We start from the raw sequence: 56,353 nt of genomic DNA, 5'->3' as shown, positions 1-56,353 counted from the left end.
GCTGCATTTATCAATATTGGTCCAGTACCCATGATGGTCCCACTCCAACAACAACAGCCTGGGTACCCCCATGACCACACAGCCAGCCTTGCGCATCGGCATCATCGGCGGCGGAATTTCCGGCGTCGCCCTGGCACTGGACCTGTGCCGCCACTCGCACCTCGAGGTCCAGCTCTTCGAATCCGCCCCCGCCTTCGGTGAAGTCGGCGCCGGCGTGTCCTTCGGCGCCAACGCCGTCCGCGCCATCGCCGGCCTCGGCCTGGCCGAGCCCTACGCCCAGGTTGCCGACCGCACCCCCGAGCCCTGGCAGGACATCTGGTTCGAGTGGCGCCGGGGCAGCGACGCCGGCTACCTGGGGGCCAGCGTGGCGCCCGGCGTGGGCCAGTCCTCGGTGCACCGCGCCGACTTCCTCGATGTGCTGGCCAGCCGCCTGCCCGAGGGCGTGGCCCGCTTCAACAAGCGCGCGGTCGCCGTGGAGCAGGAGGGCGCCGGAGTGCGCGTGCGCTTCACCGATGGCAGCGACTACCGGGGCGACCTGCTGATCGCCGCCGACGGCATCAAGTCGGCCCTGCGCAACCATGTGCTGGAAGGCATCGGCGCGGCGCCTGCCGCACCGCGCTTCACCGGCACCTGTGCCTACCGGGGCATGATCGACAGCCTGCGCCTGCGCGAGGCCTACCGCGCCGCCGGGGTGGACGAGCACCTGGTGGACGTGCCGCAGATGTACCTCGGGCTGGACGGCCACATCCTCACCTTCCCGGTGAAGCAGGGCCGCGTCATCAATGTGGTGGCCTTCATCTCCGACCGCAGCCGGCCCGATCCGCAGTGGCCGGCGGACGCGCCCTGGGTGCGCGAGGCCAGCCAGCGGGAAATGCTCGACGCCTTCGCCGGCTGGGGCGACGCCGCGCGGGTGTTGCTGGAATGCATTCCGGCGCCCACCCACTGGGCGCTCCACGACCTGGCCGAGCTACCGGGCTACGTCCACGGCCGCGTCGCGCTGATCGGCGATGCCGCCCACGCCATGTTGCCGCACCAAGGCGCGGGTGCCGGGCAGGGCCTTGAAGATGCCTGGTTCCTGGCACGCCTGCTGGGTGATCCGCGCGCGCGGGATGCCGCGCCGGAGGCGCTGCTGGCGGCCTATGACGCGCTCCGTCGTCCCCGTGCCTGCCGGGTGCAGCGCACCTCCTGGGAGGCCGGCGAGCTTTACGAATTGCGGGACCCGCAGGTCGGCAACGACGAACAGGCCCTGGGCGCCACCCTGGCCAGCCGCTTCGACTGGCTGTGGAACCACGACCTGGAGGCCGACCTGGCCGATGCCCGGCGCCGACTGGGTTGGGAGGCGCTGAGCCACTGCGCCTGACCCCGACGCCCTCACCGGAAGGCGGCCCCGATGCCGCCTCCGGCTCTATAACAACGACAAGAAGAGCCAAGCCATGCGTGATATCGACGTTTCCGCCCTGCTGGACGGGGCCCGCTTCAATGCCTTCCATGGGCGCGTGCTGTTCTGGTGCGCGCTGATCATCATTTTCGACGGCTACGACCTGGTCATCTACGGCGTGGTATTGCCGGCGCTGATGCAGGCCTGGAACCTCAGCGCCCTGGAGGCCGGTCTGCTCGGCAGCTGCGCCCTGGTGGGGATGATGCTGGGCGCGCTGTTCTTCGGTCCGCTGTCGGACCGCATCGGCCGCCGCCGCACCATCATGACCTGCGTGATCCTCTTCAGCGGCTTCACCGTCATCAACGGCTTCGCCCGCAGCCCCGAAGAGTTCGCGGCCTGCCGCTTCATCGCCGGACTGGGGATCGGCGGCGTCATGCCCAATGTGGTGGCGCTGATGAACGAGTACGCGCCGAAGAAGATCCGCAGCACCCTGGTGGCCATCATGTTCAGCGGCTACTCGGTGGGCGGCATGCTGTCGGCCGGGCTCGGCATGGCGCTGATGCCCACCTGGGGCTGGCAGTCGGTGTTCTTCGTGGCGGTGGTGCCGCTGCTGGTGCTGCCCCTGCTGGTGCGTCAGTTGCCGGAGTCCATCAACTTCCTGCTGCGCAGGGGGGACCAGGCGCGGGCCCGCGGCCTGCTCCAGCGTGCGCTGCCGGATCACGACCTGATGCCGGAGGATCGCCTGGTGGCGGCCCAGGGGCAGGGGAGCAAGGTGGCGATTTCCCAGTTGTTCCACGACGGTCGCACCCTCAACACCCTGATGCTCTGGCTGGCCTTCTTCTGCTGCCTGCTGATGGTCTACGCCCTGGGCTCCTGGCTGCCGAAGCTGATGACCGCCGCCGGCTACGGCCTGAACTCCAGCCTTGCGTTCCTGCTGGTGCTGAACTTCGGGGCCATCTTCGGCGCCATCGGAGGCGGCTGGCTGGGTGACCGCATCGGCCTCGGCCGGGTGCTGCTGGGCTTCTTCGCCACCGGTGCCCTGTCCCTGGCGCTGCTGGCATTGAAATCCCCGTTGCCGGTGCTCTATGGGCTCATCGGTATCGCCGGCGCCTGCACCATCGGCACCCAGATCCTCGCCAATGCCTGCACGGTGCAGTTCTACCCGGCGCATATCCGCTCCACGGGCCTCGGCTGGGCCATGGGCGTGGGTCGCATCGGCGCCATCATCGGCCCGCTGCTGGGTGGTGCCCTGCATGCCGCGCAACTCCCGCTGCAGGCGAGCTTCCTCGCCTTCGCCGCGCCGGGCGTGGTCGGCGCCCTGGCGATCCTGGTGTTCCTCCGGCACCGGCCGGGGCAGGGCGCTCCGCACGTCGGGCGGTCGATCCCCTCTACGGCCAGCTGATCCGGGGCTCGCGAAGCGAAGCCGCTTCGCGAGCAGGTTCGCTCATGGGGGCACGTCCGTAGGTGCCGGCTCGCCGGCGAACGATGCGGGCGGCTGGTTCGCGAGCGAGCTCGCTTGTATGTCGTAAGGTGGGTCTGTCGGGGGTGGAGGGACTGAGCTCGCTTCTGCAAGACAGACGGTAGGAGAACTCCCCCACTCCTGGCTCACGACAAGCGCCGATAAGGAATCCATCGACTCGAGTAGCCGCTCGAGATCGACCATATCTGCAAGCCTGCGCACAGGTGAGCCCCCCGACAGACTCATTCATCTTGTCGGCCGGAATCGCACATGACAACCCAATCCCCCATCATCGGCATCGACGTGGCCAAGGACAGCCTGAGCCTGTATCGCGCCGACCTGGACCAGTACTGCACCCTGGACAATGACGCCCGCAGCATCCGCGCCTGGCTGAAGACGCTCCCCGGCGACTGTGCCTTGGCAGTGGAAGCCACCAGCACCTATCACGTGCAGCTGGTCGACCTGGCCCATGCGCGTGGTCATCGCCTCTATGTCATTGATGGCTATCGCCTGAGCAATTACCGCAAGGGCATCGGTGGCCGCATCAAGACCGACGCCAGCGATGCCCGTCTACTGGCCCGTTATCTGGCCCACGAACAGGCCCAACTGCGGGTCTGGCAACCCGCCGGCAAGGCTTACCGGCTGCTGCAAAGCCTGCTGCGACGCCGGGCGACGCTGATCCGCAGTGCCACGGCGCTGCGCCAGAGCTTTGGCCATGACACCCAGTTCAAGGTGTCGATGAAAGCGGCGCTCAGCTCCCTCAAGCGCCTGGAGCAGCGCCTCGATCAGGACATTGCCCAGGCCCTGAAGGACGCTGGCCTGGCCGAGCAGGCCAAGCGTTGCCGGGCCATTGAAGGCATCGGCCCGCTAACCGCAGCAGCCCTGAACATGGCCTTTCAGCGTGGCCCCTTCCGCAACAGCGACGCCTTCATCGCCTTCCTGGGCCTGGATGTGCGCGCGAAGGAATCGGGGCGCTACAGCGGACGCCGCAAGTTGAGCAAACAGGGCGATCCGGAGGTCCGGCGGCTGCTACACAATGCCGCCATGGCCGCCAGTCGCACCAAAGCTTGGCAGAAGCTCTATCTGGGCTACCTGGAGCGTGGTCTGAAAAAGACCGAAGCCCTGACCATCCTGGCACGGAAACTGGCTCGAATTGCCTTCGCCCTCATGAAGACCCAGCAGCCGTATCGGTCACCAACCTGTACGGCGGGGTAGACATAGAATCTCCTACGAGGACCCTGGTTACCTGGCTGGATCATGGGGCCCATCAGGTGCAATAGGCGGCACCTTCACGTCGCAGGAATGCGCCGAGCGAAGCGGGTCTGATCGCGGGGGATGAATGCCGGGGAATCCCCGCGCGCGGCCTCAAGCGGGTCACGGGGCAGAGTGTGCCCAAGGCTTTCTGACATTCCCCGCCCAGTTTCAGATCCTTCCTATTTCTTTTCGATATCCCCATCCCGAGCCTTGAAGCCAGGCGTTCGCCCATCTCCTGGCTCACGGGCGGTCGGCGCCATTCACGGCCGGAAACGCAGAGCGCGCTTCGGGTCCAGAGGAACGACAACGGGAAGGAAATCGGCATGGCAATCGGGTACTTCATCCGCGCAGGCGACAAGACCACCTGTGGAGGCACGGTGTTGGAGGGCGACACGGCGGTCATGATGCGCGGCATCGCGCACTCACGCGAGGGTGACCGTGTTAGCTGCGGAAAGGATGGAAAGGTCTATCAGATAGTCGGCGGCATCGCGTACATGCGCAGCCATGGGAGAAGGGTGGCAGGCTCCCTGGACAGCATCAGTGGCTGTCCCTGCAAGGCGCAGTTGATTCCATCGCTGACGAGCGCCCAGTACAACTCGAATCGGAGCACCACCACCAGGGAGGCCAGTCCCGCTCCAAGTGCAGCAGCCTCCTTCGGGGCCGCTCCCCCCGTCAGGGATTTCTCGCCGACGCCGAACAGCCCACGGATAGAGGATCAGGCTGAAAGAAGGCAGCAAGACGTCGGCATCGTCCTGCGCCTGGGCCTGTTCTTCGACGGCACCGGTAACAACCTGGCCAACTCGGCGCTTACCGAAGAGTGCCGCCGGGAAGATCTCCGGCAGTTCGACGAAAATGCCCTGAACGCCATAGTCGCCTACTGCACCCGCTACGGTTATCGCGATCCGGACGAGGAGGGCCTGTTCCGTACCACCCCGGATAGCAGCTATGGCAATGCGGCGAGCAATGTGGCGCATCTGTACGCCCTGTATCCAGACAATGCCACCACGCCCATCGCGGCCGGCGAAGAAACCGCCTATGTGCGGCTCTACATCGAAGGCATCGGCACCACCAGTGAAGGCTCGGACTCCGTATTGCCGGCTCAGGCCAGTGGGCGAGGGGAGACCGGCATCCTGCATCGGGTAGCGCAAAGCCCGGATATGATCAGAGCACAACTGCGCCGCTTCCTGGAGACCAACCCGGGCACGCACATCCGCCATCTGGAGTTCGACATCTTCGGGTTCAGCCGGGGCGCGGCGGCGGCTCGGCATTTCGCCAATGAAGTGCTCAAGCCCCGTGGTGGCCTGCTGGCCGAGGTGCTGCGTCCCGGCCTGTTCGGACTGGTCAGCGGGTTCGACTGGCAGCGCCATGTGCGGCTCAACTTCATCGGCCTGTTCGACACGGTGGCGGCCACCGTCGACCCTTTGCGCGGCGATTGGAGTGCGGCCAACGCCGACAACCCCGGCATCAACCTCTACCTGCCGCCCGGCTGCGCCCGCAAGGTGGTGCAACTGGCCGCCGGTGCCGAGCTGCGCTGGAACTTCGCCCTCAACAGCGTGGCGCCCCATCACCAGGAAATCACCCTGCCGGGCGTCCATTCGGATATCGGAGGTGGCTACCCGCCGTTGATGGAGGAACGGCTGCTCCTCTCCCGGCCCGCTACCGCGACGGAGCGCTTCGGCCGGCCCCTGGAGGCCAGCCCGGCCTGGCGGGACGCCCAGGACGCAATGGCGCATTACCGCCAACTGGGCCTGCCCGGCGACGGCGAACTCAAGGTCGCGGCCTGGTCGCGCAAGAGCACCCACCCCACCCGCGAGAGGGCCGATACCCAGGAGGCCCTGGTGGGCGTTGCCATCCGCCGACGGGTGCGGGGCGAGCTGTCACGGGTGGCGCTGCGGGCCATGCGTGAGCTGGCCGTGAAACATGGCGTGCCGTTCAAGTCAGTGCCGGAGACGAAGGAATTTGCCTTGCCGGATGACCTGCTTCCGATCGCTGAAAAAATCCTCGCCCATGTCCGTGGCGGCGTGAGTCAACTGACCCAGGAGGACCTGCGCCACCTCTGGGCGCGCTATATCCACCTGTCCGCCCACTGGACACCCAGCAAGGGACTGCTGGTCAACAAGCCCGCACCTAACCGGCGGCTGATCTTCAACAACAAACCGCACGCGGGGTATCCGGAATGAAGCGCCTGATGCTGGCCCTCGCCATCGTCGCCCTGGTCGGCTGTGCCGCTGGCCAGGGGCGCCCACGGCTGCCCTACGACTACTGGTATGTCGGCATTGCCGCACCACGCTACATGGAGGTCTGGGTGGAAAGCGTGGATGTGATCGACCGCCGTGGGCTGGCGTTCTTCCATATTCACGGCGGGGTTGTCGGCTACACCGGTAACCCGGTCGGCTGGCACAAGGGAGGCGGAGCCATGAAGCAGGCGTCCAATGTCGATCTGCCGGAAACGCTTTTCGTGCGCTGGCAATCCCTGGTGGAGCCGCAGGTCTACAAGCTGCGCATCGACATTCCGCAATGGGTGCGTGACGAGATGGTCAAGCCGCAACGGGCCTTCTGCCGGGCCGACGGCAAGTGGATCGATAATCTCTACCGCTACGACATCTCCATCGGCATGGCCCCGGGCGGCATTGCCAAGGCCTGGGTAGGCGGGCCTTGCCTGTCGAATATCGAGATAGGCCGTTACCAGGCCAAGATCGATCCACGCGGGCCATCAGAAGGTAAAACCAACGGGCGATATGCGTGGCCTTCTCTCGAGCCCGAGTCAGAGGCCTACATCAAGGAGCACGGCATTCCCTATGGCTCCTGGTAATCGCCCAATTCGCCAAACACCCAGCAAGGGACTGCTGGTCAACAAGCCCGCACCCAATCGGCGGCTGATCTTCAACAACAAACCGCAAGCGGGGTATCCGGAATGAAGCGCCTGATGCTGGCCCTCGCCATCGTCGCCCTGGCCGGCTGTGCCGCCGGCCAGGGGCGCCCACGGCTGCCCTATGACTACTGGTATGTCGGAATAGGGGCGCCACGCTATATGGAGGTCTGGGTGGAAAGCGTGGATGTGATCGACCGTCGAGGTTTGGCCTACTTCGATATCCATGGCGGCGTCGTGGCTTACAACGACAAAGTGCCCGGCTGGTACGACGGTGGCGGCAAGATGATGCCCGTCAGCAATGTCGACCTGCCGGAAACGCTCTTCGTGCGCTGGCAATCCCTGGTGGAGCCGCAGGTCTACAAGCTGCGCGTCGCCATTCCGCAATGGGTGCGTGACGAGATGGTCAAGCCGCAACGCACCTACTGCCAGGGTTCAAAAAGCTGGGAAACCGATTATCGAAAGATGATTTCCATCGGCATGGCCCCGGGCGGCATTGCCAAGGCCTGGGTAGGCGGGCCTTGCCTGTCGAATATCGAGATAGGCCGTTACCAGGCCAAGATCGATCCACGCGGGCCTTATGAGGGCAATTCCAGCGGCCGCTACTACCGCCCACCTACCGAGGCCGCACAGTCCTACATCAAGGAGCACGGCATTCCCTATGGCTCCTGGTAGCACCCGAGCGATGCAAGTGGGGCTGTTGCCGATGGTGGATCCGCAGTATCCCGGCGTCCTGCAGGCCCCGCAGAAGCCGGGTTCGCGCACCGAAGCCGCTTCGCGAGCACGCTCGCTCCACGGGGCGTGGGGCCAATTGCCGGGCGTCGGGGGCGCGATTATCTTGCGGGCGAGGTTTGAAAGTCGTCGTAACCTCGCCTAAACATTGAGTAAGTTCGCGCGTCGTGCAGCGGTGAACTCGCACGGGATGTCGCGCGTCCATAAAGACCCATGACCAAGGAATGAAACGCATGAAGAACAAACTGATTGGCAAGGCCGTGATTTTCGGGCTTCTCAGCACCGCGAGCGTACTGGTCCAGGCTGAATCGGCCGGTGGCAAAGGTTGCGGCTGGGGGAACATGGTTTTCGAAGGGCAGCGCGGCCTGGTTCCGCACCTGCTGGCCACCACCACCAACGGCACCTCGGGTAACGCCACCTTCGGCCTCACCTCGGGTACCAACGGCTGCGATTCCAGCGTCAGGCTCGGCTACGGCGGTCGTTCGCTGTTCGCCATGAACGGCATGCTGGACAACATCGCGGAAGACATGGCTCAGGGCCAGGGCGAGGCGCTGGATGCCTATGCCACGCTGCTGGGGGTGGAACAGGCTGACCGCGCGCATTTCGCCAAGGTCACCCATGAGCACTTCTCCACCATCTTCGCCAGCCCGGATGCGACCGGCGAGCAGGTGCTGGCCGCCACCCTCGACGTGATGAGCCGCGACCAGCAACTGGCTCGCTACGCCAAGCTGCCGAGCTGATCGTTTCTGGTTGAGAGAATGCCCTCTTCGGAGGGCATTCTGCTTTCTGGACGTCGGTGCCTTTGTCAGTACGGCGGTACCCCGGTGAATGATGCGGATGGGTTCGCGGGCAAGCCCGCTCCTCCGGGGTGAGGCTAGAGCGCAGCGAAACCCATCACCATGCCTGCTGGCCCGGGTAGCACGGGTCTTGCCCATTCCCGACGGCCCCCCTATCCTGCGCCGGCCACGGTCAATCCCGTGGCCGGGTTTGACAGCCTGGAACTAACGGGCGCGATTGCGCCAACGGTGCATGCGAAAACGGCGAACGTTTTTGCAGGCCTTTGTACGCATGCAGCTTTTCGAGGCTGCTCTGCTTTATGGCAGATCGCGCGGGGAGATCCTCGTGATCTGCCGGTTCCCGTTAGCCGGTCTGTCAACCCCGCGTGGTCTGCCCCCCACTCGGTTGACAGCGAAAGGTGGCAGCTCCCTATCCCATAACGGAGATCCGCCATGCAACTCGCCCACACGCCAATCCTCTTCTACCACCACGACCAGCCCCTGCGCGCCGTGATGATCGACCACCAGCCCTGGTTCATCGCCACCGACCTCTGCCGATTGATAGGCGCGCGTTATCCCCACCGACTGCTCAAGGCCCTGGAGCCTTTCGAGAAGCGCAGCCTTCTGCTGGAGTGCCCCGAAGTGCCTGCCGTGGAGGTGGACGCCATCAGCGATGCCGGCGCCTACAAGGCGCTGCTGCGCTTCGACACGCCGGAGAACCGCGAGGTGGCGCGCTGGATGAGCGAGGTGCTGGTGCCGACGCTGCATGACTATCACCGCGACCCGGACGCCGAGCCACGTCGGAGCTTCCTGCTCTGGGCGGACCAGCGCATCGGCGTGGTGAAGTGGCAGCGCGAGGTCTGGGTCGCCTGGCGCGACCTGCCCGTGTTCATGGAGGAGGGCGCGGAGGTGCGGCCGGGTTAGCCCGAGCCCGCTAGGCCCATTGCGGGACGCCGGCGTTCGCTTCGCTGGCCGGTGCATGGAGACCGGCCAGCCCCTGTGTTTCAGGGTTGTCGGGAGTATCCGGCGAGCAGGTCCGCTTCCTGCGCTACACATTCGCTCAACCAGTGCGACACGGTCCTGAACCGCGCGACCTGGCCGGCATCCTTGTGGCTGAGCAACCAGAGCTCCCGCTGGGATTCGGGCTCGTCCTGCATCCGGGTCAACCCCAGGCGCTCTCCGACGACACAGGGAAGCAGCGCCAGGCCGGCCCCCGCTTCGCACGCGCTGGCGATCATCGAAATGCTGGTCAGCCGAATCTTCTGCGTCGGCCCGATCCGCTCGAGCCATTGCATCTCCGCCAAACGGGACATGTCGTCCGGAAAGGACAGCCAGGGAAGTGTCGGCCAGTCCTTGCGCGTGGCGCCGGAGAAGCGACGGGCACCGTAGACCGCGAAGCCCAGCGTTCCGATCTTGCGCATCCGCAAGGCGGCGTCTGCCGTGGGCCGGTTGAGACGAATGGCGAGATCGGTTTCGCGTCGCGTGAACGAGAGTTCACGAAAGTCACCGATAAGGTTCAGTTCAAGTCGTGGATGCGTGGCCAGTAGCGCCGGAACATGGCGCACCAGCCAGTGACTGAGCAGCACGTCGATTGCGGTGATGTTGACCACGCCGGAAATGGCCTGTGCTTCTTCCCGGCTCTCCAGAAGCATCGTCTTGACGCGGTCGACCAGGGTATCGGCATGGGACAGGAAGATCGTTCCTCCGGCGGTGGGCTGATAGCCGGCGTGGTCGCGGACGAAGAGCTTGATGCCGAGGACGCGCTCGGCCGCCGCGAGGCGACGGCTGACCGTAGAAGTCACCAGGCCCAACTCACGTGCTGTCTGCGCCATGTTGCCGGACTCGGCGAGCTTGAGTAGCAGGGGAATGTCATTCCAATCGAAGTTCATGGCCAAGGTTTCCAGGCAAGCGATGCGCCAGATGCGTTGCGTGGATGCAACGCCGGATTGCTTTCATGGCTATTTAAGCAACGAATCGTTGGGCGTAGAACGTACCCGACGGATGAGGCATCCGCCGGGTACCGAGGATGCCTTCATGCGGTACGCCACAGCCAACCGACTCACCCCGCTTTCCTCCGAGGATCGATGACCATGAACACCCCGCATCACTCCGCCCGTGCAGCAACCGCCGAGAACCAGTACGTGCAGGTCAATGGCAACGAGATCGCCTATCGCACCTTCGGTGTCGGTAGCCCCATCGTCCTGGCCAATCGCATGCGCGGCACCCTGGATACCTGGGATCCGCTGTTCCTCGACTCGCTGGCCGACCGGCACACTGTGATCACCTTCGACTATCCGGGGGTCGGCTACTCAAGCGGTACGCTTCCCGACGACTTGGGCGAGGTCGCCCGCTTCGTGAGCGATTTCACCACCGCGATCGGACTGGACAGCTTCGCCATGCTGGGGTGGTCCTGGGGCGGTTTCACCACGCAGACGCTGCTGCTCGACCAACCGGAGCGCGTCACCCATGCGATCCTGGTGGGCACCAATCCCCCGGGGCCGGGTCAACTGCCGATCCAGCAGGTGTTCATCGACCGCGCGATGAAACCGGTGAACGACCTGGACGACGAGGAGGTGCTGTTCTTCGAGCCCAGGTCCGCGTTCAGTCGCGCGGCAGCCAAGGCCTCCCATGACCGCATCTACGCGCGTCCCGATGTCGTTTCGAAGATTCCGTCGCGCTTGGAGCAGTTCATGGTGTACCTCAAGGCTGCGGAGGTCTTTCGCGAAGACGCGCTGGGACGCCGCGCCGGACTGACCCGGACGCGTACGCCGATGCTGGTCATCAGTGGTGACAACGACACCAGTACCGCTGGCCAGAACTGGTTTCCGCTCATTGGCCAGCTGCAGAACGCGCAATTCGTCTTCTATCCCGAATCGGGCCATGGCCCCCAGCACCAGTACCCGGAACTGTCGGCGGAGTACATTGCCGACTTCATCGCCCGAACCTCCTGCTGATCCCAGCGTCCCGGCTGGCCGGCGAACGGCGGCGCGGGTGCGTTCGCGAGCGAGCTCCTGATGACGCCCTCGACGCTGGAGTACCGCGCGGATGGGTGAGCTTAAGAATTTTGTGTTCTAAAAGGATGCTTCTATTGCCGTTATCGATGCTATGCAAAGTCGTTGGTTCGAGACCGCGATTCGTCCCCGGCCGCCTCCCGTGCGGGCCCCGTAGAAACGGCGCAAAGCCGCGCCGCAGACGGCCCACGACAACCTTAAGATCCCATTAAGACGGCCTTCTGGTGCCTTCAGTTTGGATTCAGCAAACGCGGATAACGTGACGCCATCCGACCTGATGAGCTGAAGAGGGCTCCACCATGAACAAGACCGTTGTGTCCCTGGCCCTGGCGGGTGTCGCCGCCGTTCCTGCCTTGTCCCAGGCCCGCGAAATCACCCTGGATACGAAACTCAAGGACTACCGGGGTAACGAGGCCTACCTGGCGATCTACCTGACCGATGCCCAGGGACAGTACCAACGCACCCTCTGGGTAGCCGGCAAGAAGGCCAAGTACTACAAGCACCTGCGTGACTGGGCGCGTGGCAGCGGCCTGCGCCCGGCCGAGTTCGACGGGCTCACCGGTGCCAGCGTGGGTGGCGGCGAGACCCTGAGCGTCTCGGTGGAACTGGCCGACGCCCTGATCGACGCCGGTTACGAGATCCGCGTGGATTCGGCGGTGGAGGACAAGCGTGACGTGCGCGCCGACGTGCGTGTGCCCTTGAGTTCGGCTGGCGGACAGGCCCAGGGCAGCGCCCAGGGTTTCGTCGAGCAACTGAGCTACCACTTCTGACGGGGCGGGCCGAGTCATGTCACAACGTGTCCATCTCTATCTCAGCCTGGTCTTCGGCCTGCTGCTGATGGTGGCGGCCGGCTCCGGCCTGCTGCTTGCCGGCAGTGCCCTGCTGGACCAGTTGCAAGCTCCGGTGGCCAGCGGCCAGAACCTGGCAGCGGTGGCCGAGCAGGTGGTGCGCCAGGTGCCGGGTGCGGAGCGCCTTGAACGGTCTCCGAGCGGCGAGCTGCGGGTGAGCTTCAGCGGCGTGGACGGCGAGGGCGTGGTGCGAGTCGACCCGGCCACCGGGCTGGTACTGGGGGACTACGTCCCGTCGCCGGCCATGGCCTGGATTCGCACCCTGCACCGCGACCTGCTGCTGGGAGACGGCGGACGCCTGATGACCGGCGTCGGGGCGCTGGCGCTGGCGCTGCTGTCGCTCTCCGGACTGTTCCTGCTGGCGCGCCGCCTGGGTGGCTGGCGCCGGCTGTTCAGCCCCTTGCCGCCGGTGGGCGGCGCTGGCCAGTGGCATACCCGCGTTGCCCGCTGGGGACTGCCGCTGCTGCTGGTGCTGGCCCTCAGCGGGGCCTACCTGTCGGCCGCCAGCCAGGGGCTGATCGCCGATGGCCAGGGCCAGGAGCCGGCCTATCCCGAATCGTCTAGCGTCGGGCCGGCCGCCCCGATCGGCCAGTTGCACGCCCTGCGCCGGTTGTCCCTTGACCAACTGCGGGAGCTGGAACTCCCCATGCCGGGGGACGGCTTCTACACGCTTCACCTGGCCCAGGGCGACGGTTACGTGGACGCCGTCACCGGCCAGTGGCTGAGCTACCAGCCCCACGGCAGCGCACGCAACCTCTACGAACTGGCCTACCGGCTGCACACAGGGGGATTCGGCCCGATCTGGACGCTGCTGCTGGGCGCCGCTGCCGGCGCGACCTTGTTCCTTGCCGGCAGCGGCCTGCTGGTCTGGTGGCGGCGTCGGCAGGTGCGTGGTGCGGCAAGCCGCGGCGCTGCGGCCGACGAGGCCGATACGCTGGTGCTCGTGGGCAGCCAGGGTGGCAGCACCTGGGCTATCGCCCGCCAGTTGCAGGCGCAACTGGTGGCCGCCGGTTGCCAGGTTCATTGCGCACCGATGAACGAGCTGGCTTCGCACTATCCGAACGCCCGTCGCCTGCTGGTGCTCACCGCAACCCATGGCGATGGCGAAGCACCGGATTCCGCGCGCTCGTTCCTCGACCGGCTGGCCCGCGGCGAACTGGGCGGCGGCCTGGAGTTCGCCGTGCTGGGCTTCGGTGATTCGCGCTTTCCCCGTTACTGCGGCTATGCCGTGAAGGTCGACCAGCAACTGCGCAATCGTGGGCTGACGCCGCTGCTGCCGATGGCCAGCGTCGACCGCCAGGACCCGGCGCAGCTCCAGCAGTGGGCCCAGCGGCTGGGTCAGCGCCTGGGACTCGCCCTCGACCTCAAGGCCGGATTGGCGGATGAGCCGCGCTACGGCCTGACCCTGCTGAGCCGCGAGCTCTATGGCCGTGAAGGCGACGCGCCAGCCGCCGTGCTGCGTTTCGCCTGCGAGGGCGCCACCTTCGCGCCGGGCGACCTGCTCGGGGTGCGCCCGGGGCCGGGTGAGGCGGTGCGCTATTACTCCATCGCCAGCAGCACCGAGGATGGCTACCTGGAAATCTGCGTCCGGCGTCATGCCCAGGGCCGTTGCTCCGGCTGGCTGCATGAACTGGCACTGGGCGAGCGCATCGAGGGCAGCCTCCAGGCGCATCCCGAGTTCCGCCCGGTGGTGGGCCTGCAGCCGGTGATCCTGATCGGTGCGGGCACCGGCCTGGCGCCCCTGATGGGGTTCATCCGTACCAACCGTTTGCGCCAACCCATGCACCTGTTCTGGGGTGGGCGCTGTCCCGAGTCGGATTTCCTCTACGAGTCGGAGCTGGGCCAGTGCCTCACCGATGGTCGCCTGCAGCGCCTCAGCCTGGCGTTCTCCCAGGGCCATGAGCGCCACTACGTGCAGGACCGACTGCGTGAGCAGGCCGAGGAGTTGCGGGCGCTGCTGACCCAGGGCGCCCAGGTGCGGGTGTGCGGCTCGCGGGATATGGCTCAGGGCGTGCGCAACGCACTGGTGCCGGTGCTTGCCTCGCTGGGGGTGGATCTGGATGGACTGCGCCAGCAGGGGAGGTACCGCGAAGATGTCTACTGAGACGCCAACTCTGGCGCGCTATCGGATCAGCGGGCCGACCATGGGCAGCCGTTTCACCGCCGTATTCGAGGGCCCGCCGGGCCTCGCGGTGGAGCCGTTGCGCGCCGCCCTGCAACAGGCGGTGGACCGGGTGGACCGGCAGATGTCCAGCTGGAACCCGGACTCGGACCTGATGCGCCTCAACGCGGCGCCGCTGAACGATTGGGTAAGCCTGCCGGAGGAACTGGTGTGGGTGCTGGCCAGCGCCTTGCGCATTTCCCGCGAATCGGGCGGTGCCTTCGAGATCGCCGTGGGGGCGTTGGTGGGCGCCTGGGGGTTCGGTCCCGGACCTGCCCAGGCGTTCAAGCCGGGTGCACCGGCTTCGGCCTGCATGGCCCTTGAGCTGGATCCCGAGGGATGCCGGGCGCGCAAGCATCAGCCGCTGACGCTGGACCTGAACGGCATCGCCAAGGGGTTTGGCGTCGACGAACTGGCCCGCTGCCTGGCGGCGTTCGACCTGCCGTGCCACCTGGTGGGCATCGACGGCGAGATGCGCGCCGGGCTGGCCCGCACCGATGGCCGGGAGTGGGCGGTGGCCCTGGAAGCACCGTTGCGCGGACGGCGCGAAGCGCGCGGGCTGCTGGAGCTGGCGGAGGTGTCGGTGGCCACTTCCGGCGACTACCGGCACTGGCTTGATGGCCCCGGAGGCACCTATGCCCACACCATGGATCCCCGACGCGGTGCGCCGTTGGACAACGGCCTGGCCTCAGTCACGGTGCTGGCCACCAGCTGCATGTATGCCGATGCCTGGGCCACGGCGCTGATGGTGTTGGGGGTGGAGAGCGGCTGCCGTGTGGCCCGGCAGCAGGGGTTGCAGGCGATCTTCCTGCAGCGCGAAGGCGCGGCGCTGCGGGAAGTGACGGTCGGCCTCTGAGCGCCTTGCACATTGCCGGCTTCGTTGCCCGTACCTCCGGCTGATCCCCGCGCGGTGCGGGTGCGTTCGCGAGCAAGCTCGCCCCTACGGGGATCAGGAGCCGTCCTGTCGGCGGTCAGCCCAAGGGCGGTAGCTGGAGGATTTCCGCGCACGCGAGGATGGAGCGCCGCTGGGCCTGGGCGTAGAGCGCCAGTTCATCGCGCACCTCGGCGCCCAGGGCGGCGTGGAACTCGCTCTGGCTGGAGCTGATGGCGTAGCGCGACTGGGCGTTGTCGCCGAGGTTGGACTGGAAGATGCCAGCGGCGCTGACCGGCAGGAAATCCTCGTAGACCAGCGGTTCGTAGGCGACATGGCCGGCTCGGACCAGGTCATCGAGGGTGCGCGGACGCAGTTCGTCGCTGCGGGCGGCCAGTCCCTTGTCGGTGACGAAATAGCGGAAGTAGGCGAGGTCCTGCTCTCGCATGCTCGCGTAGTCATCCGGGAAGGCCTCGAAGTGCTGCGCCATGAGTGCGTCGTAACGGGCGGCGTTGTGCTCGGAGGGGAAATCGCCGAGGGCGTCGCGGGCGGCGTTGAGCAGGTCGTCGTAGAGGGCGCGGCCCTTGGGGGTGAGGGCCGCGCCGCGCTGTTCGATCTCGCCGAAACGGGCGGTGTGGCTGCCTTGTGCGCTGTCCTCGCCGGTGAAGGCGACCTTTTCCTGCAGGGCCTTGAAGCTGGTCTGGCGCAGCAGGATCGGGCACCGGCGGCGCGGCGGACCTTCCACCACGGCCTTGGGAGTGATGCCGCGTTCGGGCATGCCGGCCTGGATCAGGTCGATGTCCAGGGTGCGCGGGGTCAGGTGGTTGATGTGCGGCCCCTTGAAGGCCACCACGTCGGCGATCAGCCGGTGCTGGTCGTGCAGGCGCTGGTACTGCTCGGCGCTGACCCTGGCCTGGGTGTGCCAGCGGAAGGTTTCCAGGGCTTCGCGGACGAAGGCGTCGGCATCGGCCTCGCCCAGCCCGCCCTGGGCTTCGTGGCGGGCGATCAGCTCGCGGCAGCCGGGGGTGAAGATATCGCGGCGGGCGAGGATCTCGGCGGCCTCCTGGCGCAGCGCGGTATCGGTGATCAGTTCGAGGCGCAGCAGTGAGGTGAAGACACGGAAGGGGTTCTTCGCCAGCGCTTCGTCGCCCACCGGGCGGAAGGCGGTGGAATGTACCGGCACGCCGGCGGGGCTGAGGTCGTAGTAGCCAACGGGCTCCATGCCCATCACCGCGAAGAGGCGACGGATCATCGACAGCTCGGCGGCGGTGCCGACACGGATGGCACCGTGGCGCTCCACCGACAGGCGTTCCAACTCGCCGCTGCGTTCCAGGCGCTGGCGCAGTTCCGGCTGCTCCTCCAGCACACGCCGGTTGGTGTCGGCCACCAGGTCCAGCAAGGTCCCGTAGAGCGGTACTTCGTTCTTGTACATCTCGGACATGGCGCGCGAGAAGCGGCTGCGGATCTCGTCGGCGGGGGTGAATCCCTGTGCGGTCATGGTGAGGCGATCTCCTGGCGGAACCGATGGGGCCACGATTGGCATGGGAGGATTCTGCGACCGCGTCCTGGGGCTGACAAACGACATCTCTTCAGTACTTCATTCCTCGGGGGAATGAAGCCGGGCGAAAGAGCCTCGCCGGCTGTGGGTTTCATTGTTTTATTCGGGAAAGCAGGGCGTGGCGAGGGAACCGGCCCGGGGGATTCGCCGGCGAGCCGGCTCCTGCGATCTGCCTCGCAGGAGCGAGCTCCACCAAGGTGGATCAGCTTCGTAAGGTGGATGACGCTGCTTTCATCCACCTGTGGGTTCCGCGCCAGGCACCCGCGTGGATCGGTGAAGCGCGATCCACCCTACGGCGCTCCGTCAGCCTGAAGCAGGCAGGAGTGGCTTCGTAGGGTGGATGACGCTGTTTTCATCCACCTGTGGGTTCCGCGCCAGGCACCCGCGTGGATCGGTGAAGCGCGATCCACCCTACGGCGCTCCGTCAGCCTGAAGCAGGCAGGAGTGGCTTCGTAGGGTGGATGACGCTGTTCTCATCCACCTGTGGGTTCCGTGCCAGGCACCCGCGTGGATCGGTGAAGCGCGATCCACCCTACGGCTGCGATGTGCCTCGCAGGAGCGAGCTTCAGCAAGGTGGATCAGCGTCGAGGGTGGATGACGCTGTTTTCATCCACCTGTGGGTTCCGCGCCAGGCACCCGCGTGGATCGGTGAAGCGCGATCCACCCTACGGCGCTCCGTCCGCCTGGCATAGGCAGGAGTGGCTTCGTAGGGTGGATGACGCTGCTTTCATCCACCTGTGGCGTCCGCGCCAGGCACCCGCGTGGATCGGTGAAGCGCGATCCACCCTACGGCCCTCCGTTAGCCTGACGCAGGCAGGAGTGGCTTCGTAGGGTGGATGACGCTGTTTTCATCCACCTGTGGGTTCCGTGCCAGGCACCCGCGTGGATCGGTGAAGCGCGATCCACCCTACGGCCCTCCGTTAGCCTGACGCAGGCAGGAGTGGCTTCGTAGGGTGGATGACGCTGTTTTCATCCACCTGCGGGTTCCGCGCAAGGCACCCGCGTGGATCGGTGAAGCGCGATCCACCCTACGGCCCTCCGTCAGCCTGACGCAGGCAGGAGTGGCTTCGTAGGGTGGATGACGCTGTTTTCATCCACCTGCGGATTCCGCGCCAGGCTCCCGCGTGGATCGGTGAAGCGCGATCCACCCTAGGGCGCTCCGTCCGCCTGGCATAGGCAGGAGTGGCTTCGTAGGGTGGATGACGCTGTTTTCATCCACCTGTGGGTTCCGTGCCAGGCACCCGCGTGGATCGGTGAAGCGCGATCCACCCTACGGCGCTCCGTCCGCCTGGCATAGGCAGGAGTGGCTTCGTAGGGTGGATGACGCTGTTTTCATCCACCTGTGGATTCCGCGCCAGGCTCCCGCGCGGATAGGTGAAGCGCGATCCACCCTGCGGCGCTCCATCCGCCTGGCGCAGGCTGGCCAGCAGGGCCTGGACGGGATGGCGCAGGCCGACGCCGGCGAGGCGTTCGGCCTGGCTGCGGCAGGAGTAGCCGTTGGCGAGCACCCGGTCGCCCTGGCGTTCCAGGATGCCTCGCCAGGAGAGGTCGAAGATGCGCGCCGAAGTGGCGCGGTTCACCGCCTCGTGGCCATAGGTCCCGGACATGCCGCAGCAGCCTGCGGCCAGGGGTTCCAGCCGTTGCCCCAGGCGGCGGAACACCGCTGGCCAGAGGTTGGCGGCACCCGCTGCGTTGGTGCGCTCCGTGCAGTGCCCGAGGAGGAACCAGGGTGTCTCCGCGAGGGGCGTTTCGGGGTGATCGGCCAGGGCTTCAGCGAGCCATTCCTGGGGCAGCAGCACCTCCGGTGCGGCATCCCCCAGCGAGGTGCGGTACTCCTGCCGGTAAACGAGGGTCATGGCCGGATCCAGTCCCACCAGTTTCACCCCCTGGGCGGCCAGTTCGTTGAGCTGGGCGGCATTGCGCCGCGCGGCCCGCTCGAAGGCGCCGAGAAAGCCCAGGACCTGCAATGGCTTGCCATTGGGCCGGTAGGGCGCCAGCAGCACGCGATAGCCCAGGCGTGAAAGCAGCTCGATGAAATCGGCCAGCAGCGGTGTCTCGAAGTAGCGGGTGAAGGCGTCCTGCACCAGGATCACGCTGCGGGCGCGCGACGGGGCGTCGAGGTCTGCCAGGCGTTCGGGCGTGGCTGTCTCCACCTGCCAGCGACGCAGCACCGGTGCCAGGTCGAAGCGGCTGAGGAGCGGGCTGTCCACCATCCCCGCGAACCGGGCCAGGAACTGGCGGCTGAGCCCCAGGCCCATCACGCCGTTGTAGAACCAGGGCACCCGCGCGAGCCAGGGCATGCTGAACTCCAGCGAGCCGATCAGGTAGTCCTTCGCCGGGCGCAGGTAGCGGCTGTGGTAGAGCTCGAGGAAACGGGAGCGGAACTCCGGGACGTTCACCTTGATCGGGCACTGCCCCGCGCAGGACTTGCAGGCGAGGCAACCGGACAGGGCGTCGAAGACCTCGTGGCTGAAGTCGTCGTCCCGGCGCCGGCCACGCCAGGCCTTGGCCAGCCACTGGCCGATACCGGCGGCGCGCGCGCGTTGGCTCGCCGCCAGCACATCCACACCGGCCAGCCCCTGCAGGCGCAGCCACTCACGGATCAGCGAGGCGCGGCCCTTGGGGGACTGGGTCCGGTCACGGGTGGCTTTCCACGAGGGGCACATGGCGTCGTCCGGGTCGAAGTTGTAGCAGGCGCCGTTGCCGTTGCAGTGAACGGCGCTGGACCAGGAGCGCCAGACACGCTCGTCGATCTGCCGGTCCAGTTCGCCGCGCAGGGGCACGCCGTCCAGCGGGGTGAGTGCGGCGTCGCCGCCCGCCGGGGTGGCGATCTTGCCGGGGTTGAGCTGGTTGTGTGGGTCGAAGGCCGCCTTGACCGCCTGCAGCGCGGGATAGAGCGGGCCGAAGAACCGGGGCGCGTATTCCGAGCGCAATCCCTTGCCGTGTTCGCCCCAGAGCAGGCCGCCGTACTTGTGGGTGAGGGCGGCCACCGCATCGGTGATGGGCCGGACCAGGGCGGCCTGGGCCGGGTCCTTCATGTCCAGTGCGGGGCGCACGTGCAGCACGCCGGCATCCACGTGGCCGAACATGCCGTAGCGCAGTTGGTGGCTGTCCAGCAGGGCACGGAATTCCGCGATGAAGTCCGCCAGGTGCTCCGGGGGGACGGCGGTGTCTTCGACGAAAGGCTGCGGGCGTGCCTCGCCCTGGGCGTTGCCCAGCAGGCCGACGGCGCGCTTGCGCATGGCGTAGACCTGCTTGATCGCCCCCGCACCCCGCGCCACGGTGTGGCCGAGTCGCAGCACGCTGCGGTCCTGGCCGAGGTGGGCGAGGAAGCGGGCGACCTGGTGGTCGAGCGCCTCGGCATCGTCCCCGGAGAATTCCACCAGGTTGATGCCGAGGGTCGGGGCCTGCGGGGTCTCGGGGAAGTAGTCCGCGACCTGGTGCCAGGTGATGTCCTGCCTGGCCAGTCCAAGCACCGTGGAGTCGAGGGTTTCGATGGACAGGGGATGCAGGGCCATCAGCGCGCGGGCATCCCGCAGGGCGTCCATGAAGCTGGCGTAGGAGACGTTCACCAGCACCGAGTGGCGGGGAATCGGCAGCACGTTGAGGCGGGCCTCCACCACGAAGCCGAGGGAGCCTTCCGAGCCACAGAGGATGTTGTTGAGGTTGAGCCGTCCCTGCTCGTCGCGGAGGTGCGCCAGGTCGTAACCGGTGAGGCAGCGGTTGAGGGGCGGGAAGGTCCGGCGGATCAGGTCGCCCTGTTCGCGCTCCAGCTGCGCCAGGGTGCGGTGCACCTCACCGATCCGGCCCGGCTCGGCCAGGCGCATCGTCAGGGTTTCCGGGGCGAGCGCGCAGGAGTGCAGGCATTCGCCGCCCAGCAGCAGGGTATCCAGCTCCAGTACGTGGTCGCGGGTCTTGCCGTAGGTGCAACTGCCCTGGCCGCTGGCATCGGTGTTGATCATGCCGCCCAGGGTGGCGCGGTTGGAGGTGGACAGCTCGGGGGCGAAGAACAGGCCATGGGGTTTCAGCGCGGCGTTGAGCTGGTCCTTGACCACGCCGGCCTCGACCCGGACCCAGCGTTCCTCGACGTTGATTTCGAGGATGCGGTTCATGTGCCGCGACAGGTCCACCACCAGCCCCTGGGTGAGGGACTGGCCGTTGGTGCCGGTGCCACCGCCCCGTGGCGTGAGGACGATGTCGCGCCATTCCGGGCGTCCGGCCAGGCCGGTCAGCAGCCGGACGTCCTCCCGGTGCCGGGGGAACAGCGCCGCTTGTGGCAGGCGCTGGTAGATCGAGTTGTCGGTCGCCAGGACGGTGCGGGTGCCATGGTCGGGGGTGATTTCCCCCTGGAACCCCTGGTCCACGAGCGACGCCAGGAAGTCGCGGTAGCGCCTTGTGAGCGCCGCCGGGGAAGCGAGTCGGGCAATCATGTCGTCAGCGCAGCTCGGCCAGGCATGTTTCGAGGATGTCCAGGCCCTGTTCGAACAGCTCGGGCTCGATGGTCAGCGGGGCCAGCAGGCGCACCACGTGGCGGTACTTGCCGCTGGGCATCAGCAGCAGGCCCCGGTTCCGCGCCGACTCCAGCAGGGCGGCCAGCTGCGCGGTGCCGGGCTGGCCCTCGGGGGTCAGCAGTTCGATACCGCGCATGCAGCCGGTGCCGCTGAGGCGCCCGAGGCAGGGCGTGAGCCCGCGTTCCCGCCAGTGTTCGTAGCGGCGGACGATGGCCTGCTCCTGGGCTTCGCCCCAGGTCGCGAGGTTGGCGTCGCTGAGCTGTTCGAGGGAGGCCAGCGCGGCGGCGCAGGCCAGCGGGTTGCCGGAGTAGGTCCCGCCCAGGCCGCCCTTGGGCAGGCCGTTGACCAGCTCCGGCCGGCCCACCACGGCGCCCAGGGGCAGGCCGCCGGCGATGCTCTTGCCGAGCAGCAGCAGGTCCGGCTCGATGCCCAGGCGGCTGAAGGCGAAGCGCTGGCCGGTACGGCCGAAGCCGCTCTGGATCTCGTCGACGATCAGGCGGATGCCGTGCTGGTCGGCGAAGGCGCGCAGGCGTTGGGCGAAGGCCGGGTCCATGGCCTGGAAGCCACCTTCGCCCAGCACCGGCTCGAAGATGAAGCAGGCGATGTCGTTGACGTCCACTTCGACGCTGAACAGCCGCTCCAGGGCGGCGAAGGCCTGGTCGGCGCCGACGCCGTTGTCGGCGCTGGGGTAGGGCACGTGGTACACCGGGCCGGGCAGGATGCCGACGCGCTGCTTGTAGGGCGCGACCTTGCCGTTGAGGTTGAGGGTGGCGAGGGTGCGGCCGTGGAAGCCGCCGTCGAAGGCCACCACCCCGGTGCGGCCGGTGGCGGCCCGGACGATCTTCAGGGCGTTCTCGGCGGCCTCGGCGCCGCTGTTGGTGAGCATGCCGGCCAGCGGGTAGCTGACCGGCACGAAGGCCTGCAGGGCCTCCATCAAGCGGCGGTAGCCGGCATGGGGAACGGCGTTGAAGGCCGAATGGATGAGCTGGCCGGCCTGCTCGGTGACGGCCGCCACCACCGCCGGATTGCAGTGCCCCAGGTTGAGCACGCCGATGCCGCCGACGAAGTCGATGTAGCGGCGCCCCTGGTCGTCCCAGACCTCGGCGTTGCGGCCGTGGCTGAGGGTGATGGGATGGACGATGCCCAGCGGGCTGGCGATGGCGGAACTCATGGGCGCACCTCGGCCCGCAGGCGAGTGCGGAGGGTGGGGCGGTCACGCAGGGGCATGGAGCGGTCCTCTTCGGGCGGGTATTTCCCTTTATCAGAGCGAGGAAGGCGGGCCGCTCACAAGCGAAAAGAAATTATCGGGTCATTCCTTAAATTCGGGATGTCGGGCGGTCGGCGAGTCGCCACGGAATCAGGACGCCGCGTCGTAGGGATTGGGTTTGCCCACCCGTTCCAGGACCCAGTCGACGAAGGCGCGCACCTTGGGGATATCGATGGAGGTTTCGGCGAAGGCGAGGAAGTGGCGTCCCTGGCTCGGCTTGTGGTGCTTCCAGGGGATCACCAGCTTGCCCTCGGCCAGTTCGTCCTCCACCAGGAAGTGCGGTACCAGCGCGACGCCGCAGCCCGACTGGGCGGCGCGGATGCACATGTAGAAGGTGTCGAAGCGCGGCCCGTGGTAGCTGTGTTCGTGGTCGATGCCCTGTTCCTCGAACCATTCGTGCCAGGCTTCGGGGCGCGAGGTGCATTGCAGCAGCACCAGGTCGGCCAGCTCGGCGGCGCTCTCCAGCGGGCGGCCGGGCAGCAGGTCCGGGGCGCACACCGGCACCACGTCCTCGCCGAACAGCTCGATGCAGGTGGCGCCGGGCCAGGAGCCCTGGCCGTAGAAGAAGGCCACGTCGGCCTTGGCCTGGACCAGGTCGAAGGGTTCCAGTTCGTTGCGGATGTCCAGGTGGATGCTGGGGTTCTGGCGGGAAAAGCCCTTGAGGTTGGGGATCAGCCAGCGGGCGCCGAAGGTGGGCTGGGTCGCCACCCGCAGCACTTCGGTGGCGCCGCCGTAGGAGAGGATGTAACGGCTGGAGATGTCCACCTGGGTGAGGATCTTGTTCACCTCCGCGAGATAGAGCTCGCCGGCCGGGGTCAGTTGCAGGCGCCGGCGTACGCGGTGGAAGAGCAGGTGCTGGAGCATGTCCTCCAGTTGCGCCACCTGCTTGCTCACTGCGCTCTGGGTCAGGTGCAGCTCTTCGGCGGCGCGGGTGAAGCTCATGTGCCGGGCGGCGGACTCGAAGCATTGCAGGGCGGCCATGGAGGGAAGCAGGCGTTTGGACATGTCGGGCTCTGGGCAGGGGAAGGGTGCATTTCATTCCCTAGGGGAATGATGTGGTGCTTAAAGGTCGTTTGTTGCAGCGGGTGCGGAGGATTAATACTGACCCCCGTCAATGAAATCAACCACCTACCCGATGCAGGAGAACGACATGGTTGACGAGCTGCTCAAGAAACTCGGTGTCAGCGCCAGCGCCTACCAGGGGGGCGACCATCCCGTGCATACCCCCATCGACGGCAGCCGCATTGCGCAGGTGACGCTGGAGAGCCCGGAAGCCGTGGCCGGCAAGATCGAGGCGGCCCACCAGGCCTACCTGGCCTGGCGCGATGTGCCGGCACCGCGCCGTGGCGAACTGGTTCGCCTGTTCGGCGAAGTGCTGCGCCAGTACAAGGCGGAACTGGGCGAGCTGGTGTCCATCGAGGCCGGCAAGATCACCCAGGAAGGCCTGGGCGAAGTCCAGGAAATGATCGATATCTGCGACTTCGCCGTGGGCCTGTCGCGTCAGCTCTACGGCCTCACCATCGCGTCCGAGCGCCCCGGCCACCACATGCGCGAGAGCTGGCATCCGCTGGGCGTGGTGGGTGTCATCAGCGCCTTCAACTTCCCGGTCGCGGTGTGGGCCTGGAACACCACCCTGGCCCTGGTCTGCGGCAACGCCGTGGTCTGGAAGCCGTCGGAGAAGACCCCGCTCACCGCCCTGGCCTGCCAGGCGCTGTTCGAGCAGGCCCTGGCACGCTTCGGCGAAGCGCCGGAGGGTCTGAGCCAGCTGGTGATCGGCGACCGCGCCGCTGGCGAGGTGCTGGTTGACCACCCGCGCGTGCCCCTGGTCAGCGCCACCGGCAGCACCCGCATGGGCCGGGAAGTCGGTCCGCGCGTTGCGGCACGCTTCGGTCGCTGCATCCTCGAACTCGGCGGCAACAACGCCATGATCCTGACCCCCAGCGCCGACCTCGACCTGGCCGTGCGCGGCATCCTCTTCGCCGCCGTCGGCACCGCCGGCCAGCGCTGCACCACCCTGCGCCGCCTGCTGGTGCATCGCTCCATCAAGGACGAGGTGGTGGCCCGGGTGAAGGCCGCCTACGGCAAGGTCCGCATCGGCGACCCGCGCAAGGACAACCTGGTGGGGCCGCTGATGGACAAGCAGGCCTTCCAGGCCATGCAGGACGCCCTGGTGCGCGCCCGCGACGAGGGCGGTCAGGTGTTCGGCGGCGAACGCCAGTTGCAGGACCAGTTCCCCGACGCCTGGTACGTGTCCCCGGCCATCGTCGAGATGCCCGCGCAGAGCGCCGTGGTCCGTCACGAGACCTTCGCGCCCATCCTCTACGTGATCGCCTATGACGACTTCGAGGAGGCCCTGGCGCTGAACAACGAGGTGCCCCAGGGCCTGTCGTCCTGCATCTTCACCACCGATATCCGCGAGGCGGAGCGCTTCCAGAGCGCCTCGGGCAGCGACTGCGGCATCGCCAACGTCAACATCGGCACCAGCGGCGCCGAGATCGGCGGCGCCTTCGGTGGCGAGAAGGAAACCGGCGGTGGCCGTGAGTCCGGCTCCGATTCCTGGAAGGCCTACATGCGCCGCCAGACCAACACGGTGAACTACTCCCGCGAGCTGCCGCTCGCCCAGGGCATCGTCTTCGACTGACCACGCTTGCCCCTGCCGGCAGTCCCCCCGACCGGCAGGGGCCTTTTGACTCCATTCTTCAGCGCGCGGCCTGGGAGGTCCGTGCCGCCGCCTGCTACCCGTCGAATGCCTGCGTGCCCAAGGCACGCCCAGAAGAACAACAAAGAGAACCCGCGATGCGAAGCGACACGACCCCTTCCGACTGCCGGCAACCCAATGACAGGAACCTCGACATGAGTACGCACGAGGCGCCCGTGCGTGCGCCGTCCTTCCTTCTGGCAGTCGCTCCCTTGCTGATCACGACCGTCCTGCTGATGGTCCAGTTCTTCGTTTTCCAGGATTTCACGCCCCACGTGCCGCTGGCCCTGGGTATCGTCATCTGCGGTCTCTTCGCCATGGCCAGGGGGATGCGCTGGTCGGTGATCGAGGAGTCCATGCTCAAGGTGGTCCGCGTGGGCCTGCCGGCCATCTTCATCCTGATGTGCGTGGGCATGCTGATCAGCGCCTGGATCGTCTCCGGCACCGTGCCGACTCTCATCCACTTCGGCTTCGGCTATCTGTCGGCCGGCAGCTTCCTGGTGGTCACCTGCCTGATCTGTTCGCTCATCTCGTTGATGACAGGCACCTCCTGGGGCACCGTCGGCACCGTGGGCCTGGCGCTCATGGGGGTGGGCGAGGGCCTCGGCGTGCCGGCCTACCTCACCGGTGGCGCGCTGGTCTCCGGCGCCTTCTTCGGCGACAAGATGTCGCCGCTGTCGGAAACCACCAACCTGACCCCGGCGGTGTGCGGCACCGACCTGTGGAGCCACATCCGCGGGATGATGGCCACCACGGTGCCGGCGATGCTGGTCGCCCTCTGCCTGTACGCCTGGATCGGTTCCGGGTACGAAGGGAGCCTCGGCGCAGCCGGCAATGTCGAGCAGATACGCGTGGCCATCGAGCAGCACTACCAGGTCGGCCTCGTCACCCTGCTGCCCGCCGTGGCGGTGGTGGTGCTGGGGATGCTCAGGGCGCCGGCGCTGCCGGTGATGTTCACCGGCATTCTCCTGGCCTGTGCGCTGGCGGTGTTCCAGCAGGGCATCGAGCTCAAGACGCTGTCCACGGTGCTGCATTCGGGCCATGTCAGCCAGACCGGCGTCGAGGCGGTGGACAAGCTCCTGAGCAAGGGCGGGATCATGTCCATGACCTGGGTGATCACCCTCACCCTGTTCGCACTGGGCTTCGTCGGTGCGCTGGAAGCCTACGGCACCCTGGACGCCATCCGCCGCAAGCTGGACCAGATCATCAAGGGGCGTTTCGGCCTGGTGCTGGGCAGCCAGGCCAGCGTGCTGGGCGTCGGCACCCTGATCGGCGACGTCTACACCTCCCTGGTGCTGCCCGGCCAGTTGCTGAAGGACAAGTACCGGGCAATGGGCTACAAGCCGACCACGCTGTCGCGCAGCATCGAGGACTGCGGCACCCTCTGCTCGCCGCTGATTCCCTGGAACATGGGTGGCGCCTTCGTCTCCTCGGCCATCGGCGTGCCGACGGTGCTCTACGCCCCGGTCGCCTTCGCCTGCTGGTTGTCACCCCTGTTCGGATTGCTCTGGGCCGCACTCGGCTGGTTCATGCCCCGGATCGATGCCGACGAGGCGGTGCAGGCGCCGGAGGAAACCGGCGCCGAAGTGGCGGAGTGGGGCACAGGTCGCTGATCAGACGTATCGAGAGGATGTTTGCATGACAGGTTTTCATCAGGAATGCCTTTGGGAAAAGGTGACCCCCGAACGGGCCCGTGGCGAGCGCCTGAAGGGTGAGGCACGCTTCGACGTCTGCGTGATCGGTGGCGGCATCACCGGCCTGACGGCGGCCCTGCGGCTGCGGGAAGCCGGGCGCTCGGTGTGCGTGCTTGAAGCCCACGAAGTGGGCCACGGTGGCTCCGGGCGCAATGTGGGGCTGGTGAACGCCGGCACCTGGATCAAGCCCGATGATGTGGAGTCGACGCTGGGCGCCAAGCAGGGCGCGCGCCTCAACCAGGTGCTGGGCCAGGCGCCGGCCGAGGTCTTCGCCGCCATCGAGCGTTACGGCATCGACTGCCAGGCGCAGCACAAGGGCACGCTGCACATGGCCCACAACGAGGCCGGCGTGGCCGACCTGCGCGACCGCGAGGCCCAGTGGCGCCGTCGCGGCGCGGACGTGGAGCTGCTGACCGGCGCGACCTGCGCCGAGTACTGCGGCACCGACAGGATCGCCGCGGCCCTGCTGGACCGGCGCGCCGGCACCCTCAACCCCATGGGCTACACCACCGGGCTGGCCAGGGCCTTCGTCACGCGCGGCGGCACGCTCTACGAGCGCTCGCCGGTGCAGGCCCTGGAGCGCGAAGGAGGGGATTGGCGGGTGCGAAGCGCCGACGGCAGCGTCCTCGCCGGGCAGGTGGTGATCTCGACCGGCGCCTACACCGAAGGCGAATGGACCGAGGTACGCCGCAACTACTTCCGGGGCTACTACTACCAGGTGGCCTCCAGGCCCCTGTCGGGTGCGGCGGCTGACCGCGTGCTGCCCCACGGCCAGGGTTCCTGGGACACCCGCACCGTGCTCAGCAGCATCCGCCGGGATGCCGAGGGACGACTGTTGCTGGGTAGCCTGGGCAAGGCCGACAACAAGCCGGACTGGTTCATCCGCAGCTGGGCCGACCGTATCCAGGGCCACTACTTCCCGGAACTGGGCAAGGTGGAATGGGAGCTGCACTGGACCGGCTGCATCGACTTCACCCCGGATCACCTGATGCGCCTGTTCGCACCGGCGCCCGGCGTGGTCGCGGTCACCGGCTACAACGGCCGGGGCAACACCACCGGCACCGTGATCGGCCAGGCACTGGCGGATTACCTGGTGAAGGATGACCCCGAGGCACTGCCGATACCCTTCGCGCCGGTCGGCAAGCTGCGCACCGCCGGCTTGCGCAGCTGCTTCTACGAGGCGGGTTTCTCGCTCTATCACGCGGGCCAGTGCCTGCGGGTGGTGCTCTGAGGCGGGGTAGGACCGCCACTGGGCGGCGTCGACGGGGGCGCGCGGAGATGGCGATCGGGTTCGTCCTGTTCCCGGGAGCAGCCTGATCCGCGAGACCCTGTATCCCCGTGTATCCGGCGAGGCCTGGACGACACCTCGACTACAAAGGCGTCCGATTCGGATACGTGGGGGATACAGGGCTGAGGCGAAATGTCGCTGTCCGATCGAGGCTCGCAAGGGGCCTCGACACCGGATAACGCCACCCCTGGCAGCCCCTGCGGCAATGCCGCGCCCTTATCCGGAGAAGCACCATGACCCGTATCCAGAACACCACCCGTATTGGCCTGCTCGCCGTCGCCCTGGCCGGCGGCATGAACCTCGCGTCGTCCGCCTTCGCCGTCGAGGCGCTGCCCCAGGGCTACCTGCTGGCGGCGGCCGACAAGGCCGGGGAAGGCAAGTGCGGCGAAGGGAAATGCGGCGAGGGCAAATGCGGCGCCAGCGAGGCCAAGGCCACCCAGACCGAAGGCAAGTGTGGCGAAGGCAAATGCGGTGATGCCTCCTTCGCCCGCACGGATACCGACGACGACGCTCGCGTTTCCCTGAAGGAGCTGCTGGCCGTGGCCCCCGATGGCACCAGCGAGTTCAGGGCGATGGACAGCAACCAGGACGGCTACCTCTCCGAAGCGGAGGTCTACAAGTTCCGCAGCAACCAGTACCTCTCCAACGGCAAGAAGGTTCCCACCGAGCTCTTCACCAACATGAGCCAGGCCAAGGACTGATCCCAACCCCTTTGCCAGCCCTCCCGGCCCAGGTGCCTGGAGGGCTGGCTGCCGTCCGGAGAGGCCCCAATGACACCTGTATCTCCCCTGTCCGGCGCCGGCCTCGGCCTCCGCCGCGCCCTGTTGCCCGAACTGCTGGCGATGGACGCCGGCTCCCTGGACTTTCTCGAATGCGCCCCAGACAACTGGATTGGCGTCGGCGGCGCCCAGGGCGAGGCGCTGGCGCAGCTCGCCGAGCGCATCCCGCTGAGCTGCCATGGCCTGTCGCTGTCCCTGGGCGGTCCGGCGCCGCTGGACCTGGGCCTGCTGCACGGTACCCGCCGCTTCCTCGAGCAGCACCGGGTTCGCCTCTACAGCGAGCACCTGAGCTACTGCTCCGACGAGGGCCAGCTGTACGACCTGCTGCCCTTGCCCTTCACCGAAGAGGCGGTACGCCATGTGGCCAGGCGCATTCGTCAGGCCCAGGACGTGCTGGAGCGGCGCATCGCGGTGGAGAACGTTTCCTACTATGCGGCGCCCTACCAGGCCCTGGCGGAGATCGACTTTCTCCGGGCGGTGCTGGAGGAGGCCGACTGCGACCTGTTGCTGGACCTGAACAATCTCTTCGTCAACGCCATCAACCACGGCTACGACGCGGTCGCCTGGCTGGACGCGGTACCGGCGGAGCGGGTGGTCTGCCTGCACGTGGCGGGGCATTACGATGAAGCGCCGGACCTGAAGATCGATACCCACGGCACCCGGGTGAAGGATGACGTCTGGGCCTTGTTGACGCGTGCCTACGGACGCTTCGGCCCGGTGCCGACGCTGCTGGAGCGGGATTTCAACTTTCCGCCGCTGGGGGAACTGCTGGCCGAAGTCGGGCAGATCCGCAGCCGGCAGCAGGAGGTGCGTCATGGCTGAGACCCTGAACGCGCAATTGCTGGCCATGGCCCACCACGTACGGGACCCGGCCCGCCACGGTCCGCCCCCGGGCCTGGAGGCACGGCGCCTGGCGGTGTATCGGCAACTGTTCCTGGGCAATCTGACGTCCTTGCTGGCGGGGGGCTTTCCGGTCATCCATGCCAGCCTGGGAGAGGGGACCTGGCAGGACCTGGTGAGCCGTTTCTATGGCGAGTACCGGTGCCGCACGCCGCTGTTCACCCAGTTGGCCGGGGAGTTCGTCGCCTGGCTGGGGGACCTGGAGGATGCCGCGCTGCCCGCCTGGCTGGCGGAGCTGGCCCACTATGAATGGGTGGAGAGCGAGTTGCTGCTGAGCGACGCGACGGAGTGCGCCCACGATCCCCGGGGCGACCTGCTGGATGGGGTTCCGCTGCTGTCGCGGCTGGCCTGGCCGCTTGCCTATGCCTGGCCGGTCTGCGACCTGGGTCCCGGCCACCTGCCGGAGCGGGCGCCAAACGAGCCGACACTGTTGCTGGCCCGGCGCGGGACCGACCTCAAGGTGCATTTCTCCCGCCTGGCGCCCCTGGCCCATGCCCTGCTGGTGTCGCTACAGGACAGCCGCCGCAGTGGCCGCGAGCACATCGGGGAGTTGGCGGATGCCGTCGGGGTGGAACGGGAGGTGCTCATGCCCCAGGGCCTGGCGCTGCTGGAAAGCCTGCGGGAGCAGGGGGTGGTGCTGGGCACCCGGTCCGGGTGACCGGCTGCCGGATGGACGAAGCCCGCGCAATCGACGGATTGCGCGGGCTTTTTGTTGGAGCGGACGGCCCCTACAGCGGCGATCGCTGTAGGAGCGAGCTTGCTCGCGAACCGCCCGCGCCATTCGCCGGCGAGCCGGCTCCTACGGCGGCGATCCTGTAGGAGCGAGCTTGCTCGCGAACCGCCCGCGCCATTCGCCGGCAAGCCGGCTCCTACGAGACCGTCCCCGCTGTAGGAGCGAGCTTGCTCGCGAATCTTCGCCGGCAAGCCGGCTCCTACAGCGGCCGGGAGCGAAGCAGGGCGTCGAGGCTCAGGCGGCCCGCGCCCTTGAGCATCAGGGGCAGGAGGGCGACCAGGTAGATCAGGGGCAGCTTGTAGTTGCCGAAGCCCTTGTCGCTGATGGAGTAGCCGAGGGCCAGTTCGGCGAGGCTCGACCAGTGGGCCGGCCAGTGCACGGCGGCGATGGCCACGACGGTGAGCACCGCCAGCGCCAGGGCGGCGAGGCGGGTTCCCAGGCCCAGCAGCAGGAGCAGGGGGGCGATCAGCTCCACCCACATGGAGAGCTGCCAGTTGAGCCCGGCGGGCATCAGGTCGAAGGGGAAGGGAAAGGCGGGCTGGATCTGGGCGAACCAGTTCTCGCCGTTCCATTTTTCCAGCCCGGACTCGAAGAACTCCCAGGCGAGGAACAGGCGCAGCGGCAGGTCGGCGCTCCAGGCGCCCAGGCGGTCGATGCGGACAAAGGCGTTACGGATTGGCGCAAGGCGTGTCATGGGGACCTCGGGATCAGCGGGCGATTACCAGGAGGGGGAGGAGGCTGAACAGGCTGTCGGGGGGGCTGGAACGGGGCATCGTGGACTCCTTTGGGCGGGGCGCGCTCGGCGGGATACTGGCGCTGCTCCCGGTGCCATGCTGGCAAGGGGGCGTGTCCCGCATGTGTCCTGCACGCTGGAGTCCTGTATCCCTCTGTACGTGACGCCGGCCTCAGGCGGAAGCGCCGAACTCCAGCCGGGCGCAGAGGCCGCCGCCGTCGCGGTTGCGAAGGGAGAGGCGGGCCCCCAGGGCCTGGCTCAGTTGGAGGGCGATGGCCAGGCCCAGGCCGGTCCCGCCGGTGCTGCGGTTGCGTGAGCTTTCCACCCGGTAGAAGGGCTTGAAGACATTTTCCAGTTCCGCTTCGGGAATGCCCGGCCCTTCATCCAGCACCTGCACCCGGACCATGCCGTGCTCGTCGGCCTGCAGCTCCACCCTGGCGCTGCCGCCGAACTTCAGGGCGTTGTCGATGAGGTTGCCGAGCACCCGACGTAGCGCATGGGGGCGGGTTTCCAGCTGCAGGCCGCTGCTGCCGGTGAGAGTCACCCGCTGGCCGCTGTCCTGGTAGTCGCAGACCAGGCTGTCGAGGAAAGCGTCCAGGTCGATGCGCCGGGGCGCTTCGCTGGCGCCGTCAAGGCTGCGGGCGTAGGCCACGCCTTCCCGCACCAGGTGCTGCATTTCCTCCAGGTCGCTCCAGAGCCGCTCGCGCTCCGGCGAGTCGTCCATCTGTTCCACCCGCAGCTTCATGCGGGTGATGGGGGTCTGCAGGTCGTGGGAAATGGCCGCCAGCAGCTGCATGCGCTCCTTGAGGTAGGCACCGATGCGCGCCTGCAGGGCGTTGACCGCCCGGGCGGCGTGGGCCACTTCACGGGGGCCGTTCTCGTCCAGGGGCGGCCTGGGGGCGTCGGGGTCCAGGTTGTCCAGGCTCCCGGCCAGGCGGGTCAGGGGGCGAATGGCCATGCGCACCGCCAGCCCGGTGCAGACCAGCAGCAGCGCCAGCTGCACCAGCAGCACCAGCGGCAGCCAGTGGGCCAGGGGAATGGGGCGCGGGGTGACGTCCAGGGTGAGGGGGCTGCCGTCCTTCAGGGTCAGGTGCGCCTGGAAGCGTGGCAGGTCGCCGGGGATGTTCTCGAAGCGCAGGTCGTAGTGTTCGCCGATGGCGCGCTGGATGGCGGCGGCGGCGACGGGGGCCTGGTCGAGGTCCATGGGTTCGCCGGGAAGGCCCCGGTCCAGGCGGAAGCGGTAGTTGCGTCGCTCCAGCCGGGGCAGCCAGCTTGCCCGCTCCTCGGCGGGCAGGTGGTCCAGCAGTGCGACGGTGGTGTGCACGTCCATTTCCAGGCTGCCCAGCATCATGTCGCGGGAGGTCTGGTAGCGCTCGTAGAACTGCGAGGAGAAGGACAGCCCGTAGGCCAGCAGGAGCCCGGCGAGGAAGATCAGGGCCAGGCGGGCCGCCAGGGTCCGGGGCCAGGGCAGGCGGCCCATCAGTCGTTCGGCTCGATCAGTTCGACGGGCAGCGAGAACACGTAGCCCTCGTTGCGTACCGTCTTGATGTAGGCGGGTTCGCGTGCGTCGTCCGCCAGGCGTTGGCGCAGGCGGCTTACCAGCAGGTCGATGGAGCGGTCGAACAGGTCCGCCTCGCGGCCCTGGGTGAGGTTGAGCAACTGGTCGCGGCTGAGTACCCGTTGCGGATGGTCGAGGAAGACCCGCAGCAAGCGGTATTCGGCACCGCTGAGGGCCACCAGCGTGCCCTGGGCGTCCAGCAGGTGCCGGGTGGTGGTGTCGAGGCGCCACTGGCCGAAGCCGATCAGGCGGCTGCTCTCGCTGATCTGCAGGTTCGGCGGCAGCATGCGGGTGCGGCGCAGTACGGCGTTGATGCGGGCCAGCAGCTCGCGGGCGGAGAAGGGTTTGGTGAGGTAGTCGTCGGCGCCCATTTCCAGGCCGACGATGCGGTCGGTCTCGTCGTTACGGGCGGTGAGCATCAGCACCGGGGTCGCCTTGTGCTTGCCCACCCGCAGCTCGCGGCACAGGCGCAGGCCATCGTCGCCGGGCATCATGATGTCGAGCACGATCAGGTCCACCGCATTGGCGGCGAGGAAGCTGCGCATCTGCCGGCCATCGGCCGCGAGGCTCACGCGCAGGCCGTTCTTCTTCAGGTAGTTGCCAACCAGTTCGCGGATTTCCCGGTCGTCGTCGACGATCAGGATGTGATCGACATGGTCCATGGAGGGGCCTCGTTGGGTTCGTCGCGAACGCAGTGTATCGGCGGCCAGCGACCTTGCCTGCCGCCCTTTGTATTCCAGTGTATCCGGGGGCGTGCGGATACCTGGGATTGCACGACAGTCGCGAACGTATCCCTCTGTATCCGGGACCGGTCTGGATACCGGCGACCCCAGGCCGGGCCAGGGCGGGACACAGGGGGGATACCTCCCGAGGCTGCAATGGGCACCAGGCGGACGCCCCGACGGCTGCCGCGACAACCACCGATCCCCGAGAGGTGCCCCATGCTGCTCATCGCCTTCCTTGGCGGGGTCCTGACCCTGCTGAGTCCCTGCATTCTTCCCGTACTCCCCCTGCTGCTGTCCCGCGCCGGCGGTCCGGCCTGGGCGCCGGCGCTGACCCTGGCGGGACTGGCCAGCGGATTCGCCGTGCTGGCGAGCCTGGCCACCCTGTCCAGCGCCTGGGTGGAGGGGGCCAGCCAGGCGGGGCGCTACCTGGCCCTGGTGCTGCTGACGCTGTCATCCCTGGCGCTGCTGTCGTCGCGTATCGGCACCTGGCTCTCGCGCCCCTGGCTCTGGCTCGGCGAGCGGCTGCAGGCGCGTGCGGGCGGGCTGCCTCCGGCGCTCTCGGCCTGGCTGCTGGGCTGCGCCGCCGGGCTGCTCTGGGCGCCCTGCGCGGGGCCGATCCTGGGCCTGATCCTGTCCGGTGCGATGCTGGAGGGGCCGAGCGCCTCCACCAGCCTGTCGCTCCTGGCGTTCGGCCTGGGCAATGCCGTGGCGCTGGGGGCGGTGATCTTCCTCGGCCGTGGGCTGGTCCGGCGCCTGCGTCCGTCGCTGCCGGCCCTGGCATGGCTGCGCCGTGGCGCCGGCGCCCTGGCCCTGCTGGCGGTGGTGGTCATCGCCACGGGGAATGGCGCCCAGCTCGCCAGCCTCGGTTCGTCGCGTCTGGCCTCGGCGCTGGAGCGTGCCGTGCTGGAGGGCGTCCCACGGCTCTTGGAGCCGCTGGTGGCCAGCGCCCAGGCTGAAACGTCGGGACGCTTGCCGGAGCTGGGGGCCATGCCGAGCCTGGACGGCGCCACCCAGTGGCTCAATGGTCCGTCCCTGGACGTGGAAGGGCTGAGGGGCAAGGTGGTGCTGGTGGATTTCTGGACCTATGACTGCATCAACTGCCGGAACAGCCTGCCCCATGTGAACCAATGGGCGCGGAAGTATCGCGACCAGGGCCTGGTGGTGATCGGCGTGCATACCCCGGAATACCCCTATGAGCGAATCCTGGAGAACGTGCAGGCGGCAATGCGGCGGCTTGATGTTCACCACCCGGTGGCCATCGACAACCAGTACCGGATCTGGAACGCCTTCTCCAATCGCTACTGGCCGGCGCACTACTTCATCGATGCCCGTGGCCAGGTCCGCCACCTGCACGTGGGCGAGGGCGATTACGCGGAGCAGGAAGCGGTGATCCGCGCGTTGTTGAAGGAGCGCGCGCACCAGGGCTTGGACGGGAGCTGACGGACGGGGCGCTACCCCCTGAGCCCACCGCCTAGTCTCAGTGACCGGGCTCTTGCGCGGCGATCTGAGGATCCAGGCGGACGTCCTGGTTGATGGCCACGATCTCTTCCATCAACTGGGGGTGGCGGTCCAGCAAGGCCATGAGTACGACCAGTGATCGGGGGGGCTCCACCTCCCCGCGTTCGTAGCGGGAAAAGGCATTGTGTCCTCCGCCCGAGAGCATCTGAACGGCGGTTTTCTGGGTCAGGCTCAACTTGCGGCGGATGCGCTTCATTTCCTGGGCGATGGTACGTCTCGCGGTTTCGATCAACTGGTCTCCGGCTGCGCCATAGCGCAGGGCGCTATCGGGGTCGAACTCGGTCTCGCCGCAGGCCCGGCACTCCCAGCCCGACAGGCCCTGGACGCTTCGCCTGAGGTTTCTGTACTCGACTTCGAACGATCGGTCCTCGAAGCGCGTCATGCCATTGGCTGCGCCGCAACTTACACAGTCCTGATGTTTCATCACTCATTTCTCCTTGAAGGAGATGACGGGCGGACGTTCTGGCCCGCGGTAGGTCACCTTCACATACAGCGCGGTGCCGTCGGGTGCAGCCGGGTGATAGACGTCCTGCCAGACCCTGTGGTCGCCGTGGGTGGTCATCGATTTGTAGAACTGGGCCCGCTCCATCGACAGGATCACCCGAATCATTGCCCTGGTCGAAAGGCCCAGCTTCCTGCCGCCGTCCAGGGCGGAACGGGTAAAGGCCGCAGCCCCCAATCTCGCGACATCCGCCTTGATGGTCGCGAGATCGTAGTGAGGCACGTGTTTCTCCATGAAGCACCTCATGATCCATTGGCAAAATATTACCCGATATGGGTAGTCACTCAAGCCGGGAGGCGTGACCCGGGATGGTCGGGGCATCCTCGCTCACCTGGTATTCCACCGCCCTTGGGGCGCCCTTACAGGTACTTCAACCAGGCGATGTCCCGCCGGCGCGCCTTGAACGCCGCGAAGCTTCGTACCGGCGGGTAGAGCGCGACCATCAGCACCAGGGTGCCGAGCCAGACCATCCAGACGGCGCTGAAGCCGAAATGGCTGCCCTGGTTGAGGCCCCAGAGGGCGACGGCGGCCAGGTAGAGCGCCTTCAGGACGTAAAGGTGCAGCAGGTAGAAGAACATGGGCGCGGCACCGAAGGTCGCCAGCCTGCGAAGCCAGGGGCCTTCGCCGATCCGTTCGAATTGGCGCAGGAGCAGCAGGCCGATGCCCAGGGTCAGTGCCAGGAACAGCAGGGAGGGCGGGTATTTGGTGATGTTGAACAGGCTCATCAGGGTCTGTACCCCGGTATCGCCCAGGCTCCAGGGCTTTTCGCCGTAGCCGTTCAGCAGGCGGAGCAGGGCGAACAGGCCCAGAGCGCCGAGCCCGGCGACCAGCAACTGCCGCTGGCGCGACGTCGCCGAACCACCCGCCCCGAACCATGGGCCGGCGGCGTAGCCCAGGGCGATGACGCCGATCCAGGGCAGCAGGGGATAGGAGGTGCGCAGGCGCAGGCCGTCGGTCACCTCGATCCAGCCACGGTCGTGGAGCACCGCCCAGGGAATGTGCGCCCAGGTGCCGGCCGGGAAGTGGATCGGGTCCAGCAGGTTGTGCCCGGCCACCAGCAGCGATCCCAGCAGCACCAGCGCCGGACGCGGCAGCCAGACCAGGGCGGAAAGCGCCAGCATGCTCAGTCCGATCACCCAGATCACCTGGAGGTAGAGGACGCCGGGCGGGAACTGGAAGGTCCAGGCGAAGTTCACCAGGGTGATTTCCAGCAGCACGAGGAACAGGCCGCGCTTGAACAGGAAGGTCGACACGGCACCGCGCCCGTCGTGGCGCTCGCCGTAGAGGAAGGCGGACAGTCCGGTGAGGAAGACGAAGACCGGCGCGCAGAGGTGGGCGAGGGTGCGGCTGATGAACAGGGCGGGCGAGGTCTGGGTGATGTCCATGGGGTCGGTCACCTGCAAGTGCAGGTAGAAGGTCTCGCGGACGTGGTCCAGCAGCATGAAGAGGATCACCAGCCCGCGCAGGGCATCGATGGCATGGAGGCGTGAGGGATTGAGAGGGGGCATGGGCACGTCGGGTCGGGTTTTGGAATGTAATAGTGTTTCATTTTCCGAGCCTCGATCTCAAGCGCCCAAAGGGGGCGCGAGGGCGTCAAGCACGGCATTCCCGACGTGGCGATGCCTGGAGGGGTCAGATCTCTACCTGGGTGCCCAGTTCGATGACCCGGTTCGCCGGCAGCCCGAAGTAGCGCATGCTGCTGTTGGCGTTCTTGTGGAGGAAGGCGAACAGGCGTTCGCGCCAGGGCGCCATGCCCAGGCGCCGGGTCGGTATCACCGTTTCCCGGCTGAGGAACCAGGTCGTGCGCATGGGGGCGAAGTCCAGTGTCTTGTCCGGGCAGTGTTGCAGGGCGGCGGGGACGTCCGGCTCCTCCATGAAGCCGAAGTTCAGCAGGACACGGTAGAAGCCCTGTTCGTAGGCCGTCACTTCGAAGCGCTGGCTCGGGTCCAGGCGTGGCGTGTCGCGGGTGACCACGGTGAGCAGCACCACCTGGCGATGCAGCACCTGGTTGTGCAGCAGGTTGTGCAGCAGCGCGTGAGGGACCGCATCCGGGCTGGCGGTGAGGAACACGGCGGTGCCGTCGACCCGATGGGGCGGCTGCAGGCCGATGCTGGCGAGGAAGACCGGGAGCGGCAGGGCGGTTTCGTCCAGCCGCTCGAAGAGTATCTGCTTGCCGCGCTTCCAGGTGGTCATCAGCAGGTACAGCACGACGCCGGCGACCACCGGGAAGGCGCCGCCCTGCAGGACCTTGGGCGCGTTGGCGGCGAAGAAGAGGCCATCCACCAGCAGGAACCCCAGCAGCAGCGGGATGGCCAGCCAGCGCGGGGCCTTCCAGAGCAGCAGCATCACCGCCGCTACCAACAGGGTGTCGATCAGCATGGTGGTGGTGACCGCCACGCCGTAGGCCGCCGCCAGGGCGCCCGACGAGCCGAAGCCGATCACCAGCAGCACGACGCAGGCCATCAGGGCCCAGTTCACCACGCCGATGTAGATCTGCCCCTGGGCCGCACTGGAGGTGTGCTGGATCTGCATGCGCGGAATGTAGCCCAGCTGGATTGCCTGCTGGCTGAGGGAGAAGGCGCCGGAGATCACCGCCTGGGACGCGATGATGGTGGACAGGGTGGCCAGGCCGATCATGGGCAGCAGCGCCCAATCCGGGGCCAGCAGGTAGAAGGGGTTGCGGGCGGCGCCCGGGTCGGCGAGCAGCAGGGCGCCCTGGCCGAAGTAATTGAGCAGCAGGCCTGGCAGCACCAGGCCGAACCAGGCCCGGGCGATGGGCTTGCGGCCGAAGTGTCCCATGTCCGCGTACAGCGCCTCGGCACCGGTCAGGGCCAGGACCACGGCCCCGAGTATGGTGATGCCGATGCCGGGATGGGCCAGGAAGAAGTTGAACGCCCACCAGGGGTTCACGGCCTGCAGCACCTCCGGTCGCTGCAGGATGCCGTGGATGCCCAGCAGGCCCAGGACGCTGAACCAGATCACCATCACGGGCCCGAACAGCGTGCCGATACGCGCCGTGCCGTGTTTCTGGATCACGAACAGGCCGATCAGCAGCACCACGGTGATCGGCACCACCCAGTGGGACAGGCCGGGCACGGCGACATCCAGCCCTTCGACGGCCGACAGCACAGAGATGGCCGGGGTGATCATGCTGTCGCCGTAGAACAGCGCGGTGCCGAACAGGCCCAGCAGGACCAGCGTGGCGCTGAGGCGGGGATGGGCAGAGGTGGCGCGGCGGGCCAGGGCGGTGAGCGCCATGACGCCACCTTCGCCCTCGTTGTCGGCCCGCAGCATGAACATCACGTACTTGAGCGAGACCACCCAGAGCAGCGACCAGAGCACCAGGGAGAGGATTCCGAGCACGCCTTCCTCATTGACCTGCACGCCGTAGTGGCCGGCGAACACTTCCTTGAGGGTGTAGAGCGGACTGGTGCCGATATCGCCGTAGACGACGCCGGCCGCCGCCACCAGCAGGCCGAAGGACGAGGCATGGGCCGTGGCGGGGGGCTGAGCCTGATGCTCCAAGGGGCTGGAACGCATGGTTACTCTCGTGGATCGCTGGGGAAGGCACGGCAAGGGTAGCCGGGGAAAGGCGATCAAGTATCCGGAAGGCGTCGTCGCGGCGGCGTAAAAAATGCGTAAAAACTGGCGCTTCGCCGACGTCGTCCGGCGCCTCGATCACGCACCCGCGAATGCGCGTCGGCTTGTGGCCGCGGGCTGTCGTCATCCGACGCGCAAGGCCGGGATCCCCGGCCCTCAGTGCTCCTCGCGCCGGCCCGGCGTGGCGCTGCCGCTCCAGCTGGCCGATTCCAGGCGATCACGGCCTTTCTGCTTGGCCTGGTAGAGCAGGCGGTCGACGGCTTCGACGAAGGGCAGCGGCTGGTCCTGATGGGTCGGCGTGATGCTGCCGACACCCAGGCTGATGGTCAGCAGGGAGGCTACGCTGGACTTCTCGTGGGGGATGCAGCGCTCGCGGATCAGCTTGCGGCAGCGCTCGGCCACCTGGCGGGCGGCGGGCTCGTCGGTGCCCGGCAGGATGAGCACGAACTCCTCGCCGCCGAAACGGGCGACGAAGTCCCGAGGGCGGATGGCGGCGTTCTTCAGGGCCTGGCCGACGTTGCGCAGGCAGTCGTCGCCCTGGATGTGGCCGTAGTGGTCGTTGTACTGCTTGAAGTAGTCGATATCCAGGAGGATCAGCGACAGGGGCTCCCCGGCGCGCTGGGCGTTGGCCCATTCCATCTCCAGCATGGAGTCGAACATGCGCCGGTTGGCGACGCCGGTGAGGCCGTCCTGGTAGGAGTACTCCTCCAGTTTCTTCTGCAGGTCGATCAGTTGCTGCTCGGCCTTCTTCCGTTCGCTGATGTCGAACATGAAGCCCACCAGGGCCTCGACTTCGCCCTCGGCGTTGCGCATCACGTGGACCACATCGCGGATCCAGACATAGCCGCCGTCGCGGGTGAGCGCGCGGTAGTCGGCCTCGTGGTCGGTGCCGGACTGGGATTGGGCCACGCAGAAGGCGACCACGGTATCGCGGTCATCCGGGTGCATGCGTTCGGCCCAGTCGTTGACGCTCACCCAGCTGGACGGGCTCCAGCCCAGCAGCGCTTCGATCTGCGGGCCGATGTAGGCGAAGGTCATGGTCTTCCAGTCGATCTTCCAGGGGATCGCCCGGGTGGATTCGAGGAGGGCCTTGTAGACCTCCTGGGTGGTGTCGGCGTCTTCTCTCATGGTTGCCCCCAAATGCCTGCCGCTTCGATCCGCGCCCTCCCTGCGCGAAGGCTCCCTTATACCGAATCGGGCGGGGGGGCTGGCAATGGCCTCTGGGGCCTTTCGTTCGGAGTCGCCCGCCCGACGGTCGTCATCGGGCGGGCGAGGCGCTTCAGGGCGACGCCGGGGCGCTGTTGGGCAGGGGCGCACCCTTGGGCCAGAGCAGCCAGAGGTTCCCTCGCTGCTTCATGTGCCCGGCCAGTTCGCCGGCTTCGGCCCCGGTGCCCCAGAACAGGTCGGCGCGGACTTCCCCGGCGATGGCGCCGCCGGTGTCCTGGGCCGCCACCGGGCGAATCACCGGTTGGCCGTCCGGGCGCGTGGTGGAGAGCCAGAGCAGGCTGCCGAGGGGGATCACCTTGCGGTCGATGGCGACGCTGTAGCCGGCGGTCAGCGGTACGTTGAGGGAGCCGCGCGGCCCTTCGGCGCTCTCGGGGTTGAGGGCGAAGAAGACGTAGCTGGGGTTGCTCGCCAGGAGTTCCGGCACCCGCTGCGGATTGGCCGCCGCCCAGTCGCGGATGCTGCCCATGTTGACCTCCTCCTGCTTGAGCTGGCCCTGTTCCACCAGCCAGCGGCCCACCGGGCGGTAGGGGTGGCCGTTCTGGTCGGCGTAGCCCAGGCGCAGTTGCCGGCCGTCGTCCAACTGGATGCGGCCCGAACCCTGGATCTGCAGGAACTGCAGGTCCATCGGATCGGTCAGCCAGGCCAGGACGGGTGCTTTCACGCCGTTGGCGCGGATGGTGGCGCCGTCGTCATAGGGCTTGAGGACGCGTCCCTCCAGGCGACCCCGCAGGCGCTTGCCCTTGAGCTCGGGGTAGAGGCCGTCCAGGGCGACCACGATCATGTCCTCGGGGATGCCGTAGACCGGAACCGGCGTCCGCTCACCCTGTTCGAGGCTGCCGGGATAGACCGGCTCGTAGTAGCCGGTGATCAGGCCGTCGGCGCTGTCGCGGGCATTGCGCAGGCTGTAGACCTCCAGCTGGGCCTTCATCCAGGCGCGAATCGCGGCGGCGTCCCGGGGGACCTGGGTGGCCTGGGCACAGGGCGCCGACCAGATCGGGTCGCGGGCCAGCCGCTCGCAGGCCGAGCGCCAGGCTTCGAAGCCGGCGATGAGGTCGGCATCCGAGCTGGCGGGCAGCGCCTCCCAGGTGGCGCGGGTATAGGTGTTCACCTTGGGCGGTTCGGTCTTGCCGGGTTCCTTGTCGCAACCTGCGACCAGGGCGAGGAGGGCGGCGACGCAAAGCGCCAGCCGGCCCCGGCGGAATCGGGGGGCAATCACGGTGTGATCTTCCTGGTGGGGAATCGGGGGCGACCAGAATGGTGAATGACGGCAGGCCCGTCAAATGCCGTCGGGCCGATCCATTGATCCAAGGCACTGAAATCAAAAGGAAATATTTATCTAATACTGTGCACGCAGCTTTGCAAGGGACCCCTGCCGTGACTCGCACCATCAAGAACTTTCGCAAGACCCTCGACGCCGTGGCCATGAACAACGAGGCGGCCGCCATCGCCGTGATGCGGGCCGCCGACCGCATCGGTGACGAATCCCTGAAGCAGCAGTTGTTCAACGTGATCCAGCGGATGAACCAGGACGCAGCGGAGCTGCGGGTGGTTCGGGAACATGTCTGAAGGAATCCATAACTGGCTTTGTATGAATTTGTTGCTTGACCTGAAGGCCCGCAGCCCTCTATGTTGCCGGCCATGACTCAATTCACCTGGTTGTCCGGCCCCTCGATTATTACCGCCATTAGCGATATGGCGGGTTAGCCGACGACCAAACAGAAACCCGCCCTCGAGGCGGGTTTTTTCCTTCTGTCTCCTGGGCGCCGAAATCGAAACCAGGAGCCCAGCATGAGCCGTTTCACCCCCGCCACCGAACCCCTGACCCCGACGTCACCCGACGCGGGCGAGCGCCTGCTCAAGCATTACGTGCGCAAGATCCTCGCGGCGCCGGTCTACGACGTGGCCATCGAGACGCCGCTGCAGCCGGCGCGGCAACTGAGCGAGCGCCTGGACAACCAGGTGCTGCTCAAGCGCGAGGACCTGCAGCCGGTGTTCTCCTTCAAGATCCGTGGCGCCTACAACCGCGTGGTGCAACTGAGCGCGGAAGAGCGTTCACGGGGGGTGATCGCGGCGTCGGCCGGCAACCATGCCCAGGGCCTGGCCCTGGCGGCGCGCGAGCTGGGTGTGAAGGCCACCATCGTGATGCCCCGCACCACGCCGGAACTCAAGGTCCAGGGCGTGCGTTCCCGGGGCGGCAAGGTGGTGCTGCATGGCGATGCCTTCCCCGATGCCCTGGCCCATGCGCTCAAGCTTGCCGAGGAGCAGGGCCTGACCTTCGTGCCGCCCTACGACGACCCGGACGTGATCGCCGGCCAGGGCACGGTGGCGATGGAAATCCTCCGCCAGCATGCCGGTCCGCTGGACGCCATCTTCGTCCCGGTGGGCGGGGGCAGCCTGATCGCCGGCATCGCGGCCTACGTGAAATACCTGCGCCCGGAGATCCGGGTGATCGGCGTCGAGCCCGAGGATTCGAACTGCCTGCAGGCCGCCCTGGCCGCCGGCGAGCGGGTGGTGCTGAGCCAGGTGGGGCTGTTCGCCGACGGCGTGGCGGTCGCCCAGATCGGCGCCCACAACTTCGAGCTGTGCCGGCACTTCGTCGACGAGGTGCTGACGGTGAGCGCCGATGAGATCTGCGCGGCGATCAAGGACATCTACGACGACACCCGCTCCATCACCGAGCCGGCCGGCGCCCTGGCCGTGGCCGGGATCAAGAAGTACGTGGAGCGCGACGGCGTGCGCGGCCAGACGCTGGTGGCCATCGACTCCGGCGCCAACATCAACTTCGACCGCCTCCGCCATGTGGCCGAGCGCGCGGAGCTGGGGGAGCAGCGCGAGGCCATCCTCGCCGTGACCCTGCCGGAGCGGCCCGGCGCGTTCAGGGCGTTCTGCGAGGCCCTGGGGCGACGCCAGATCACCGAGTTCAACTACCGCTACAGCTCGGGCGACGCCGCGCACATCTTCGTCGGCGTCCAGACCCATCCGCAGAACGATCCCCGCGCCGCGCTGGTGCAGCGCCTGGGCGACCAGGGCTTCCCGGTGCTGGACCTGACCGAGAACGAACTGGCCAAGCTGCACCTGCGGCACATGGTGGGTGGCCACGCGCCGCAGCTCGGCGACGAGATGCTGCTGCGCTTCGAGTTCCCGGAACGTCCCGGTGCCCTGTTCAAGTTCCTCGACAAGCTGGGCGGCCGCTGGAACATCACCCTGTTCCACTACCGCAACCATGGCGCCGCCGATGGCCGCGTGCTGGCCGGACTGGCCGTGCCCCCGGCGGAGCGCGCGGCCCTTGTCGAGGCCCTGGAGGACATCGGCTATCCCTGGTGGGACGAAAGCGACAACCCGGCGTGCCGCCTGTTCCTCGGCTGATCTCCGGGGCCAACAGCCCTGCCGGCTTCGTAGGATGGCGTAGAGCGAAGCGAAACCCATCAGCGGCGTCATGGGCTGTGCGCAGCGCTGCCCCTCTCGGCTGCGATCCACTGCGCGACTCCGGTCGAAGCGGTTCGATGAAAGGTATGTTATCGCTAACATTTCAATGTTAGAGTGCGCTCCATCGTTGATCCGTTCCTTTGGAGGACTGCCCATGTTGACCTGTGGAGAGCTGCTGGTTGAGCTGCTGGAAGGCTTTGGCGTGGATACCGTGTTCGGTATTCCCGGTGTACACACCGTCGAGCTCTACCGTGGCCTGCCCAATACCCGCATCCGCCATATCACTCCGCGCCACGAGCAGGGCGCCGGGTTCATGGCCGACGGCTACGCCCGGGTTTCCGGCAAACCGGGCGTGTGCTTCATCATCACGGGTCCCGGCATGACCAACATCACCACCGCCATGGGCCAGGCCTACGCCGACTCCATCCCCATGCTGGTGATCTCCGCCGTGAACAACACCGAGCAACTGGGCATGGGTGGCGGTCGCCTCCACGAACTGCCGTCCCAGCGCAACCTGGTGAGCGGCGTCGCCGCCTTCAGCCACACCCTGATGCGTCCGGACGAGCTGCCCGAGGTGCTGTCCCGCGCCTTTGCCGTGTTCAACGGCGCCCGGCCGCGTCCGGTGCATATCGAGATTCCCATCGACGTGATCACCGCGCCGGCGGATCACGTGCGCCGCAAGCTGGGCGCGCAGCCGAGCCGTCCCGGTCCGGCCGCCGAGGCCATCGCCCGCGCCGCCGAACTGCTGAAGGGTGCCCGGCGTCCCCTGGTGCTGCTGGGGGGCGGCTGCGCCGACGCCGGCGCCGAGGCCCGGCGCCTGGTGGAGGCGCTGGACGCACCCACCGCCTACACCATCAATGCCAAGGGCGTGCTGCCCAAGGGGCACCCGCTGGCCCTGGGGTGCAACCAGGCCTGGGTGCCGGTGCGCCAACTGGTGCTGGAATCCGATGTGATCCTGGCCGTGGGCACCGAACTGGGTGAGACCGACTACGACGTGGTCTTCGACGGCAACTTCCGTATCGAAAGCACCCTGATCCGCGTCGATATCGACGCCGAACAACTGAACCGCAACTACCCGGCGGACCTGGCGATTCTCAGCGACGCCCGCCTGGCCCTCGCCGCCCTGGCCGATGCCCTTGCCCCCGGCGCGACCTTCAGCGCCGACAGCGCGGGATCGCGGCGCGCCGCTGCGGTGCGCGAAGCGCTGGATGCCCAGTGGCCCGCGACCTGGAACGGCCAGCGCAAGGTGCTGGACCTGCTGCAGGCGACGCTGCCGGACCTGATCGTGGCGGGGGATTCCACCCAGCCGGTGTATTCCGGCAACCACCTGTTCGAGGCCACCCGACCGCGCAGCTGGTTCAACTCGGCCACCGGCTACGGCACCCTGGGCTACGGCCTGCCGGCGGCCATCGGCGCCAAGCTGGCGGCGCCCGAGCGGCCGGTGATCGCCCTGATCGGCGACGGCGGCATCCAGTTCACCCTGCCGGAACTGGCCTCCGCCGTGGAAGCCGGTGCGCCCATCATCGTCCTGCTGTGGAACAACAGCGGCTACGGCGAGATCAAGCGCTACATGCAGAACCGCGACATCCCCACCATCGGCGTCGATATCTACACGCCCGACTTCCAGGGCCTGGCCCGCGCCTTCGGCTGCAACGCCGCCAAGGCGGAAAGCCTGGAACACCTGGCCGAGCTGCTGGCGGCCGCCGCCAAGGCCGATCGCCCGACGGTGATCGAGGTGTGGGAGCACGCCGGGTTCCTGGCCTGATCCGCACGTCCGCTGCCGCCTGCCCCTCGGCCGAGGGGCAGGCCTTGGCCCGGCTGCGCGACGGGTGCCGCCTTCGCCACCCGGTGGCTGCACCCGAAGGCGCCCGTTCAGGGATAATGCGCCTCCCGAACCGGCGCCGGAGGCCAGGATGACCACCAAGAGCAAACCCACCCTGCAGGACGTCGCCCGCCTGGCGGGGGTGTCCGGCATGACGGTGTCGCGCGCCCTGACCAAGCCGGACAAGGTCTCGGACCAGACGCGCCAGCGTATCGAGCAGGCCGTGCGGGAGCTGGGCTACGTGCCCAACCTGGCGGCCAGCCAGTTGGTGACCCGGCGCAGCGGCATCATCGGCGCACTGATCACCACCATCACCAACCCCATTCTCGCCACCACCATCGAAACCCTGCAGCAGGGCCTGGCCCGCGCCGGCTTCCACCTGCTGATCGGCGAGACCCGTTTTTCGCAGGAGGAGGAGGGCAAGCTGCTGCGGGCCTTCCTCGGGCGCCAGCTGGATGGCCTCATCCTCGCCTACGGCTATCACTCGGTGGAAACCCTGGAGCTGCTGCAAGGCACCGATATCCCGCTGATCGAGCTCTGGGACCTGCCGGAAGGCGATGCACCCCGCGAACCGGTGGGGCAGGTGGTGGGCTTTTCCAACTGGGCCGCCGGGGCCGCCGCCGGCCGTCACCTGGTGGACTGCGGTTACCGCAGGCCGGCGTTCTTCGGCTATGACGACGAGCGCGAGAACCTGCGCTTCGCCGGCTTCCGCGAGGCCGTGATGGCGGGTTTGGGCGTCGAACCGCTGCGACTCAATACCTCGCCCGTCCCCCATATCGACGACGGGGTGGACGTGGTGCAGCGCATCGCCCGGGGCGAGATCGACTGCGATGGCGCCTTCTTCACCAACGACATGCCCGCCATCGGCGCGCTCTTCACCTGCCAGCGGCTGGGGCTGTCGGTGCCGGGGCAGCTGGGCATCTGCGGCTTCGGCGACCTGCCCATCGCCCGGGTGGCCACGCCATCGCTCACCAGCGTGCGGATTCCCGCCGAGCAGGTGGCCAACGCCACGGTGGACTTGCTCTGCCAGCGCATTCGCGGCGAGGGCGAGGCGCACGCCCAGGTGGATGTGGGTTGCGAGCTGATCGCGCGGGAGTCGACGGCGCTGAATCGCTAAGGCGTCAGGAACACCCGCACCGCCCTCGGTCCATGCGCCCCATAGAGCAGTTGCCCACCGATATCCGCCGTGCTCGATGGGCCCGTCACCAGGTGAATGGCCTCACTGTCCCGCCGTTCTTCCGCCAGCAGCACCCAGAGCCGTTCCAGGTTCGCCAGGAGCCGACGTCGCGACAACACCAGCAGATGATGCTCCGGCAGGAAGGCCAGCCTGGGCGGATGCTGCGGGTCCGCCAGCAGCGCCAGGCTGCCGGTGGCGGCTATGGCGGCGAAGGCCTCGCCCACCGCGAGGGCGTGGTCGGGACGGGCGCTGCCGAAGACCACCGGTTGGCCGTGCCAGTCGAGGGCGGCGAGCGCCGGGGCCACGGCGACGGGGCCGTCGAGGCCATGCTGTTCCCGGTATCGAATCACGGCGGCGGGAATCTCCTCCCGGCTGTGCAGGGGCATCAGGGATACACCGGTGCTGGCCAGGCGTTCCACCAGCCGGCGTTCGAGGTCCTGGGCTTCCTGCACGGCGATGGCGCCCGGTTGCGGTCGTGGGGCGGGCGCCTGCCCGGGCTCGCGTCCCAGGGCGTGGCGGACCCTCGCGAGGATGGCGGCTCGTGCATCGGTCATGTGTCGGCCTGCTTTCGTTGTTTCCAGCGTTGCTGGAAGGTGGCGCCCTGGGGGGCGGGCATGTCCCGTGTGGCCGTCCAGTTGCCGGCAAGGGGCAGGTGGCGCAGGTATCCCCGGTTGCCGGACGCCCGCTTCATGAGCCGGGCGAGGAGGGCGGTGGCGGCTCGGTAGAGCCGCGGTCGCCGGGCCAGGGCGGCCCAGAGCCGCAGGCCCCAGCGCGTCGTGGCGGGCACCAGGCGCCACTGCCACTGGCGGTTGCGCAGTTCCCGCAGCATGTCCGGCAGGGGAATCTGCATCGGGCAGACCTCCTTGCAACGGCCGTTCAGGGTGCAGGCATTGGGCAGGTCGCGGGTGCCTTCGAGGTGGGTGAGGTTCGGCGTCCACACCGAACCCATGGGACCGGGGTAGATCCAGCCATAGGCATGGCCGCCGACCCAGTTGTAGACCGGGCAGTTGTCCATGCAGGCGGCGCAGCGAATGCAGCGCAGCATCGGCCGGAAGGCGCCGGCGAGCATCTCGCTGCGGCCATTGTCCAGCAGCACCACATGGCATTCCTCCGGCCCATCGTCCAGCGGGCCGCCATAGAAGGAGGTGTAGCTGGTGAGCGGCTGGCCGGTGGCGGACAGGGCCAGCAGCTGCAGGTGGGTGCCGGCGTCGGCGAGGCTGGGCAGCACCTTCTCGATGCTGGCCAGGACGATCCGTACCCGGGGCAGCAGGCTGGCGAGATCGCCGTTGCCCTCGTTGGTGACCAGCACGTGGCGTCCGTCCTCGGCGATGAGGAAGTTGGCGCCGGTAATGCCGACGTCGGCGTCGAGGAACCGGTCCCGCAGCAACCTGCGGGCCTCGGCCAGGAGCTCCGCCGGGTCCTGCAGGTAATGCGTGCGCCCGAGTGCCTGGTGGTGCTGGTGGAACAAGGCCTGCACCTGCCGGAGCGTCTTGTGGATCGCCGGGCCGTTGATGTGGCTCGGGGGCTCGTCCGCCAGTTGCAGGATGTATTCGCCCAGGTCGGTCTCGACGCGTTGCAGACCGGCCCTGGCGAGGGCGGCGTTGATGCCCATCTCCTCGCCGATCATGGTCTTGCCCTTGATGATGCGGCGGGCCCCGGCGCTGCGGCAGATCTCCACCACCCGGGCCTGGGCGTCCTCCGGCGTCGCCGCCCAGTGGACCTGGACGCCCCGGCGGCTGGCGGCCGCCTCGTAGGCTTCCAGGTAATGGTCGAGATGGGCCAGGGTGTGATCCTTGATGGCCTTCGCCTGGTCCCGCAGGGACCGGAAGCCGCCGCTGGCCGCCACCTGGCGCCGCACATGGGCGGCGAATCGGCGGTTGTCCGCCATGGCTTCCTGCAGGTCCGGGTCGGCGAGGGCCGCCCGGACGGCGGACTTGAAGCGGTGCGCGCGCAGTTCCATCAGTGACGGCTCCGCTCGCCAATGGCCGGCTCGTCGGTCATGCCCGCCAGCAGTTCGGCGGTGTGGAATACCCGTACCGGGCTTGCCAGGCGGCTGAGCCGCCCGCTGATGGCGAGCAGGCAGCCGAGGTCGCCGCCGAGCAGGGTGCCGGCGCCGCTGGCCTCCACCTGGGCCACCTTTTCCGAGGCCATGCGGGTGGAGATGTCCGGGTACTTGACGCAGAAGGTGCCGCCAAAGCCGCAACAGGTCTCCGCGTCCGGCATCTCGTCCAGGGTCAGGTCCTCCACCGCCGCCAGCAGGTTGCGGGGTTGGGCCTTGATGCCCAGTTCCCGCAGGCCCGAGCAGCTGTCGTGGTAGGTGACGGTGCCGCTGTGCCGGACCGCTGGGCGGTAGCCCATCACCCCGTCCAGGAAGGCGAGGAGCTCGTGGCTGCGCCCGGCCAGGTCGCGGGCCCTGGGCAGCCATTGGGGATCGTCCTGGAACAGCGCGGGGTAGCCCTTGAGCAGCCCGATGCAGGACCCCGACGGCGCGACGACGTAATCGAAGCCCGCGAAGAGCGCGATCATCCGCCGGGCCAGGCTGCGGGCCTCATCCTGCGCGCCGCTGTTGAAGGCCGGCTGGCCGCAACAGGTCTGGTTCTCCGGCACCTCCACCACGCAGCCGGACGCTTCCAGCAACTGCACCGAGGCGAAGCCGACACTGGGGCGATAGAGGTCCACCAGGCAGGTATGGAACAGGGCGACTCGGGGTCGGGCGCTGGACATGGCGGCAGCCTCGGAGCGGGGTGAGCGAATGCGACGGACTCTATGTTAGCGATAACATCGGTGTCAACACATGACCCTCCAGGGCTTCCTGATGGAGAATCCGGGCTCGTTCGGATGGGGTGACAGCGGGATGGACCAGATGGGATTCGAGCTGCAGAGCTGGCTGGCGGCCAATGCGGGCGTGATCGAACGCGTGGGCGGGGAGGCATTTCCCGGTGCGCTGCTGGACGCGATCTACCAGGCGGTAGCGGTGGACAGCGCCTTCATCCTGGCCCACAGGGCCGGCCATGCGCCGCAACTGCTGGAGCGCGGGCGGGTGCTGGAAGGCCGCTGGCAGGAAGTGTCTCGCTATCTCGCCGGCCCCTATCTGCTCGACCCGGTTCACCTGGCCTGCACCGCCGGGCGGGAAGGGCTGGTCCAGTTGCGGCGGATCGCCCCGGACGACTTCGCCGAATCCGAGTACTTCCGCAGCTTCTACGCGTCTCACGGGCTGACGGACGAGGCGAACTTCCTGGTCCCCCTGGGCGCGGGGGAGGGCATTGCGATTTCCCTGGGACGGGTCGGGGTGGCGCCGGGTTTCACACCTGCCGAACTGGACGCGCTGCGGGCGGTCGAGCCCCTGGTGCGGGCGATGGCGCGCCGCCATTGGGGCCAGCCGGACTGGCCCGTGGCGCCGCGCGGCGCCGATCTGGAGGGGATTGTCCGGCGCATCGGCCAGGGCAGCCTCACGGAGCGCGAAAGCGAGGTGGCGCGGCTGATCCTGCGGGGGCACTCGTCCAAGTCCATCGCCCGGGAACTGGAGATCACCCCGGAGACGGTGCGCGTCCATCGCAAGAACATCCATACCAAGCTCGGCATCGGTTCCCAGGGCGAGCTGTTCTCGCTGTTCCTCGACGCCATCGGCTGCGAAGCGCCGGGCTCTACCTCAATCTAGGTATGGTGACGAGGGGCGCGCGTCCCTAGCCTCGCTCCAGGATTCGACCTGGAGCAGACCATGACCCCCTTCACCCTGAAACACCGCCGCGAAGGCGGCGACACCCCGCGTCTGGAACATTGGGGCGCCGATTCCGAGTACGGCGTGCTGCGCGACGTGCTGCTGGGCCCGGTGGACCATTATCACTGGCTGGAAACCAGCTCCATCTCGCGCAAGAGCCTGCGCCTGGGCTATCGCTTCGACGCCGCCGTGGCCCGCGCCCAGCATGCCGAGATGGTGGCGGCCTACCGTGAGGCGGGGGTGCAGGTGCATCTGCTGCCCACCGACCCGAACCTGAAGTACCAGGTGTTCGCCCGTGACTCCAGCGTGATGACCCCCTTCGGCCCCATCGTCACCCAGATGGCCCAGTGGTGGCGCCGGGGCGAATACGCGCCGGTGATCCAGTTCTACCAGGCCGCCGGCATCCCGATCTACGACATGATCAGCGCCGGATCCTTCGAGGGCGGCGACTTCATGATGCTGCAGCCTGGGGTGATTCTCTGCGGCTACACCGGCGAACGCTCCCAGGAGCCGGCGGTGCAGCAGATGCAGGGCTGGCTGGAGGCCGAGGGCTGGGAAGTGAAGCGCTATGGCATGGATCCCTTCTTCGTGCACATGGACGCCCTCTGCGTGATGCTCGCCGAGCGGCTGGCGGCGGTCTGCGTCGAGGCGGTGGAGCCGGAGCTGGTGGACTGGCTGAAGGCCAAGGGCATCGAGATCGTCGACATTCCGTTCAAGGACGCTATGGAACTGGGCTGCAACGTGGTGGCCCTGGGGGATGGCCGCGTCCTGCTGCCCTCCACCAGCAAGACGCTCAAGGAGAAATGCCTGGCGCTGGGGCTGAAGGTCTATGACCCGGATATCAGCATGATCGCCAAGGGCGGGGGTGGCGTGCATTGCATGTGCCAGCCCCTGCGCCGCGACCCGGCCTGACAAGGCCCGGTAGGAGCCGGCTTGCCGGCGAAGGGTGTGGAGCTGTTCGCGGGCGAGCCCGCTCCTGATATGGATTGACCTGTCAACTCTGGGTCTATTCTTTCGTTTTGTTCTTCTCCGCCAGTGGCTTCGGTTCAGGGGGTGGAGGGCGATTAGGCGACGGTGGATCACTCTGATATACGTGGGTTGGTTACCGACCTGACTTCACTTCGTCGCGGAGCTGCCCTTCTCTACGGTCGTGGGTCTGTCCTCCTCGCAGAGGACGCCACATAGGAGCGCCAGGGGTTCTCCTCACCGGCCCTCCACCCCCTGAACCGAAGCCACTGCTGCGGGTTCATGCCACGGCCTTACTACCGTGTGCCTTGCCCGCCACCGCGCAGGCGATGGCCCAGATGAATCCCGCCAGCTCCCGGGCGATGGCGGTGGTGACCTGCTGCTTGAGCTTGCCCGCCGCCAGCAGCGCTCGATAACGACCGCACAAGCGCATCTGCGCGTGCCAGGCGATGGCCTGAACCACCGCCGAGGTTTTCGCCGCGCGCGCCTCGATGACGCGTGTCTTGCGTGCCGGGAAACGGTAGTTCCACCCCGCTTCCACCAGCACCCGCCGGACATGGCCATTGCCCGTGCGGGTAATGCGGCCCTGGCGGCGTGAGCCACCGCTGGAGTGCTCGCTGGGAACCAGTCCCAGGTAGGCCATCAGCTCGCGCGGCGAGTCGAAGCGACTGAGGTCGCCCAACTCCGCCAACACCGTCATCGCCGTGATCAGGCTCACCCCGCGCAACGCCATCAGGGCTTGCGCCACCGTACCCAGCGACCAGCCGGCCAGCGCTTCGTGCATTTGCGCTTCCAGATCGGCCACCCGCCGTTGCATCGATTTAACGGTGTCGAGGTACTCCTGCAGGACGATCTGCTGCACCGGCGAGTCAAGTTTCACGCTCGCCAACCAGTGGAAATGGGCCTGGGTCCAGCGACTTTTACCGGCATAGACGTGCCCATGACGCAGCAAGAACGCGCCCAGGCGTTGCCGGCACTTCAGTTCCAGGGACTTCATGTCCTCCCGGGCGCGCGTCAAGTCGCGGATCGCTTCCTGCTCCTGATCCGGCACCCACACCGCCGTCAGCTCGCCCGCCCGATGCAGGCGCGCCAACATCAGGGCGTCCCGACGGTCGGTTTTCAACCGCTCGCCCGCCTTGCGCGGAATCAGCGAGGGCGCCACCACCACGCAACCATGGCCCAGCGCTGTCAGCTCACGGTAAAGGCCGTAGCCGCAGGGGCCGGCCTCGTAGCAGAAGCTCAACGCCTCGCCCTGCCGGCTCAGCTGCTTGAGCAGTTTGCGCAGCGCGCTGTCGCGGTTCTCGATGGTGCCGTGATAGTCCGGCTCACCGCGCCCCGGCCGTGCCACCGCGACAGCAATCGTCGCCTGGTGAACGTCCAAACCTACATAGACCTGGTTAAACTCGTTCATGACCTGTCCCCCTCGATGCGGCTCTGTGTTGGAGGTGTTTCCACCCCGAAAACATAACCCGCGCTTTCGAGGTGGGGCAGGTCAATCCATGATGTCTACGCGGGTTTGGCGCGGGGTGTGGCTTTGTAGGAGCCGGCTTGCCGGCGAAGGGTGTGGAGCTGTTCGCGGGCGAGCCCGCTCCTACGCGCGCTTGGCGCGGGGTGTGGCTTTGTAGGAGCCGGCTTGCCGGCGGAGGGTGTGGAGTTGTTCGCGGGCGAGCCCGCTCCTACGCGCGCTTGGCGCGGAGTGTGGCTTTGTAGGAGCCGGCTTGCCGGCGAAGAGTGTGGAACTGTTCGCGGGATGGCGCGGGCCCGGCGTCATGCCGGCTTGGGTTCGGCCCATTGCAGGAGCCAGTCGGCGAAGCGCTGAAGCTTGGGGTCGCGGTTTTCGCGCGGCACCACCACGTAGTAACTGCCGCTGATGAGCGGCTCCTGGCTGGCGATCACCAGGCGGCCGTCCGCCACTTCCCGAGCGACGAAGAAGGCCGGCAGCACCGTGACGCCCAAGCCATGCAGGGCGGCGTCGAGGACGAACTGGAAATGCTCCAGGCGCTGGCCGGGCAGGGCTTCGATCTCGCGGGAGCTGAGTCCGGCCGCCTGCAGCCAGAGCTGGGTTGAGGACTTGGTCAGGCTGGTCAGCGAGCTGTGGTGCAGGAGCGGATAGCGCAGGATGTCCCGTCGCTCGACGATGGGGCCGAAGCGCTCCAGCAGGTCCGGCGTGCACACGGCGACCATTTCGCCGGCCATGAGAAAGCGCGCGTCGAACGCCGGCCAGTCGCCATCGCCATAGAGAATGCCCACGTCGTAGCCCTCGTGCTGGTCATAGAGCCGGCGCAGGTCGTTCATGATCGCCAGTTCCACCTCCGGGTTGAGGCGCGCGTATTCCTTCAGGCGCGGCAACAGCCAGCGGGTGGTGAAGGAGGGCTCGGCGCCGACCCGCAAGCGCCCCGAATGGCTGCTGCGTACCCGCAGGGTGGCGGCTTCCAGTTGGTCCAGCAGCAGGCTGACTTCCTGCACGTACTCGCGGCCTTCGTCGGTGAGCAGCAGGCGCTGGCGGACCTTCTCCACCAGGGTGCAGCCCAGCATCTCCTCCAGGTTCTTGATCTGCCGGCTGACGGCGCTCTGGGTGAGGTTCAGCTCCTCGGCCGCGCGGGTCACGCTCATGTGCCGGGCGAACGCGGCGAAGCAGCAGAGGGAGATCATGCTGGGAAGCTGTCGGCGCATAGGAGTTCATGACGAATTGGAATGAAGATCTGCAAGATAAATCGATATTCGCCCCCCCGGCAAGGGGCCTAACCTGCGGCTCGAGGGTGAATGAGGGCGGCGGCGCGACAGGAGGGAGCGTCCGTACAGGGAAGTGGCCGGCATCACCCGCGTTGTCCCACTACGGCGGATTCCCTGATGAAGCAAGAACAATCGGAACAGACCCTTCGAACCGACCTGGCGGCGGCCTACCGGCTGCTGGCCCTGAACGGCTGGAGCGACCAGGTCTTCACCCATATCTCGGTGCGCCTGCCCTCTGACGAGCCGGCCTTCCTGATCAACGAGTACGGCCTGCGCCCGGAAGAGGTGACCGCGTCCAACCTGGTGCCCATCGACGTCAACGGCAGGAAGCTGGATGACCGCTTTCCGGAGGTGAACCCGGCCGGTTTCACCATCCACAGCGCCATCCACATGAACCGGCACGACGCGGTCTGCGTGATGCACACCCACACCCTGGCCGGCATGGCCGTGGCGGCGCTGGAGGAGGGCCTGCTGCCCCTCAACCAGACCAACATGACCTTCTACGACCGCATCGCCTACTACGACTACGAGGGCGTGCCGCTGGACCTGGAAGTCCGTGGGCGCATCGTCGCCGCCCTGGGCGACAGCAAGGCCATGATCCTGCGCAACCACGGCCTCCTGACCACGGGCCGCAGCGTCGCCGAGGCCTACTTCCTCATGTACTACCTGAACCAGGCCTGCGAGATCCAGCTGGAAGCCATGAAGGCCGGCCGCACGCTGATCGTCCCAGGCCACGATGCCTGCGAGTTCACCGCGCGCCAGTTGAACGACGAGCGCTATCACCTGGAAAGCGTGGACCTGGTCTGGAAGGCGGAGCTGCGCCGGCTGGATCGCCTGGACCCGTCGTTCAGGGGCTGACGCCCGCAACGGAAACGCTTGATGCCCTGGTGCGAACCGGCCAGCCGCGAGCGGCCGGAGCGAGAACCACTACAACTACAAGAAGGTATGCCCCATGCAAGAACAACCCGATTCCGGAGCGGTGATGCGTCAGCCCGGCAACCCCCTGAGCCAGTACAGCGCCACGCAACTGCTGCGCTTCCTGATTCCGTCGCTGATCGGCGTGCTGCTGTTCCTCGTCCCCTTCGATATCAACGGCAAGAGCAACATCCTCATCGCCTACCTGATCGACTACATCAACGATGTGGTCAAGCCGATGATGGTGCCGGTCACCGTAGGCGTCGCCACCCTTCCCAGCCTGCTCACCGTCATCGTCAGCTTCAGCGCGCTGAAGAAGAATCCGAACCGCTTCGTGCAACTGTTCAATCCGGGCCTGGGCTGGACCCTGGTGCGCGCCGTGGGTGCGGTGCTCATGGTGATGACCTACTGGAAGGTCGGGCCGGAGTGGATCTGGCACCGCAACACCGGCGGCGTGATGCTCTATGACGTGGGGCCGGTGGTGCTGGCCATCTACCTGCTGTCGGCCGTGCTGCTGCCGCTGCTCACCGACTACGGCCTGATGGAGTTCGTCGGCACCCTGGTCAGCCGTGTCTTCGAGAAGCTGTTCGGCCTGCCGGGCCGGGCCGCGGTGGACTGCATGGCGTCCTGGCTGGCGGCGTCCAGCGTGGGCATCATCCTCACCACCCAGCAGTACCGCCAGGGCTTCTACTCCAGCCGCGAGGCCTGCGTGATCGCCACGAACTTCTCCATCGTGTCGATCGCCTATTCCTACCTGCTGCTGAAGCTGATCGGCATGGAGCACGTCTTCGTGCCCTGGTACCTCTCGGTGGCCGTTACCGGCGTGCTCTGTGCGCTGATCGTGCCCAAGCTGCCGCCGCTCCGGGGCAAGCCGAACAGCTACGATCCGCTCGTCGGCAAGCAGCTGAAGACCGACCGCCGCGAAGGCGAGGGCCTCGTGGCACTG

Annotated in this window: 45 protein-coding genes and 1 pseudogene (1 of these 46 running past the window's edge); 27 read left to right on the top strand and 19 right to left on the bottom strand. The window is 67.6% G+C overall.

Features of this window, described 5'->3' with window-relative positions; translation table 11 throughout:
• Nucleotides 1-70: 70 nt before the first annotated feature.
• The 8 genes from salA to KF707C_RS15010 all read left to right on the top strand — a co-directional run bounded on the left by salA (nt 71) and on the right by KF707C_RS15010 (nt 9,392).
• On the top strand, nt 71-1,360 hold the full coding sequence (gene salA / locus KF707C_RS15050; protein WP_003450506.1) for a salicylate 1-monooxygenase: 1,290 nt from the start codon (nt 71-73) through the stop codon (nt 1,358-1,360).
• A gap of 73 nt (nt 1,361-1,433) precedes the next feature.
• Nucleotides 1,434-2,780 carry an MFS transporter gene (locus tag KF707C_RS15045; protein WP_003450504.1) on the top strand — a complete coding sequence of 449 codons (1,347 nt, stop codon included), beginning with the start codon at nt 1,434-1,436 and terminating at the stop codon, nt 2,778-2,780.
• Between the two features lie 327 nt (nt 2,781-3,107).
• Nucleotides 3,108-4,052, top strand: coding sequence for an IS110 family RNA-guided transposase (locus KF707C_RS15040; RefSeq protein WP_003450664.1), 945 nt, complete (start codon nt 3,108-3,110; stop codon nt 4,050-4,052).
• 362 nt (nt 4,053-4,414) lie between these two features.
• Nucleotides 4,415-6,271 carry a PAAR domain-containing protein gene (locus KF707C_RS15035; protein ID WP_069776288.1) on the top strand — a complete coding sequence of 619 codons (1,857 nt, stop codon included), beginning with the start codon at nt 4,415-4,417 and terminating at the stop codon, nt 6,269-6,271.
• On the top strand, nt 6,268-6,903 hold the full coding sequence (locus KF707C_RS15030; protein ID WP_003452185.1) for a DUF2931 family protein: 636 nt from the start codon (nt 6,268-6,270) through the stop codon (nt 6,901-6,903). The genes KF707C_RS15035 and KF707C_RS15030 overlap by 4 nt, the downstream gene beginning before the upstream one ends.
• 102 nt (nt 6,904-7,005) lie before the next feature.
• On the top strand, nt 7,006-7,635 hold the full coding sequence (locus KF707C_RS15025; RefSeq protein ID WP_003452189.1) for a DUF2931 family protein: 630 nt from the start codon (nt 7,006-7,008) through the stop codon (nt 7,633-7,635).
• A gap of 290 nt (nt 7,636-7,925) precedes the next feature.
• Nucleotides 7,926-8,432: a DUF3015 domain-containing protein gene (locus tag KF707C_RS15015; protein ID WP_003452192.1), complete on the top strand. Its 507-nt coding sequence runs from the start codon at nt 7,926-7,928 to the stop codon at nt 8,430-8,432.
• A 489-nt stretch (nt 8,433-8,921) separates the two neighbouring features.
• Nucleotides 8,922-9,392: a BRO-N domain-containing protein gene (locus tag KF707C_RS15010; RefSeq protein ID WP_003452194.1), complete on the top strand. Its 471-nt coding sequence runs from the start codon at nt 8,922-8,924 to the stop codon at nt 9,390-9,392.
• Nucleotides 9,393-9,472: 80 nt separating this feature from the next.
• Here KF707C_RS15010 and KF707C_RS15005 read toward each other — a convergent pair whose 3' ends face one another.
• Nucleotides 9,473-10,357, bottom strand: a complete 885-nt coding sequence (locus tag KF707C_RS15005) for a LysR family transcriptional regulator (protein ID WP_003452195.1) — start codon at nt 10,355-10,357, stop codon at nt 9,473-9,475.
• Nucleotides 10,358-10,558: 201 nt separating this feature from the next.
• Between KF707C_RS15005 and KF707C_RS15000 the strand changes: the two genes are divergently transcribed.
• The 4 genes from KF707C_RS15000 to KF707C_RS14985 all read left to right on the top strand — a co-directional run bounded on the left by KF707C_RS15000 (nt 10,559) and on the right by KF707C_RS14985 (nt 15,344).
• Nucleotides 10,559-11,422 carry an alpha/beta fold hydrolase gene (locus tag KF707C_RS15000; RefSeq protein WP_003452196.1) on the top strand — a complete coding sequence of 288 codons (864 nt, stop codon included), beginning with the start codon at nt 10,559-10,561 and terminating at the stop codon, nt 11,420-11,422.
• Nucleotides 11,423-11,778: 356 nt separating this feature from the next.
• The gene (locus KF707C_RS14995) at nt 11,779-12,249 is read left to right on the top strand and encodes a DUF2271 domain-containing protein (RefSeq protein ID WP_003452197.1); all 471 of its coding nucleotides are present in this window, start codon (nt 11,779-11,781) and stop codon (nt 12,247-12,249) included.
• Nucleotides 12,250-12,265: 16 nt separating this feature from the next.
• A complete protein-coding gene (locus KF707C_RS14990) occupies nt 12,266-14,431 on the top strand; it encodes a PepSY domain-containing protein (RefSeq protein WP_003452198.1) in 2,166 nt (721 codons plus the stop codon).
• On the top strand, nt 14,421-15,344 hold the full coding sequence (locus KF707C_RS14985) for an FAD:protein FMN transferase (RefSeq protein WP_036992861.1): 924 nt from the start codon (nt 14,421-14,423) through the stop codon (nt 15,342-15,344). Before KF707C_RS14990 ends, KF707C_RS14985 begins: the two co-directional genes overlap by 11 nt.
• Nucleotides 15,345-15,459: 115 nt before the next feature.
• Here the strand turns inward: KF707C_RS14985 and hglS are convergent, their stop codons facing one another.
• The 4 genes and pseudogenes from hglS to gcvA all read right to left on the bottom strand — a co-directional run bounded on the left by hglS (nt 15,460) and on the right by gcvA (nt 23,700).
• On the bottom strand, nt 15,460-16,857 hold the full coding sequence (gene hglS, locus KF707C_RS14980; protein ID WP_003452200.1) for a 2-oxoadipate dioxygenase/decarboxylase HglS: 1,398 nt from the start codon (nt 16,855-16,857) through the stop codon (nt 15,460-15,462).
• A 1,472-nt stretch (nt 16,858-18,329) separates the two neighbouring features.
• A pseudogene (gene ydiJ, locus KF707C_RS14975) lies at nt 18,330-21,347 on the bottom strand (D-2-hydroxyglutarate dehydrogenase YdiJ); the annotation flags it as partial.
• 4 nt (nt 21,348-21,351) lie between these two features.
• Nucleotides 21,352-22,599: a 2-aminoadipate transaminase gene (locus tag KF707C_RS14970; RefSeq protein WP_003449525.1), complete on the bottom strand. Its 1,248-nt coding sequence runs from the start codon at nt 22,597-22,599 to the stop codon at nt 21,352-21,354.
• A 186-nt stretch (nt 22,600-22,785) separates the two neighbouring features.
• Entirely contained in the window at nt 22,786-23,700 is a 915-nt protein-coding gene (gene gcvA / locus KF707C_RS14965) for a transcriptional regulator GcvA (protein ID WP_003449523.1), read from the bottom strand.
• Nucleotides 23,701-23,845: 145 nt separating this feature from the next.
• Here gcvA and amaB point away from each other — a divergent pair, with 145 nt between their 5' ends.
• The 6 genes from amaB (at nt 23,846) to KF707C_RS14935 (ending at nt 30,712) form a co-directional block, all read left to right on the top strand.
• Nucleotides 23,846-25,336 (top strand): L-piperidine-6-carboxylate dehydrogenase, encoded by a 1,491-nt coding sequence (gene amaB, locus KF707C_RS14960; protein WP_003449519.1) that lies wholly within the window; start codon nt 23,846-23,848, stop codon nt 25,334-25,336.
• Nucleotides 25,337-25,548: 212 nt separating this feature from the next.
• Nucleotides 25,549-27,006, top strand: a complete 1,458-nt coding sequence (nhaC, locus tag KF707C_RS14955; RefSeq protein ID WP_003449517.1) for a Na+/H+ antiporter NhaC — start codon at nt 25,549-25,551, stop codon at nt 27,004-27,006.
• A 25-nt stretch (nt 27,007-27,031) separates the two neighbouring features.
• Complete coding sequence (amaA, locus tag KF707C_RS14950; protein WP_003449514.1) at nt 27,032-28,318, top strand: L-pipecolate oxidase; 1,287 nt, start codon at nt 27,032-27,034, stop codon at nt 28,316-28,318.
• Between the two features lie 290 nt (nt 28,319-28,608).
• Complete coding sequence (locus tag KF707C_RS14945) at nt 28,609-29,076, top strand: HvfA family oxazolone/thioamide-modified RiPP metallophore (RefSeq protein WP_003449509.1); 468 nt, start codon at nt 28,609-28,611, stop codon at nt 29,074-29,076.
• A gap of 69 nt (nt 29,077-29,145) precedes the next feature.
• Complete coding sequence (locus KF707C_RS14940) at nt 29,146-29,976, top strand: HvfB family MNIO-type RiPP peptide maturase (protein ID WP_003449507.1); 831 nt, start codon at nt 29,146-29,148, stop codon at nt 29,974-29,976.
• Nucleotides 29,969-30,712, top strand: coding sequence for an HvfC family RiPP maturation protein (locus KF707C_RS14935; protein WP_003449505.1), 744 nt, complete (start codon nt 29,969-29,971; stop codon nt 30,710-30,712). Before KF707C_RS14940 ends, KF707C_RS14935 begins: the two co-directional genes overlap by 8 nt.
• Nucleotides 30,713-30,986: 274 nt before the next feature.
• Here KF707C_RS14935 and KF707C_RS14930 read toward each other — a convergent pair whose 3' ends face one another.
• The 3 genes from KF707C_RS14930 to KF707C_RS14920 form a co-directional block, all read right to left on the bottom strand.
• The gene (locus KF707C_RS14930; protein ID WP_003449503.1) at nt 30,987-31,481 is read right to left on the bottom strand and encodes an HvfX family Cu-binding RiPP maturation protein; all 495 of its coding nucleotides are present in this window, start codon (nt 31,479-31,481) and stop codon (nt 30,987-30,989) included.
• Nucleotides 31,482-31,692: 211 nt separating this feature from the next.
• Entirely contained in the window at nt 31,693-32,991 is a 1,299-nt protein-coding gene (locus tag KF707C_RS14925; protein ID WP_036991783.1) for a sensor histidine kinase, read from the bottom strand.
• 8 nt (nt 32,992-32,999) lie between these two features.
• On the bottom strand, nt 33,000-33,740 hold the full coding sequence (locus tag KF707C_RS14920; protein ID WP_003449498.1) for a response regulator: 741 nt from the start codon (nt 33,738-33,740) through the stop codon (nt 33,000-33,002).
• A 279-nt stretch (nt 33,741-34,019) separates the two neighbouring features.
• Between KF707C_RS14920 and KF707C_RS14915 the strand changes: the two genes are divergently transcribed.
• Nucleotides 34,020-35,243 carry a cytochrome c biogenesis protein DipZ gene (locus KF707C_RS14915; protein ID WP_003449495.1) on the top strand — a complete coding sequence of 408 codons (1,224 nt, stop codon included), beginning with the start codon at nt 34,020-34,022 and terminating at the stop codon, nt 35,241-35,243.
• 37 nt (nt 35,244-35,280) lie between these two features.
• Here the strand turns inward: KF707C_RS14915 and KF707C_RS14910 are convergent, their stop codons facing one another.
• The 6 genes from KF707C_RS14910 to mltA form a co-directional block, all read right to left on the bottom strand.
• Entirely contained in the window at nt 35,281-35,745 is a 465-nt protein-coding gene (locus KF707C_RS14910) for a type II toxin-antitoxin system MqsA family antitoxin (protein WP_003449493.1), read from the bottom strand.
• Nucleotides 35,746-35,748: 3 nt separating this feature from the next.
• A complete protein-coding gene (locus tag KF707C_RS14905) occupies nt 35,749-36,057 on the bottom strand; it encodes a type II toxin-antitoxin system MqsR family toxin (RefSeq protein WP_036991773.1) in 309 nt (102 codons plus the stop codon).
• A 125-nt stretch (nt 36,058-36,182) separates the two neighbouring features.
• A complete protein-coding gene (locus tag KF707C_RS14900) occupies nt 36,183-37,331 on the bottom strand; it encodes a DUF1624 domain-containing protein (RefSeq protein ID WP_003449491.1) in 1,149 nt (382 codons plus the stop codon).
• Nucleotides 37,332-37,455: 124 nt separating this feature from the next.
• A complete protein-coding gene (locus KF707C_RS14895; protein WP_003449489.1) occupies nt 37,456-39,363 on the bottom strand; it encodes a potassium transporter Kup in 1,908 nt (635 codons plus the stop codon).
• Between the two features lie 216 nt (nt 39,364-39,579).
• Entirely contained in the window at nt 39,580-40,551 is a 972-nt protein-coding gene (locus KF707C_RS14890; RefSeq protein ID WP_003449487.1) for a sensor domain-containing diguanylate cyclase, read from the bottom strand.
• A gap of 151 nt (nt 40,552-40,702) precedes the next feature.
• Nucleotides 40,703-41,866 carry a murein transglycosylase A gene (mltA, locus tag KF707C_RS14885; protein WP_003449486.1) on the bottom strand — a complete coding sequence of 388 codons (1,164 nt, stop codon included), beginning with the start codon at nt 41,864-41,866 and terminating at the stop codon, nt 40,703-40,705.
• Nucleotides 41,867-42,024: 158 nt separating this feature from the next.
• Between mltA and KF707C_RS14880 the strand changes: the two genes are divergently transcribed.
• The 4 genes from KF707C_RS14880 (at nt 42,025) to KF707C_RS14865 (ending at nt 47,015) form a co-directional block, all read left to right on the top strand.
• Nucleotides 42,025-42,216 carry a hypothetical protein gene (locus KF707C_RS14880; RefSeq protein WP_003449484.1) on the top strand — a complete coding sequence of 64 codons (192 nt, stop codon included), beginning with the start codon at nt 42,025-42,027 and terminating at the stop codon, nt 42,214-42,216.
• A 222-nt stretch (nt 42,217-42,438) separates the two neighbouring features.
• The gene (gene ilvA / locus KF707C_RS14875; RefSeq protein WP_003449482.1) at nt 42,439-44,016 is read left to right on the top strand and encodes a threonine ammonia-lyase, biosynthetic; all 1,578 of its coding nucleotides are present in this window, start codon (nt 42,439-42,441) and stop codon (nt 44,014-44,016) included.
• 214 nt (nt 44,017-44,230) lie between these two features.
• The gene (locus KF707C_RS14870; RefSeq protein ID WP_003449481.1) at nt 44,231-45,841 is read left to right on the top strand and encodes a 5-guanidino-2-oxopentanoate decarboxylase; all 1,611 of its coding nucleotides are present in this window, start codon (nt 44,231-44,233) and stop codon (nt 45,839-45,841) included.
• Nucleotides 45,842-45,989: 148 nt separating this feature from the next.
• Complete coding sequence (locus tag KF707C_RS14865) at nt 45,990-47,015, top strand: LacI family DNA-binding transcriptional regulator (protein WP_003449478.1); 1,026 nt, start codon at nt 45,990-45,992, stop codon at nt 47,013-47,015.
• On the opposite strand, the gene KF707C_RS14860 is transcribed toward KF707C_RS14865, so the two are convergent.
• Genes KF707C_RS14860 through KF707C_RS14850 form a run of 3 tightly spaced genes read right to left on the bottom strand, consistent with a single transcriptional unit; the run spans nt 47,012 to nt 49,799 of the window.
• Nucleotides 47,012-47,629 carry a LutC/YkgG family protein gene (locus tag KF707C_RS14860; RefSeq protein WP_003449474.1) on the bottom strand — a complete coding sequence of 206 codons (618 nt, stop codon included), beginning with the start codon at nt 47,627-47,629 and terminating at the stop codon, nt 47,012-47,014. The two genes, KF707C_RS14865 and KF707C_RS14860, sit on opposite strands and share 4 nt — an antisense overlap.
• Nucleotides 47,626-49,035 (bottom strand): lactate utilization protein B, encoded by a 1,410-nt coding sequence (locus tag KF707C_RS14855; RefSeq protein WP_003449472.1) that lies wholly within the window; start codon nt 49,033-49,035, stop codon nt 47,626-47,628. The genes KF707C_RS14860 and KF707C_RS14855 overlap by 4 nt, the downstream gene beginning before the upstream one ends.
• Nucleotides 49,035-49,799 (bottom strand): (Fe-S)-binding protein, encoded by a 765-nt coding sequence (locus tag KF707C_RS14850; protein WP_003449469.1) that lies wholly within the window; start codon nt 49,797-49,799, stop codon nt 49,035-49,037. The genes KF707C_RS14855 and KF707C_RS14850 overlap by 1 nt, the downstream gene beginning before the upstream one ends.
• A gap of 70 nt (nt 49,800-49,869) precedes the next feature.
• On the opposite strand from KF707C_RS14850, the gene KF707C_RS14845 reads away from it, so the two are divergent.
• On the top strand, nt 49,870-50,733 hold the full coding sequence (locus tag KF707C_RS14845) for a helix-turn-helix transcriptional regulator (RefSeq protein ID WP_003449466.1): 864 nt from the start codon (nt 49,870-49,872) through the stop codon (nt 50,731-50,733).
• 60 nt (nt 50,734-50,793) lie between these two features.
• A complete protein-coding gene (locus tag KF707C_RS14840) occupies nt 50,794-51,705 on the top strand; it encodes a dimethylarginine dimethylaminohydrolase family protein (RefSeq protein WP_003449463.1) in 912 nt (303 codons plus the stop codon).
• A gap of 334 nt (nt 51,706-52,039) precedes the next feature.
• Here the strand turns inward: KF707C_RS14840 and KF707C_RS14835 are convergent, their stop codons facing one another.
• Together KF707C_RS14835 and KF707C_RS14830 are read right to left on the bottom strand one after the other, a co-directional pair.
• Nucleotides 52,040-53,170, bottom strand: coding sequence for an IS110 family RNA-guided transposase (locus KF707C_RS14835; protein WP_096368012.1), 1,131 nt, complete (start codon nt 53,168-53,170; stop codon nt 52,040-52,042).
• A 356-nt stretch (nt 53,171-53,526) separates the two neighbouring features.
• On the bottom strand, nt 53,527-54,432 hold the full coding sequence (locus tag KF707C_RS14830) for a LysR substrate-binding domain-containing protein (RefSeq protein ID WP_003454585.1): 906 nt from the start codon (nt 54,430-54,432) through the stop codon (nt 53,527-53,529).
• A gap of 177 nt (nt 54,433-54,609) precedes the next feature.
• Here KF707C_RS14830 and KF707C_RS14825 point away from each other — a divergent pair, with 177 nt between their 5' ends.
• Nucleotides 54,610-55,350, top strand: a complete 741-nt coding sequence (locus KF707C_RS14825) for a class II aldolase/adducin family protein (RefSeq protein WP_003454584.1) — start codon at nt 54,610-54,612, stop codon at nt 55,348-55,350.
• A 94-nt stretch (nt 55,351-55,444) separates the two neighbouring features.
• Nucleotides 55,445-56,353: the 5' portion of a YjiH family protein gene (locus tag KF707C_RS14820; RefSeq protein WP_003454580.1), read on the top strand. It continues 483 nt past the right edge of the window; only the first 909 of its 1,392 coding nucleotides appear in the window; its start codon is at nt 55,445-55,447; its stop codon lies beyond the right edge, outside the window.

Origin of the sequence: Pseudomonas furukawaii, from assembly GCF_002355475.1 — a bacterium.
Taxonomy (GTDB): Bacteria; Pseudomonadota; Gammaproteobacteria; order Pseudomonadales; family Pseudomonadaceae; genus Metapseudomonas; species Metapseudomonas furukawaii.
This window is presented reverse-complemented; position numbering and strand designations above follow the sequence as displayed.

What these genes read in the sequence shown, in the direction of transcription:
- KF707C_RS14985 (WP_036992861.1), top strand. Translation starts at nt 14,421, where the DNA reads ATGTCTACTGAGACGCCAACTCTGGCGCGCTATCGGATCAGCGGGCCG.
- KF707C_RS14900 (WP_003449491.1), bottom strand. Translation starts at nt 37,331, where the DNA reads ATGCCCCCTCTCAATCCCTCACGCCTCCATGCCATCGATGCCCTGCGC.
- ilvA (WP_003449482.1), top strand. Translation starts at nt 42,439, where the DNA reads ATGAGCCGTTTCACCCCCGCCACCGAACCCCTGACCCCGACGTCACCC.
- KF707C_RS14905 (WP_036991773.1), bottom strand. Translation starts at nt 36,057, where the DNA reads ATGGAGAAACACGTGCCTCACTACGATCTCGCGACCATCAAGGCGGAT.
- KF707C_RS14945 (WP_003449509.1), top strand. Translation starts at nt 28,609, where the DNA reads ATGACCCGTATCCAGAACACCACCCGTATTGGCCTGCTCGCCGTCGCC.
- KF707C_RS14910 (WP_003449493.1), bottom strand. Translation starts at nt 35,745, where the DNA reads ATGAAACATCAGGACTGTGTAAGTTGCGGCGCAGCCAATGGCATGACG.
- KF707C_RS14830 (WP_003454585.1), bottom strand. Translation starts at nt 54,432, where the DNA reads ATGCGCCGACAGCTTCCCAGCATGATCTCCCTCTGCTGCTTCGCCGCG.
- KF707C_RS14990 (WP_003452198.1), top strand. Translation starts at nt 12,266, where the DNA reads ATGTCACAACGTGTCCATCTCTATCTCAGCCTGGTCTTCGGCCTGCTG.
- KF707C_RS14995 (WP_003452197.1), top strand. Translation starts at nt 11,779, where the DNA reads ATGAACAAGACCGTTGTGTCCCTGGCCCTGGCGGGTGTCGCCGCCGTT.
- amaB (WP_003449519.1), top strand. Translation starts at nt 23,846, where the DNA reads ATGGTTGACGAGCTGCTCAAGAAACTCGGTGTCAGCGCCAGCGCCTAC.
- nhaC (WP_003449517.1), top strand. Translation starts at nt 25,549, where the DNA reads ATGAGTACGCACGAGGCGCCCGTGCGTGCGCCGTCCTTCCTTCTGGCA.
- KF707C_RS14840 (WP_003449463.1), top strand. Translation starts at nt 50,794, where the DNA reads ATGACCCCCTTCACCCTGAAACACCGCCGCGAAGGCGGCGACACCCCG.
- KF707C_RS15025 (WP_003452189.1), top strand. Translation starts at nt 7,006, where the DNA reads ATGAAGCGCCTGATGCTGGCCCTCGCCATCGTCGCCCTGGCCGGCTGT.
- KF707C_RS14860 (WP_003449474.1), bottom strand. Translation starts at nt 47,629, where the DNA reads ATGACCGATGCACGAGCCGCCATCCTCGCGAGGGTCCGCCACGCCCTG.
- KF707C_RS15030 (WP_003452185.1), top strand. Translation starts at nt 6,268, where the DNA reads ATGAAGCGCCTGATGCTGGCCCTCGCCATCGTCGCCCTGGTCGGCTGT.
- KF707C_RS15045 (WP_003450504.1), top strand. Translation starts at nt 1,434, where the DNA reads ATGCGTGATATCGACGTTTCCGCCCTGCTGGACGGGGCCCGCTTCAAT.
- KF707C_RS14825 (WP_003454584.1), top strand. Translation starts at nt 54,610, where the DNA reads ATGAAGCAAGAACAATCGGAACAGACCCTTCGAACCGACCTGGCGGCG.
- KF707C_RS14890 (WP_003449487.1), bottom strand. Translation starts at nt 40,551, where the DNA reads ATGAGAGAAGACGCCGACACCACCCAGGAGGTCTACAAGGCCCTCCTC.
- KF707C_RS14850 (WP_003449469.1), bottom strand. Translation starts at nt 49,799, where the DNA reads ATGTCCAGCGCCCGACCCCGAGTCGCCCTGTTCCATACCTGCCTGGTG.
- KF707C_RS14915 (WP_003449495.1), top strand. Translation starts at nt 34,020, where the DNA reads ATGCTGCTCATCGCCTTCCTTGGCGGGGTCCTGACCCTGCTGAGTCCC.
- KF707C_RS14835 (WP_096368012.1), bottom strand. Translation starts at nt 53,170, where the DNA reads ATGAACGAGTTTAACCAGGTCTATGTAGGTTTGGACGTTCACCAGGCG.
- KF707C_RS15010 (WP_003452194.1), top strand. Translation starts at nt 8,922, where the DNA reads ATGCAACTCGCCCACACGCCAATCCTCTTCTACCACCACGACCAGCCC.
- KF707C_RS14855 (WP_003449472.1), bottom strand. Translation starts at nt 49,035, where the DNA reads ATGGAACTGCGCGCGCACCGCTTCAAGTCCGCCGTCCGGGCGGCCCTC.
- KF707C_RS14865 (WP_003449478.1), top strand. Translation starts at nt 45,990, where the DNA reads ATGACCACCAAGAGCAAACCCACCCTGCAGGACGTCGCCCGCCTGGCG.
- KF707C_RS14870 (WP_003449481.1), top strand. Translation starts at nt 44,231, where the DNA reads ATGTTGACCTGTGGAGAGCTGCTGGTTGAGCTGCTGGAAGGCTTTGGC.
- KF707C_RS14845 (WP_003449466.1), top strand. Translation starts at nt 49,870, where the DNA reads ATGACCCTCCAGGGCTTCCTGATGGAGAATCCGGGCTCGTTCGGATGG.
- salA (WP_003450506.1), top strand. Translation starts at nt 71, where the DNA reads ATGACCACACAGCCAGCCTTGCGCATCGGCATCATCGGCGGCGGAATT.
- KF707C_RS15000 (WP_003452196.1), top strand. Translation starts at nt 10,559, where the DNA reads ATGAACACCCCGCATCACTCCGCCCGTGCAGCAACCGCCGAGAACCAG.
- KF707C_RS14970 (WP_003449525.1), bottom strand. Translation starts at nt 22,599, where the DNA reads ATGAGTTCCGCCATCGCCAGCCCGCTGGGCATCGTCCATCCCATCACC.
- KF707C_RS15005 (WP_003452195.1), bottom strand. Translation starts at nt 10,357, where the DNA reads ATGAACTTCGATTGGAATGACATTCCCCTGCTACTCAAGCTCGCCGAG.
- KF707C_RS14940 (WP_003449507.1), top strand. Translation starts at nt 29,146, where the DNA reads ATGACACCTGTATCTCCCCTGTCCGGCGCCGGCCTCGGCCTCCGCCGC.
- KF707C_RS15040 (WP_003450664.1), top strand. Translation starts at nt 3,108, where the DNA reads ATGACAACCCAATCCCCCATCATCGGCATCGACGTGGCCAAGGACAGC.
- gcvA (WP_003449523.1), bottom strand. Translation starts at nt 23,700, where the DNA reads ATGTCCAAACGCCTGCTTCCCTCCATGGCCGCCCTGCAATGCTTCGAG.
- KF707C_RS14935 (WP_003449505.1), top strand. Translation starts at nt 29,969, where the DNA reads ATGGCTGAGACCCTGAACGCGCAATTGCTGGCCATGGCCCACCACGTA.
- KF707C_RS15035 (WP_069776288.1), top strand. Translation starts at nt 4,415, where the DNA reads ATGGCAATCGGGTACTTCATCCGCGCAGGCGACAAGACCACCTGTGGA.
- KF707C_RS14930 (WP_003449503.1), bottom strand. Translation starts at nt 31,481, where the DNA reads ATGACACGCCTTGCGCCAATCCGTAACGCCTTTGTCCGCATCGACCGC.
- amaA (WP_003449514.1), top strand. Translation starts at nt 27,032, where the DNA reads ATGACAGGTTTTCATCAGGAATGCCTTTGGGAAAAGGTGACCCCCGAA.
- KF707C_RS14920 (WP_003449498.1), bottom strand. Translation starts at nt 33,740, where the DNA reads ATGGACCATGTCGATCACATCCTGATCGTCGACGACGACCGGGAAATC.
- hglS (WP_003452200.1), bottom strand. Translation starts at nt 16,857, where the DNA reads ATGACCGCACAGGGATTCACCCCCGCCGACGAGATCCGCAGCCGCTTC.
- KF707C_RS15015 (WP_003452192.1), top strand. Translation starts at nt 7,926, where the DNA reads ATGAAGAACAAACTGATTGGCAAGGCCGTGATTTTCGGGCTTCTCAGC.
- KF707C_RS14895 (WP_003449489.1), bottom strand. Translation starts at nt 39,363, where the DNA reads ATGCGTTCCAGCCCCTTGGAGCATCAGGCTCAGCCCCCCGCCACGGCC.